Origin of the sequence: Conexibacter stalactiti (genome assembly GCF_033542075.1) — a bacterium.
Classification (GTDB): domain Bacteria; phylum Actinomycetota; class Thermoleophilia; order Solirubrobacterales; family Solirubrobacteraceae; genus Conexibacter; species Conexibacter stalactiti.
In genome coordinates this window covers 1-54,566 of sequence record NZ_JAWSTH010000025.1, presented here as the reverse complement: position 1 = coordinate 54,566, position 54,566 = coordinate 1, and the positions used below count along the sequence as shown (strand labels likewise).

General features: G+C 71.4%; 59 protein-coding genes, 1 tRNA gene and 1 pseudogene (1 of these 61 running past the window's edge). 44 read left to right on the top strand and 17 right to left on the bottom strand.

Features of this window, described 5'->3' with window-relative positions; genetic code table 11:
* On the top strand, positions 1-542 hold the final stretch of the coding sequence (locus R7226_RS11680) for a carboxypeptidase M32 (protein WP_318597334.1). The gene continues 982 nt to the left of window position 1, outside the view; only the last 542 of its 1,524 coding nucleotides appear in the window; its start codon lies beyond the left edge, outside the window; its stop codon occupies positions 540-542.
* On the opposite strand, the gene R7226_RS11675 is transcribed toward R7226_RS11680, so the two are convergent.
* Complete coding sequence (locus R7226_RS11675; protein ID WP_318597333.1) at positions 539-2,221, bottom strand: acyl-CoA dehydrogenase family protein; 1,683 nt, start codon at positions 2,219-2,221, stop codon at positions 539-541. The two genes, R7226_RS11680 and R7226_RS11675, sit on opposite strands and share 4 nt — an antisense overlap.
* Before the next feature lie 129 nt (positions 2,222-2,350).
* On the opposite strand from R7226_RS11675, the gene R7226_RS11670 reads away from it, so the two are divergent.
* Positions 2,351-3,346: a malate dehydrogenase gene (locus R7226_RS11670; RefSeq protein ID WP_318597332.1), complete on the top strand. Its 996-nt coding sequence runs from the start codon at positions 2,351-2,353 to the stop codon at positions 3,344-3,346.
* A 94-nt stretch (positions 3,347-3,440) separates the two neighbouring features.
* On the opposite strand, the gene R7226_RS11665 is transcribed toward R7226_RS11670, so the two are convergent.
* From R7226_RS11665 to R7226_RS11655, 3 genes are all read right to left on the bottom strand, one after another.
* Entirely contained in the window at positions 3,441-3,833 is a 393-nt protein-coding gene (locus R7226_RS11665; RefSeq protein WP_318597331.1) for a helix-turn-helix domain-containing protein, read from the bottom strand.
* A 223-nt stretch (positions 3,834-4,056) separates the two neighbouring features.
* A complete protein-coding gene (locus R7226_RS11660; protein WP_318597330.1) occupies positions 4,057-4,506 on the bottom strand; it encodes an SRPBCC family protein in 450 nt (149 codons plus the stop codon).
* Positions 4,507-4,517: 11 nt separating this feature from the next.
* Positions 4,518-5,450, bottom strand: coding sequence for an NAD(P)H-binding protein (locus R7226_RS11655; protein WP_318597329.1), 933 nt, complete (start codon positions 5,448-5,450; stop codon positions 4,518-4,520).
* Between the two features lie 546 nt (positions 5,451-5,996).
* Between R7226_RS11655 and R7226_RS11650 the strand changes: the two genes are divergently transcribed.
* The 6 genes from R7226_RS11650 to R7226_RS11625 all read left to right on the top strand — a co-directional run bounded on the left by R7226_RS11650 (position 5,997) and on the right by R7226_RS11625 (position 11,623).
* Complete coding sequence (locus R7226_RS11650; RefSeq protein ID WP_318597328.1) at positions 5,997-6,755, top strand: MBL fold metallo-hydrolase; 759 nt, start codon at positions 5,997-5,999, stop codon at positions 6,753-6,755.
* Positions 6,756-6,804: 49 nt separating this feature from the next.
* Positions 6,805-7,287 carry an Hsp20/alpha crystallin family protein gene (locus tag R7226_RS11645; RefSeq protein WP_318597327.1) on the top strand — a complete coding sequence of 161 codons (483 nt, stop codon included), beginning with the start codon at positions 6,805-6,807 and terminating at the stop codon, positions 7,285-7,287.
* Positions 7,284-9,701, top strand: coding sequence for an endopeptidase La (lon, locus tag R7226_RS11640; RefSeq protein WP_318597326.1), 2,418 nt, complete (start codon positions 7,284-7,286; stop codon positions 9,699-9,701). Before R7226_RS11645 ends, lon begins: the two co-directional genes overlap by 4 nt.
* Positions 9,702-9,787: 86 nt before the next feature.
* Entirely contained in the window at positions 9,788-10,231 is a 444-nt protein-coding gene (locus R7226_RS11635; RefSeq protein WP_318597325.1) for a hypothetical protein, read from the top strand.
* A gap of 103 nt (positions 10,232-10,334) precedes the next feature.
* Positions 10,335-10,961 carry a TetR/AcrR family transcriptional regulator gene (locus R7226_RS11630; protein ID WP_318597324.1) on the top strand — a complete coding sequence of 209 codons (627 nt, stop codon included), beginning with the start codon at positions 10,335-10,337 and terminating at the stop codon, positions 10,959-10,961.
* A gap of 47 nt (positions 10,962-11,008) precedes the next feature.
* The gene (locus tag R7226_RS11625) at positions 11,009-11,623 is read left to right on the top strand and encodes a hypothetical protein (protein ID WP_318597323.1); all 615 of its coding nucleotides are present in this window, start codon (positions 11,009-11,011) and stop codon (positions 11,621-11,623) included.
* Here the strand turns inward: R7226_RS11625 and R7226_RS11620 are convergent.
* A complete protein-coding gene (locus R7226_RS11620; protein WP_318597322.1) occupies positions 11,620-12,882 on the bottom strand; it encodes a ribonucleotide-diphosphate reductase subunit beta in 1,263 nt (420 codons plus the stop codon). The genes R7226_RS11625 and R7226_RS11620 overlap by 4 nt on opposite strands.
* Positions 12,883-12,940: 58 nt before the next feature.
* Positions 12,941-14,311 carry a glycine--tRNA ligase gene (locus tag R7226_RS11615; RefSeq protein WP_318597321.1) on the bottom strand — a complete coding sequence of 457 codons (1,371 nt, stop codon included), beginning with the start codon at positions 14,309-14,311 and terminating at the stop codon, positions 12,941-12,943.
* A gap of 103 nt (positions 14,312-14,414) precedes the next feature.
* Between R7226_RS11615 and R7226_RS11610 the strand changes: the two genes are divergently transcribed.
* Both R7226_RS11610 and R7226_RS11605 read left to right on the top strand, forming a co-directional pair.
* Positions 14,415-14,783, top strand: coding sequence for an FmdB family zinc ribbon protein (locus R7226_RS11610; protein WP_318597320.1), 369 nt, complete (start codon positions 14,415-14,417; stop codon positions 14,781-14,783).
* Between the two features lie 52 nt (positions 14,784-14,835).
* Positions 14,836-15,150: a hypothetical protein gene (locus tag R7226_RS11605; RefSeq protein WP_318597319.1), complete on the top strand. Its 315-nt coding sequence runs from the start codon at positions 14,836-14,838 to the stop codon at positions 15,148-15,150.
* Here the strand turns inward: R7226_RS11605 and R7226_RS11600 are convergent.
* Positions 15,087-16,073, bottom strand: coding sequence for a LysR family transcriptional regulator (locus R7226_RS11600; protein ID WP_318597318.1), 987 nt, complete (start codon positions 16,071-16,073; stop codon positions 15,087-15,089). The two genes, R7226_RS11605 and R7226_RS11600, sit on opposite strands and share 64 nt — an antisense overlap.
* 70 nt (positions 16,074-16,143) lie before the next feature.
* Between R7226_RS11600 and R7226_RS11595 the strand changes: the two genes are divergently transcribed.
* Complete coding sequence (locus tag R7226_RS11595; RefSeq protein WP_318597317.1) at positions 16,144-16,509, top strand: YybH family protein; 366 nt, start codon at positions 16,144-16,146, stop codon at positions 16,507-16,509.
* On the opposite strand, the gene R7226_RS11590 is transcribed toward R7226_RS11595, so the two are convergent.
* Positions 16,506-17,774: an LCP family protein gene (locus tag R7226_RS11590; protein ID WP_318597316.1), complete on the bottom strand. Its 1,269-nt coding sequence runs from the start codon at positions 17,772-17,774 to the stop codon at positions 16,506-16,508. The two genes, R7226_RS11595 and R7226_RS11590, sit on opposite strands and share 4 nt — an antisense overlap.
* A gap of 23 nt (positions 17,775-17,797) precedes the next feature.
* Here R7226_RS11590 and R7226_RS11585 point away from each other — a divergent pair, with 23 nt between their 5' ends.
* The 12 genes from R7226_RS11585 (at position 17,798) to R7226_RS11530 (ending at position 30,172) form a co-directional block, all read left to right on the top strand.
* Positions 17,798-18,781 (top strand): ROK family protein, encoded by a 984-nt coding sequence (locus R7226_RS11585; RefSeq protein WP_318597315.1) that lies wholly within the window; start codon positions 17,798-17,800, stop codon positions 18,779-18,781.
* Positions 18,782-19,591: a 16S rRNA (cytidine(1402)-2'-O)-methyltransferase gene (rsmI, locus tag R7226_RS11580; protein ID WP_318597314.1), complete on the top strand. Its 810-nt coding sequence runs from the start codon at positions 18,782-18,784 to the stop codon at positions 19,589-19,591.
* A gap of 106 nt (positions 19,592-19,697) precedes the next feature.
* A complete protein-coding gene (locus R7226_RS11575) occupies positions 19,698-20,456 on the top strand; it encodes a succinate dehydrogenase cytochrome b subunit (protein ID WP_318597313.1) in 759 nt (252 codons plus the stop codon).
* Positions 20,453-22,375: a fumarate reductase/succinate dehydrogenase flavoprotein subunit gene (locus R7226_RS11570; RefSeq protein WP_318597312.1), complete on the top strand. Its 1,923-nt coding sequence runs from the start codon at positions 20,453-20,455 to the stop codon at positions 22,373-22,375. Before R7226_RS11575 ends, R7226_RS11570 begins: the two co-directional genes overlap by 4 nt.
* The gene (locus R7226_RS11565) at positions 22,372-23,142 is read left to right on the top strand and encodes a succinate dehydrogenase/fumarate reductase iron-sulfur subunit (protein ID WP_318597311.1); all 771 of its coding nucleotides are present in this window, start codon (positions 22,372-22,374) and stop codon (positions 23,140-23,142) included. The genes R7226_RS11570 and R7226_RS11565 overlap by 4 nt, the downstream gene beginning before the upstream one ends.
* A 66-nt stretch (positions 23,143-23,208) precedes the next feature.
* Complete coding sequence (gene metG, locus R7226_RS11560) at positions 23,209-24,714, top strand: methionine--tRNA ligase (RefSeq protein WP_318597310.1); 1,506 nt, start codon at positions 23,209-23,211, stop codon at positions 24,712-24,714.
* 14 nt (positions 24,715-24,728) lie between these two features.
* Complete coding sequence (locus tag R7226_RS11555) at positions 24,729-25,478, top strand: TatD family hydrolase (RefSeq protein WP_318597309.1); 750 nt, start codon at positions 24,729-24,731, stop codon at positions 25,476-25,478.
* Positions 25,475-26,320: a 16S rRNA (adenine(1518)-N(6)/adenine(1519)-N(6))-dimethyltransferase RsmA gene (rsmA, locus tag R7226_RS11550; protein WP_318597308.1), complete on the top strand. Its 846-nt coding sequence runs from the start codon at positions 25,475-25,477 to the stop codon at positions 26,318-26,320. The genes R7226_RS11555 and rsmA overlap by 4 nt, the downstream gene beginning before the upstream one ends.
* Positions 26,317-27,276 (top strand): 4-(cytidine 5'-diphospho)-2-C-methyl-D-erythritol kinase, encoded by a 960-nt coding sequence (locus R7226_RS11545; protein ID WP_318597307.1) that lies wholly within the window; start codon positions 26,317-26,319, stop codon positions 27,274-27,276. Before rsmA ends, R7226_RS11545 begins: the two co-directional genes overlap by 4 nt.
* On the top strand, positions 27,266-27,487 hold the full coding sequence (locus R7226_RS11540) for a hypothetical protein (RefSeq protein WP_318597306.1): 222 nt from the start codon (positions 27,266-27,268) through the stop codon (positions 27,485-27,487). Before R7226_RS11545 ends, R7226_RS11540 begins: the two co-directional genes overlap by 11 nt.
* A 78-nt stretch (positions 27,488-27,565) precedes the next feature.
* Positions 27,566-28,822 carry a PucR family transcriptional regulator gene (locus R7226_RS11535; RefSeq protein WP_318597305.1) on the top strand — a complete coding sequence of 419 codons (1,257 nt, stop codon included), beginning with the start codon at positions 27,566-27,568 and terminating at the stop codon, positions 28,820-28,822.
* A 168-nt stretch (positions 28,823-28,990) separates the two neighbouring features.
* Entirely contained in the window at positions 28,991-30,172 is a 1,182-nt protein-coding gene (locus R7226_RS11530; RefSeq protein WP_318597304.1) for an EAL domain-containing protein, read from the top strand.
* Between the two features lie 77 nt (positions 30,173-30,249).
* Here R7226_RS11530 and R7226_RS11525 read toward each other — a convergent pair whose 3' ends face one another.
* Positions 30,250-30,426, bottom strand: a complete 177-nt coding sequence (locus R7226_RS11525; protein WP_318597303.1) for a DUF1059 domain-containing protein — start codon at positions 30,424-30,426, stop codon at positions 30,250-30,252.
* 82 nt (positions 30,427-30,508) lie between these two features.
* Positions 30,509-30,579: transfer RNA gene (locus R7226_RS11520), tRNA-Gln, on the bottom strand.
* A gap of 75 nt (positions 30,580-30,654) precedes the next feature.
* Between R7226_RS11520 and glmU the strand changes: the two genes are divergently transcribed.
* Genes glmU through R7226_RS11505 form a run of 3 tightly spaced genes read left to right on the top strand, consistent with a single transcriptional unit; the run spans position 30,655 to position 33,462 of the window.
* Positions 30,655-32,061: a bifunctional UDP-N-acetylglucosamine diphosphorylase/glucosamine-1-phosphate N-acetyltransferase GlmU gene (gene glmU / locus R7226_RS11515; protein WP_412103079.1), complete on the top strand. Its 1,407-nt coding sequence runs from the start codon at positions 30,655-30,657 to the stop codon at positions 32,059-32,061.
* Positions 32,062-32,102: 41 nt separating this feature from the next.
* Entirely contained in the window at positions 32,103-33,125 is a 1,023-nt protein-coding gene (locus tag R7226_RS11510; protein ID WP_318597301.1) for a ribose-phosphate diphosphokinase, read from the top strand.
* Between the two features lie 25 nt (positions 33,126-33,150).
* Positions 33,151-33,462: a hypothetical protein gene (locus R7226_RS11505; protein ID WP_318597300.1), complete on the top strand. Its 312-nt coding sequence runs from the start codon at positions 33,151-33,153 to the stop codon at positions 33,460-33,462.
* Here R7226_RS11505 and R7226_RS11500 read toward each other — a convergent pair.
* Positions 33,459-33,734: a DUF4235 domain-containing protein gene (locus R7226_RS11500; protein ID WP_318597299.1), complete on the bottom strand. Its 276-nt coding sequence runs from the start codon at positions 33,732-33,734 to the stop codon at positions 33,459-33,461. The two genes, R7226_RS11505 and R7226_RS11500, sit on opposite strands and share 4 nt — an antisense overlap.
* Positions 33,735-33,801: 67 nt before the next feature.
* On the opposite strand from R7226_RS11500, the gene R7226_RS11495 reads away from it, so the two are divergent.
* The gene (locus tag R7226_RS11495; protein WP_318597298.1) at positions 33,802-34,521 is read left to right on the top strand and encodes a hypothetical protein; all 720 of its coding nucleotides are present in this window, start codon (positions 33,802-33,804) and stop codon (positions 34,519-34,521) included.
* 3 nt (positions 34,522-34,524) lie between these two features.
* Here the strand turns inward: R7226_RS11495 and R7226_RS11490 are convergent, their stop codons facing one another.
* Positions 34,525-34,974, bottom strand: a complete 450-nt coding sequence (locus R7226_RS11490; RefSeq protein ID WP_318597297.1) for a hypothetical protein — start codon at positions 34,972-34,974, stop codon at positions 34,525-34,527.
* Positions 34,975-35,113: 139 nt separating this feature from the next.
* On the opposite strand from R7226_RS11490, the gene R7226_RS11485 reads away from it, so the two are divergent.
* The 10 genes from R7226_RS11485 to R7226_RS11440 all read left to right on the top strand — a co-directional run bounded on the left by R7226_RS11485 (position 35,114) and on the right by R7226_RS11440 (position 46,630).
* Positions 35,114-37,108: a glycoside hydrolase family 2 protein gene (locus R7226_RS11485; RefSeq protein WP_318597296.1), complete on the top strand. Its 1,995-nt coding sequence runs from the start codon at positions 35,114-35,116 to the stop codon at positions 37,106-37,108.
* Between the two features lie 38 nt (positions 37,109-37,146).
* A complete protein-coding gene (locus R7226_RS11480) occupies positions 37,147-37,491 on the top strand; it encodes a hypothetical protein (RefSeq protein WP_318597295.1) in 345 nt (114 codons plus the stop codon).
* A 56-nt stretch (positions 37,492-37,547) separates the two neighbouring features.
* The gene (locus R7226_RS11475) at positions 37,548-38,192 is read left to right on the top strand and encodes a 50S ribosomal protein L25/general stress protein Ctc (RefSeq protein ID WP_318597294.1); all 645 of its coding nucleotides are present in this window, start codon (positions 37,548-37,550) and stop codon (positions 38,190-38,192) included.
* A gap of 6 nt (positions 38,193-38,198) precedes the next feature.
* On the top strand, positions 38,199-38,789 hold the full coding sequence (gene pth / locus R7226_RS11470) for an aminoacyl-tRNA hydrolase (RefSeq protein ID WP_318597293.1): 591 nt from the start codon (positions 38,199-38,201) through the stop codon (positions 38,787-38,789).
* Positions 38,790-38,896: 107 nt separating this feature from the next.
* Positions 38,897-42,244 (top strand): transcription-repair coupling factor, encoded by a 3,348-nt coding sequence (mfd, locus tag R7226_RS11465; protein ID WP_318597292.1) that lies wholly within the window; start codon positions 38,897-38,899, stop codon positions 42,242-42,244.
* 102 nt (positions 42,245-42,346) lie between these two features.
* Positions 42,347-43,513 carry a peptidyl-prolyl cis-trans isomerase gene (locus tag R7226_RS11460; RefSeq protein WP_318597291.1) on the top strand — a complete coding sequence of 389 codons (1,167 nt, stop codon included), beginning with the start codon at positions 42,347-42,349 and terminating at the stop codon, positions 43,511-43,513.
* A 49-nt stretch (positions 43,514-43,562) separates the two neighbouring features.
* Positions 43,563-44,420, top strand: a complete 858-nt coding sequence (gene mazG, locus R7226_RS11455; protein ID WP_318597290.1) for a nucleoside triphosphate pyrophosphohydrolase — start codon at positions 43,563-43,565, stop codon at positions 44,418-44,420.
* Complete coding sequence (gene eno, locus R7226_RS11450; protein WP_318597289.1) at positions 44,417-45,694, top strand: phosphopyruvate hydratase; 1,278 nt, start codon at positions 44,417-44,419, stop codon at positions 45,692-45,694. Before mazG ends, eno begins: the two co-directional genes overlap by 4 nt.
* Before the next feature lie 178 nt (positions 45,695-45,872).
* Complete coding sequence (locus R7226_RS11445) at positions 45,873-46,238, top strand: FtsB family cell division protein (protein ID WP_318597288.1); 366 nt, start codon at positions 45,873-45,875, stop codon at positions 46,236-46,238.
* A 32-nt stretch (positions 46,239-46,270) separates the two neighbouring features.
* A complete protein-coding gene (locus tag R7226_RS11440) occupies positions 46,271-46,630 on the top strand; it encodes a hypothetical protein (RefSeq protein ID WP_318597287.1) in 360 nt (119 codons plus the stop codon).
* An 84-nt stretch (positions 46,631-46,714) separates the two neighbouring features.
* Here R7226_RS11440 and R7226_RS11435 read toward each other — a convergent pair whose 3' ends face one another.
* Positions 46,715-47,299, bottom strand: a complete 585-nt coding sequence (locus R7226_RS11435) for a hypothetical protein (protein ID WP_318597286.1) — start codon at positions 47,297-47,299, stop codon at positions 46,715-46,717.
* 186 nt (positions 47,300-47,485) lie between these two features.
* Between R7226_RS11435 and csrA the strand changes: the two genes are divergently transcribed.
* Positions 47,486-47,725, top strand: a complete 240-nt coding sequence (gene csrA / locus R7226_RS11430; protein ID WP_404827816.1) for a carbon storage regulator CsrA — start codon at positions 47,486-47,488, stop codon at positions 47,723-47,725.
* 36 nt (positions 47,726-47,761) lie between these two features.
* Here the strand turns inward: csrA and R7226_RS11425 are convergent, their stop codons facing one another.
* The 3 genes from R7226_RS11425 to R7226_RS11415 form a co-directional block, all read right to left on the bottom strand.
* Positions 47,762-48,001, bottom strand: a complete 240-nt coding sequence (locus R7226_RS11425; protein WP_318597285.1) for a hypothetical protein — start codon at positions 47,999-48,001, stop codon at positions 47,762-47,764.
* A 57-nt stretch (positions 48,002-48,058) separates the two neighbouring features.
* Complete coding sequence (locus R7226_RS11420) at positions 48,059-48,598, bottom strand: thermonuclease family protein (RefSeq protein ID WP_318597284.1); 540 nt, start codon at positions 48,596-48,598, stop codon at positions 48,059-48,061.
* Between the two features lie 227 nt (positions 48,599-48,825).
* Positions 48,826-49,746, bottom strand: a complete 921-nt coding sequence (locus tag R7226_RS11415) for a 2-deoxy-5-keto-D-gluconate 6-phosphate aldolase domain-containing protein (RefSeq protein ID WP_318597283.1) — start codon at positions 49,744-49,746, stop codon at positions 48,826-48,828.
* Positions 49,747-49,784: 38 nt separating this feature from the next.
* Here R7226_RS11415 and R7226_RS11410 point away from each other — a divergent pair, with 38 nt between their 5' ends.
* The 5 genes from R7226_RS11410 (at position 49,785) to R7226_RS11390 (ending at position 53,095) form a co-directional block, all read left to right on the top strand.
* Complete coding sequence (locus R7226_RS11410; protein ID WP_318597346.1) at positions 49,785-50,903, top strand: carboxylate-amine ligase; 1,119 nt, start codon at positions 49,785-49,787, stop codon at positions 50,901-50,903.
* Positions 50,904-50,951: 48 nt separating this feature from the next.
* Complete coding sequence (locus tag R7226_RS11405) at positions 50,952-51,722, top strand: rhomboid family intramembrane serine protease (RefSeq protein WP_318597282.1); 771 nt, start codon at positions 50,952-50,954, stop codon at positions 51,720-51,722.
* Between the two features lie 80 nt (positions 51,723-51,802).
* The gene (locus R7226_RS11400) at positions 51,803-52,144 is read left to right on the top strand and encodes a hypothetical protein (RefSeq protein WP_318597281.1); all 342 of its coding nucleotides are present in this window, start codon (positions 51,803-51,805) and stop codon (positions 52,142-52,144) included.
* 1 nt (position 52,145) lies between these two features.
* Positions 52,146-52,820 carry a metal-dependent hydrolase gene (locus R7226_RS11395; RefSeq protein ID WP_318597280.1) on the top strand — a complete coding sequence of 225 codons (675 nt, stop codon included), beginning with the start codon at positions 52,146-52,148 and terminating at the stop codon, positions 52,818-52,820.
* The gene (locus R7226_RS11390) at positions 52,820-53,095 is read left to right on the top strand and encodes an Lrp/AsnC family transcriptional regulator (RefSeq protein WP_318597279.1); all 276 of its coding nucleotides are present in this window, start codon (positions 52,820-52,822) and stop codon (positions 53,093-53,095) included. The genes R7226_RS11395 and R7226_RS11390 overlap by 1 nt, the downstream gene beginning before the upstream one ends.
* Positions 53,096-53,161: 66 nt before the next feature.
* Here the strand turns inward: R7226_RS11390 and R7226_RS11385 are convergent, their stop codons facing one another.
* Entirely contained in the window at positions 53,162-54,268 is a 1,107-nt protein-coding gene (locus R7226_RS11385) for a glycosyltransferase family 4 protein (RefSeq protein WP_318597278.1), read from the bottom strand.
* A gap of 30 nt (positions 54,269-54,298) precedes the next feature.
* Between R7226_RS11385 and R7226_RS11380 the strand changes: the two are divergent.
* Positions 54,299-54,566: pseudogene (locus R7226_RS11380) on the top strand (flagellar motor protein); the annotation flags it as partial.

Below are 54,566 nucleotides of genomic sequence, written 5' to 3'. Positions count from 1 at the left end.
TCCCGGAGCAGTTCGGCGCGATCGACGCGGAGAGCTACTACCGCGCGGTGAACAAGGTGCAGCCGTCGCTGATCCGCGTCGAGGCCGACGAGGCGACCTACGGGCTCCACATCATCCTGCGCTTCGAGCTGGAGCGCGAGATGATCGCCGGCACGCTCGACCTCGCCGAGCTGCCGGAGGCGTGGAACGCGCGCATGAAGCAGTACCTCGGGATCGACGTCCCCGACGACGCCAGCGGCGTGCTGCAGGACGTCCACTGGTCGGCTGGCGAGATCGGCTACTTCTCGACCTACGCGCTCGGCAACCTGATCGCCGCGCAGCTGTGGCAGCGGGCGCGGGCCGACCTGCCGCAGCTCGACGAGCAGCTCGCCGCCGGCGACGGCAGCGCGCTGCGCGCGTGGCTCGGCGACCACCTGCACAGATACGGCCGCAAGCTGCCGCCGAAGGAGCTGGTGCAGCGGATCGTCGGCGGCCCGATCGCCGTGCAGCCGTTCGCCGACTACCTGCGGGCCAAGCTCACTCCGCTGTACGGGCTGAGCTAGAGCAGAGGCCGGTGCCGCTCCACGATCGACGCGAAGTCGACGTGGGGCGGCAGCGTGCCGAACACGTTGCCGTGATCGCCGGCCAGGCGCGAGGCGAGGAACGCCTCGGCGACGGCCGGCGGCGCGTGGCGCACGACCAGCGAGCCCTGCAGCGCGAGCGCCATCGCCTCGACGAGGCGGCGGGCGCGCAGCTCGGCGTCGGTCGGGTCGGCGAGCGCGCGACGCAGCCCGGCGACGTGCGCGTCGAGCCGCTTGTCGGCGCCGTCGGTGATCGCCAGCTCGGCGAGGAATGCCTCCGAGGTGCCTTCCTCACGGTGGAGGGCGCGCAGGACGTCGAGGCACATGACGTTGCCCGAGCCCTCCCAGATCGAGTTCAGCGGCGCCTCGCGGTAGAGCCGCGGCAGCCCTGACTCCTCGACGTAGCCGTTGCCGCCGAGCACCTCGATCGCCTCGGCGGCGTGCGGCGCGTTGCGCTTGCAGATCCAGTACTTCATGACCGCGGTGGCGATCCGCTTGAACGCCTGCGCCTGGCCGGCGCCGGGGTGCTCGCCATCGCCGGCCTCGTCGTAGGCGCGCGCCAGCCGCATCGCGGTGATCGTCGCGGCCTCCGACTCGACGCACAGGTCGGCGAGCACGTTGGCCATCAGCGGCTGCTCGATCAGCAGCTTGCCGAAGGCGCTGCGGTGGGCGGCGTGGTGGGTCGCGAGCGAGACCGCCCAGCGCATCCCGGCGGCCGAGCCGATCACGCAGTCCAGGCGGGTGTGGTTGACCATCTCGATGATCGTCGGCACGCCGCGGCCGGGTTCGCCGACGAGCTGCCCGTACGCGCCGCGGAACTCGACCTCCGAGGAGGCGTTGGAGCGGTTGCCGAGCTTCTCCTTGAGTCGCTGGAGGTGGAAGGCGTTGCGCGTCCCGTCGGGGCGCCAGCGCGGCACCGCGAAGCAGGAGATGCCCTCGCCGTCGATCTGCGCGAGCACGAGGAAGAGGTCGCACATCGGCGCCGAGCAGAACCACTTGTGACCGGTCAGCGCATACTCGCCGCCCGGCCCGCCGGCGCCGACCGCCTTCGCGACGGTCGTGTTGGCCCGCACGTCGGAGCCGCCCTGCTTCTCCGTCATGCCCATGCCGCAGAGCGCGCCGGTCTTCTCGCTCGCCGGCACGTCGCGGCTGTCGTAGCGGGCGGAGGTCAGCCGCTCCTCCCACGCGTCGAGCAGCTCGGGCTGCGCGCGCAGCGCCGGCACGGCGGCGAAGGTCATCGTGATCGGGCAGCCGTGGCCGGCCTCGACCTGCGAGAAGGTCAGCGACAGCGCGGTGCGCGCGGCGTGCGCGCCGGCGCGCTGCTCACGCCACGGCAGCGCGTGAATCGCGTGCTCGACCGAGGTCTGCATCAGGTGATGCCAGGACGGGTGGAACTCGACCTGGTCGACGCGGTTGCCGAAGCGGTCGTGCGTCTTCAGTCTCGGCGGGTTCTCGTTCGCCTCGAAGCCCCAGCGGATCGCCTCGCCGCCGGCGATCTCGCCGACCATCGACGCGTCGGAGGCGGCCCACCCGCCGCCTTCCCGTTCGAGCGCCTCGACGAGCGGGCGGTTCTGGGCGAAGAGGTCGAGCCCCTCCAGCGGAGGCGGCTGGTTGGTGACGCGGTGGGTTGCCTGCGTCTCCCCGGGCGGCGCGAGGGACATGAGTGACAGTCAACCACGATCTGCACTATTGAGCGGCACTAGTGCCTGTCCGGCAACTATCTAGCCATTGTCGGACAATCGGCGATAGCATCGCCCGCCTCACCCCGGAATCGAAAGGCTCGAACGCCCGTGACTGACAAGCAACCCGTCCGTGTCGCCGTCACCGGCGGCGCCGGCCAGATCGGCTACGCGCTGCTGTTTCGCATCGCCAGTGGCGCCCTGCTCGGCCCGGACCAGCCCGTCTCGCTGCGCCTGCTGGAGATCACCCCCGCGCTGAAGGCGGCGGAGGGCGTGATCATGGAGCTCGACGACTGCGCCTTCCCGCTGCTGCACAGCGTCGACGCGACCGACGACGCCAACGTCGCCTTCGACGGCGCCAACGTCGCGCTGCTGGTCGGCGCCCGTCCGCGTTCGAGAGGGATGGAGCGCGCCGACCTGCTGGAGGCCAACGGCGGCATCTTCAAGCCGCAGGGTCAGGCGATCAACGCCCACGCCGCGGACGACATCAAGGTCCTCGTCGTCGGCAACCCGGCGAACACGAACGCGCTGATCGCGGCCAGCAACGCGCCGGACGTGCCGAAGGAGCGCTTCCACGCGATGACGCGCCTCGACCACAACCGCGCGATCGCGCAGCTGTCGAAGAAGACCGGCGCCGCCGTCAAGGACATCACCAACGTGACGATCTGGGGCAACCACTCGGCGACTCAGTACCCCGACGTCTTCCACGCGAAGGTGAACGGCCAGAACGCGGCCGATCTGGTGAACGACCAGGCGTGGCTGGAGAACGACTTCATCCCGACGGTGCAGAAGCGCGGCGCGGCGATCATCGACGCGCGCGGCGCCTCGAGCGCCGCCTCGGCCGCCAACGCGGCGATCGACCACGTGCACGACTGGGCGCTCGGCACGCCGGCCGGCGACTGGGTCTCGATGTCGGTCCCGTCGGACGGCTCCTACGGCGTGCCGGAGGGGATCATCTCGTCGTTCCCGTGCACGACGAAGGGCGACGGCAGCTACGAGATCGTCCAGGGACTTGAGATCGACGACTTCTCGCGCGCCCGCATCGACGCCTCGGTCAACGAGCTGGTCGAGGAGCGCGAAGCGATCAGGCAGCTGGGCCTGATCTAGGCGAACGCGATCGGATGCGGCCTCCGGGGTGGGCCGCTTCGATCGACGGTGACCGTCGGCGCGGAGGGGGTCGCGCCGCGCGGTCGACCGCTGCCTACGCCGGCAGCCAGCCCTTGTCGTCGCGCCGGACTCTGCCTTCCTCCTCCAACTGCGGGAGGATGCGGTAGAGGTAGTTGGGCTTGATGCCCATGTGCTCGGCCAGCTCCGGGATCGTGATCCCGGGCCGCGTCCGCACCAGCTCGACCGCTTGCGCCGCGCGCGTGTTGTCGCCGCGACTGCCGCGTGGGCGCCCGCGCCTGGCAGCGCTCGCGCCGTTGCGAGCCGCCGTGCTGCTGGCACCACGTGTGCGCCCGCGCACGGGCCGCGCCTCGACCCCGCCCAGCGCCGCCGCGGCGGCCTCCAGCCGGTGGTACTCGTCGAGCAGTGGGCGCAGCTCTCTCAAGCGCCCCTCGATCTCTTTCACTTTCGCGTCGAGAAAGTCAGCCACTTCGTATCCGGTCCTTTCCGCGATTCGGCTCCGACGAGGTGGAAAACACAAACGTTTACGACCGACCCCTGGCATTGCGGCCGAATCGCTCGCCCCCTGAATTCCCCCTACGTATGTGTTCAATCACCGGCCGTATCACTGCGGTTCAGCCGGCTGATCCGAATCTTAGCGCGGTGAGGCGTCACCTTGGGCACACCGAATGGCGCGTTGCAGTCGTTACTGGTCAGCGTGCTTCGAGCAGCGCTTTGAGGCGTTCCAGTGAACGCTGTGCTTCACGGTGTGAGAGCCCGCCGACGAGCACGCGCCCGGCGACCGCGCCAAGCGGTCCGCCCGGCGGCTTGAACGAGTTCTCGTAGGTGAAGCGGGTGCCGCCGCTGGCGGTCGGCGCCAGCTCGTAGACGATCGTCGCGTGCGAGTGGGCGGGACCGCGGCCGTGCCACTCGGCGCGCCGCGGCGGATCCATGTCGGCGACCGTCCACTCGACGTGCAGATGAGCGCCGCGCAGGTTCAGCGTCTGCTCGAAGGTCGAGCCTCTGCGCAGTCTCGCCGGCGTGTCGTCGCCGAGCTTGCGGTGGATCGTCACCCAGTCGCCGAGGCGGCGCGGGTCGAGCACGACCTCCCACACCTGCTCGGGCGCGGCGGCTATGTCGATCGCGGTGGTGACGAGTGACATCGGCCTGGACCCTACCTCGCCGCCAGCGGCTCTTCGCGCTCCCACTCGCGCAGCGCGTGCTCGATCGCCGCGTCGAGCCGGTGCAGTCGCAGCCCGAGCAGGCTGGCGACGTCGCCCGGGCGCGGCAGCAGGTCGCTCCCGAGGCCGTCCATCAGCGGCCCGACGAGCGCGTGCTGCTCGCCCGCGATCGCGGCCGCGATGCGGCTGGTGATGCTCGTCGGCGCCGGCGGGTCGAGTGCCAGCACCGGCCGGTCGAGCAGCATCAGGTCGCGGATCCGCTCGATCAGCTGGCGGTAGCTGACGACGTCGGGGCCGGCGAGGTCGAACGAGCGCGGCGTGCCCGCGGGCAGTTCGACGGCCGCGGCGCGGGCGAGCGCCTCGACCACGTCGCGCTCGTCGACGGGCTGGGTGCGGAAGTCGCGCCAGCCCGGCAGCGCCAGCACCGGCATCCGCTCGATCAGGCGCACGAGGAAGCGGAACGAGCGCGAGCGAGCGCCGATCACGATCGAGGCGCGCAGTGCGAGCGCCTCGGGGACGGCCTCGATCAGCACGCGCTCGACCGCGAGGCGGCTCGACAGGTGGGCCGAAGGCGCGACCGCCTCGGGGACGAGGCCGCCGAGATAGACGACGCGCCGCACGCCGGCCGCGCGCGCCGCGGCCGCGAACCGCTCGGCGGAGGCCAGCTCGCGGTCGGAGAAGCGCGCGCCGTTGGCCGCGGGCGGCGGCGGCTCCATCGAGTGGATCAGGAAGTAGGCGACGTCGACGCCGTCGAGCGCCGCGTCGAGCCCTTCGCCGCTGACCGCGTCGCCGACGACGACCGGCACGTCGACGGCGACGCGGGCCGGATCTCGCGCGAAGCCGCGCAGCTCGTGACCGTCCCGTCGGAGGCGCGGCACGAGCCGCGATCCGACGAATCCGCTGACGCCCGTTATCAGGATTCGCATGCCTCAGACAGCATGACGGGACGACTTGTGAAAAACCTTCGCAAAATGCGGGGGGTTCCTGGCGGCCATAGCAAAAATCCGTGGATTTGCAGGTGAATCCAGACGACTTCGAAAGTTCCTGCGTTTTGCGGGAAACGACATTGAGCGGCCCTCGCCGGTTTGTTTGACTGCCGCCTCCGAGTACGAGCAAGGTGGCCCACGGGGTCAGCAAAGGGAGGTCGAAGGACAGGATGGCGAAGGGTCGTGTGAATGGACGCAGAGTCGGTTGCGAAGACTGCTTCTTCCGTCAGAACCTGCTCTGCGCGCTCGCGGACGACGAACCGTGCGCGACCTTCCGGCCGGCCCATCCCGATGGCCTTCGACCACCTCGCCAGCTGCGCTTCCAGTTCCGTCAGGAGCGGCGCACGCAAGCCGTCTGGGCGATGCCCTCGGCGCAGGAGCAGGCCGCCCTCCACGCTTGACGCGGGAAGCCGGTCGATCGGAGGTGGGCGCCGGAAGCTGGCCGCACGGCTAGAGTGTCCGACCCACTGTGGGAAGGCCCCCGGCGTGAAGATCACCGTGCTCGGAAAGTCACCCGCCTGGCAGGACGCTGGCGGAGCGTGCAGCGGCTACCTCGTCGAGGAGGGTGACACGACCCTGCTCGTCGACTGCGGCAACGGCGTCTTCGGCAAGCTGCGCCAGGTGGTCGACTACGCCGAGGTCGACGCCGTCGTCGTCTCGCATCTGCACTCGGACCACTGCATCGACCTGATCCCCTACTCGTACGCGCTCTCCTACTCGCCGCGGGCGCGCGCCTTCCCGCATCCGCGCCCGACGCTCTACGTGCCGCCGGGCGGGCGCGACGTCTTCCGCCAGATCGCCGGCGCGTGGAACACGCCTGAGCTGGTCGAGCAGGCCTTCTGCCTGATCGAGTACGAGCCGGCGCGCGAGATCACGCTCGGCGCGCTGACGATCACCTTCCACGAGGTGCCGCACTTCATCCGCACGCACGCGGTGAAGGTCGCCGGCCCGAGCGGCAGCTTCACCTTCGGCGCCGACTGCTGCCCCAACGAGGCGCTCGTCGAGTTCGCGCGCGACACCGACCTGCTGATGCTGGAGGCGACGCTGGAGACGCCCGAGGAGGGCCACCGCGGCCACCTCACGTGGGCGGAGGCCGGTGCGCACGGCCGCGCCGCCGGCGCCAAGCGCCTCGTGTTGACGCACATCGCCGCCGACGAGGACCTCGACAGAGCCCGCGTCGAGGCCGAGCGCGAGTTCGGCGGACCGATCGAGATCGCGGTCGAGTTCGCCACTTACACCATCTGAACGTCATCTGAGATGTCAGCCAGACGCTCGGACGGGTAGATTCCGGCGCATGGCTCCGGAACGCGACCTCTTCGCGAACTTCGAGCGGATGCGGCGGGAGATGGACGAGCTGTTCGGCGACGTCCTCCAACGGCCTGGCATCGCGCCCCGCAAGCGCGGCGGCTTCTCGCCCGCTGTCGACGTGTACTACGCCGACGGTCCGCCTCGCGCCGTCGTCACCGCGGAGCTGCCGGGCATCGACGCCGACAGACTGTCGCTGGAGATCCAGGGCCGCGAGCTGGTGCTCTCCGGCCATCGCCGCGCCAACGAGGCCGAGGGCCGCGTCTACCAGCAGGTCGAGATCGAGCACGGTCCCTTCCGGCGCGTCGTGCAGCTCGGCGCGGAGGTGCGCGCCGAGGAGGCGAAGGCGATCTACGAGGACGGCCTGCTGCGCGTCGAGCTGCCGCTGATCGAGCCGGAGAAGCGCCGTCGCAGCGTGCCGATCGAGGTGCCGCGAGCCGGCGCCAGAGGGCGCAGAGGCGGCTCCTCGTGATCGAGATCGGCACGCCCGGCCAGGCCCGCGAGATCGAGATCCCGACTCAGCGCTCGCTGCCGACCGTGCTGCCGGTGCTGCCGCTGCGCGACAGCGTCACGTTCCCGGAGACGCTCGTCCCGCTTGCGGTCGGCCAGGAGCGCAGCATGGCGCTCGTCAACGACGTGCTCGGCGGCGACCGGATGATCGCGCTCGTCGCCAGCCGCAAGCCGGAGCTGGAGACGCCCGGTCCCGAGGACCTCTACGACGTCGGCGTGGCCGGGGTCGTCGCGCGGATGCTGAAGGTCCCTGACGGGACGCTGCGGATCCTCGTGCAGGCGACGCAGCGGATCCGCGTCGCCGGCTGGGAGAGAACGGAGCCCTACCTCGTCGCGCAGGTCGAGGAGGCGCCCGACGTCAACGGGCAGGAGACGCCGGAGCTGATCGCGCTGATGCGCAACGTGCAGGCGACCTTCTCGAACATCGTCGAGGAGGTCCCGTACCTGCCCGAGGAGCTGCACATCGCGATTGCCAACCTCGACGACCCCGGCGCGCTCAGCCACCTGATCGCGAGCGCGCTGCGGATCAGAACCGAGGAGAAGCAGGGGCTGCTGGAGGAGCTCGACGTCGCCAAGCGCCTGCGGCGGCTGTCGGAGATCCTCGCGCGCGAGCTGGAGGTCGTCGCGCTCGGCTCCAAGATCCAGTCGCAGGTCCAGTCCGAGCTCGACAGAACCCAGCGCGAGTACTTCCTGCGCCAGCAGCTGAAGGCGATCCAGGAGGAGCTGGGGGAGGGCGACGAGATGGCGGCCGAGGCGGAGGAGCTGCGCGAGCAGCTCGACGCGATCGAGCTGCCGCAGGAGGTCCGCACCCAGGTCGACCGCGAGCTGTCGCGGCTGGAGCGGATCCCGCCGGCCTCCGCCGAGCATGGCGTGATCCGCGGCTACCTCGAGTGGATCGCCTCGCTGCCGTGGAGCGAGCGCACCGAGGACAACCTCGACCTCAGACACGCGCGCGCGGTCCTCGACGAGGACCACTACGACATCGAGCAGGTCAAGGACCGCATCCTCGAGTTCCTCGCCGTGCGCAAGCTGAAGCCGGACGCGCGCGGCTCGATCCTCTGCCTCGTCGGCCCGCCCGGCGTCGGCAAGACCTCGCTCGGCAGATCGATCGCGCGGGCGCTCGAGCGCAGATTCGAGCGCATCTCGGTCGGCGGCGTGCGCGACGAGGCCGAGATCCGCGGCCACCGCCGCACGTACATCGGCGCGATGCCGGGCGTGATCATCCGCGCCCTGCGCGACGCCGGCTCCAAGAACCCGCTGTTCATGATCGACGAGATCGACAAGATGGGCTCGGACTTCCGCGGCGACCCGGCCAGCGCGATGCTGGAGGTGCTCGACCCCGAGCAGAACGCGACCTTCCGCGACCACTACCTGGACCTGCCGTTCGACCTCTCCGACGCGATGTTCGTGACGACGGCGAACACGCTCGACACGATCCCCGGCCCGCTGCGCGATCGCATGGAGACGATCCAGCTCGCGGGCTACACCGAGGAGGAGAAGCTGGAGATCGCGCGGCGCTACCTCGTGCCGCGCCAGATCGAGCGCAACGGTCTGCGCAGAGCGCAGATCGCCTTCAGCGACGCGGCGCTCAAGACGATCATCTCCGACTACACGCGCGAGGCCGGCGTGCGCGGGCTGGAGCGTGAGATCGGCACCGTCTGCCGCAAGATCGCGCGCCAGGTCGCCGAGGGCAGACTGGCGAGAAAGGCGACGATCTCCGGCCCGCGCGTGCGCGAGCTGCTGGGCAAGCGCCGCGTCTTCCGCGAGACGCGCCGCCGCACCGCCGAGCCGGGCGTCGCGACCGGGCTTGCGTGGACGCCGGCCGGTGGCGACGTGCTGTTCGTCGAGGCGACCGCGATGGGCGGCAGCGGCAAGCTGACGATCACCGGCCAGCTCGGCGACGTGATGCGCGAGTCGGCGCAGGCGGCGCTGTCGTGGGTCCGCAGTCATCCGCCGGAGGCGATCGACGACGCCTGGTTCGCCGAGCACGACGTGCACGTCCACGTCCCCGCCGGCGCGATCCCGAAGGACGGCCCCAGCGCCGGCATCACGATCGCGACCGCGCTCGTCTCGCTGTTGACGCGGCGGCCGGTGCGCGCCGACGTCGCGATGACGGGCGAGATCACGCTGACCGGCCAGGTGCTGCCGATCGGCGGCCTGAAGGAGAAGGCGCTGGCGGCTCAGCGCAGCGGCATCAAGGTCGTGATCGCTCCGGCGCTCAACGAGCAGGACGTCGACGACATTCCGGAGCATCTGCGCAAGGACCTCGACTTCCACTTCGTCTCGCGGATCGAGCAGGTGCTCGAGATCGCGCTCGCCGCGCGCGCGGCCGCGCGCCGCAACGGGACCGGCCCGCGCGCGGTCGCCGCGCTCTGAGCCGGTCCGCCCGACCTCCGCGTCAGCCCTCTGTGCAAGGGGTAAGGTGAAGGCCACCGGAGAAACGGACCAAGGAGTTTCTGGGCATGGCAGCAGCACGCACCAAGAAGGCGAAGAAGGCGGCGACAGCGGCCGCTGCGACGACCACGCCGTGGGTCCAGCGGCTCGTCGACGACGAGGATCTGCGCGACAACTTCCGCGTCGCGTTCGAGGCTGCCAGGGACGCTTACGATCGGATCTCCTCCGACGGCAAGAGCCCGAAGGCGCTCGTCGAGGACAAGAAGCTGCAGAAGGACCTGAACAAGGCCGCGGGCGCGCTCAAGGACGCCGGTTCGGCGTTGAAGGACGGGCCCAAGAAGAAGAAGAAGCGGCATCCTGGGCGCAAGCTGCTGCTGCTCGTCATCGGCGCCGGCATCGCGCTCGCCGTCAGCGAGGACCTGCGGACGAAGGTGCTCGACGCGCTGTTCGGCAAGGAGGAGGAGTTCGAGTACACCTCCACCACCACGCCGGGCGCTCCACCGGCCGCGTAAGCGGCCCGCGACAGTCTCAGCCGTTCCGAGAGGGCGTCCTTCGGGGCGCCCTCTCTGTGTCTGAACGTCGCTGTCTGGCTGAGCGGCCAGCTACGATGGGCCGATGTCCGCCACGGATGCGATCGCCGCGGAGCCCCAGCGCACGCTGGAGAGTGACAAGGCGAGAAGGATCGTCGACGCGATGCGCGTCAGCGTCGCGGTGCGCGGCGCGGCCGGCTCGACCTTCGACCACGTCGCCCGCGAGGCCGGCGTCTCGCGCGGCCTGCTGCACTACTACTTCGGCACGAAGGAGCGCCTGCTCGTCGAGGTCGTGCGGCGCGACTGCGACATCCGCATCGCCGGTCTGGCCGCGCAGCTGCAGGACGCCCACACCGCCGACGACTTCATCGACGGGCTCGTGCGCGGTCTCTCCGAGCTGGTCGAGGGCGACTCCGACCTCGTCACGCTGATGTACGAGCTGTTCACGCTCTCGCGCCGCAATGACGAGATCGCCGGTGCGCTCGCCGACCTCTGCCAGAAGATGCGCGGTCACCTCGCCGAGTCGCTCGCCGAGAAGCGCGAGGAGGGAGTGCTGCGGCTCGGCGCCGAGCCCGACGCCGTCGCCGGCGTGCTGCTCGCGCTCGCCGACGGGCTCGCGCTGCGGTTCCTGACCGAGCCGAAGCTCGACCCGCGGCCGACCGTGACGGCTGCCGTCGCCGCGGCGCGCACGTTGATCGCCGACCCGGCGTAGCCGGTGGGATTGCGGCGCTGCGGCGCGTCGCGCTCATCGCCGCAGGGGTGCTGCTGGCGTTGCTGCTGGTCGGCCAGTTCGCGCTGCCGCGCGTCGCGGAGGACGTCGTGAGGGACAGGCTCGGGAACGACGAGGTGGAACAGGTCGAGGTCGACGCGCTGCCCGCGGTCGAGCTGCTGTGGCGCCACGCCGACCGCGTCAGCGCGCGCGTGCGCAGCTACGACGCGCAGGCCAACGACGTCGCCGACGACATCGCGCAGACGGCCGGCGTGCAGCAGCTCGACGTGCGCATCGAGCGGGTTCGCGCGGCGGCCGGGCTGGAGCTGCGCGACGTGCTCGTGGAGAAGCGCGACGGGGTGCTGCACGGCAGCGCGGTGCTCGATCCCGGCCAGCTCGCGGCGGCGCTGCCGGCGGGCGTCGAGGGCGAGCTGGTGCCGCGGGCGGACGGCGCGGTCGTCGTCGATGCCCGCATCGCGGGCGCGCCGGTGCGGCTGCGCGTCGAGGTGGTCGACGGTCGCGTCGTCGCGCGCCCGGAGGGGCTGCTCGGGCTGCTCACCTCCTACACGCTGTTCGCCGACCCGCGCATCGACGTCGAGCGGGTCAGCGCCGAGCCCGGCGCCGACGGCCGCGTCCTCCTGCGCGCGCAGGCTCGCGTTCGCTAGCCCAGCAACCTCGGCATCCGCGCCAGCAGCCGCAGCGAACCGCTCGGGCGCAGCCGTCGCCGCACCAGCGCCATCCGCGGGTCGATCCGCCCCGCCGCCACGTCGACCCAGTCCTCGACGCTGCAGTGGAAGGTCAGGTCGGCGCCGCCGGCGACCGCGCCGGGCATCGCGCGCGTGTGACCGTTGTCGATCCGCAGGTGCCACGGCTCGGCGTCGGTGAACTCCCATCCGAGCGTCACCGGCCGGCGCGGCGCGTAGCGGTGGTCGACGAGCCCCTCGACGCCGTCGAACAGCAGTCTCAGCGTCGCGCGGTCGCGCGCGGGCGGGCCGGTCTTCTCGCCGAGGTAGCCGGCTCTCAGCAGCGCGACGCCGTACTCGGCGCGCTCACGCGGGCGCTGTCCGCGCGGCAACGGCAGCCGCATCTCGTCCAGCGGCATCCCGGCCGCGCGCAGCTTGCTGTCGAGCGAGGCGATCCCCAGCTCGTAGATGTCGAGCAGCTCGAAGCCGAACGCGGTCGCGTAGCGCTCGTCCCAGCCCGGCGGGACGAAGACGGCGAGCGCCCACGGGAGCACCTCGCGCAGCAGCTCGGCGACGGCCTCCTTGCACTCCGGGTCCTCGCGCTGGAGGTCGTAGAGCAGCTTGACGCCGAAGCCGATGTGGCGCTGCTCGTCGAACTCGACGTTGCGCATGCCGCCGTAGAAGCCGGGCAGCGTCTCGCGCCGCTCCAGGTAGCCGGTGATGAAGTGCTGGCCCGACTGCGCCAGCGTCGCCTCGACGATCAGGTGGTAGAGCGCGATGGCGGCCGCCAGCTTCGGCTTCGATCTGTCCCGGCGCAGCTCGTCGGCCATCGTGTCGAGGCGGTCGAAGACTCTGCGGAAGCCCCACGTCAGCTGCGGCGCGATCGCCGCCAGCCCGCCGGCCATCGTGCCGTCGCCTACGTCTGCGACCTCGTGCATGAAGCGCTTGAAGAAGACGGCGTGGCGCGCTTCGTCGACCTGCTGCGTGGCGAGGAAGTACTTCTGCTCCTCCAGCGGCGCGGCGTCGATGTACGGCGAGAGGTTGTCGGCGACGGCGTCCTCGCCGTGGAAGAAGAGCGAGTAGTTCCACAGCGCCGCTCTGCGCTCGAACGGGTCGAAGCGCTCCTGCCACTGCTCGCGGTCCGCGCTGAAGTCGATCTCGGTCGCGCTCCAGTTGCCGCGTTCCCAGCGGGCGTAGAGGTCCGTGTAGCTGATCTGCTCGGTCGCGCTGACGACGGCCATCTGGCACCTCCTCGGTTGCACCGGATGGTGCAACCGTACCGACGCCCGACCGGACTGGCTAGGCGGACAGTTTGGGAGACTGCCAGGGCGCCTTCAGGCGGCGCTCGAGCTCGGGCGCCAGCTCGTCGATCGCGATCCGCACCTGCTCCAGCGAGTCGCGGTCGCGCAGCGTGACGGTGCGGTCTTCGAGCGTCTGGTGGTCGACCGTCACGCCCCACGGCGTGCCGATCTCGTCCTGGCGGCGGTAGCGCTTGCCGATCGAGCCGCCCTCGTCGTACTCGGCCTGCATCCGCTGGCGCAGGTCGTCGAAGATCTCTCTGGCGACCTCGGGGTGGCCGGCCTTCTTCAGCAGCGGCATCACCGCGACCTTGACCGGCGCGAGCTTCGGGTGCAGGCGCAGGACGGTGCGCACGTCGCCTTCGACCTCCTCCTCGTCATAGGAGTCGACGAGGAAGGCGAGCGTCGCGCGGTCGGCGCCGGCGGCCGGCTCGATCACGTGCGGCGTGTAGCGCTCGCCGGTGCCGGGGTCCATGTACTCGAGCTTCTCGCCCGACGCCGTTCTGTGCGCGTTGAGGTCGAACTCGCCGCGGTTGGCTATGCCCTCCAGCTCCGACCAGCCGATCGGGAAGAGGTACTCGACGTCGCTCGTGCCGGACGCATAGTGCGACAGCTCGTCCTGGTCGTGGGCGCGCAGGCGCAGATGGTCGGGCCGGATGCCGAGGTCGGTGTACCAGCGCTCGCGAGCGGAGAGCCAGTGGGCGAACCACTTCGGCGCCTCGTCCGGCGGCGTGAAGAACTCCATCTCCATCTGCTCGAACTCGCGCGTGCGGAAGATGAAGTTGCCGGGCGTGATCTCGTTGCGGAACGACTTGCCGACCTGCGCGATCCCGAACGGCGGCTTTCTGCGCGCGAACTGGAGCACGTTCTTGAAGTTGATGAAGATGCCCTGCGCCGTCTCAGGCCGCAGGTAGACGGTCGCGCCCTCGTCTCTGACGGGCCCGACGGTCGTCTCGAACATCAGGTTGAAGGCGCGCGGCTCGCTCAGCTCGCCGCCGCAGGTCGGGCATCTGACGAGCGCCGGGTCCTCGCCGTTCTCGACGGCGGCCTCCTGGAGGTGGTCGAGGCGCCACCGTCTCTTGCACTCGCCGAGGCACTGCACGAGCGGGTCGCTGAAGCCGGCGAGATGGCCGCTGGCCTCCCACACGCGCGGGCTCTGGATGATCGCCGAGTCGATCGCGACGACGTCGTCGCGCTCCTGCAGCATCGAGCGCCACCACTCGTTCTTGACGTTCGTCTTCAGCAGCACGCCGTAGTGCCCGTAGTCGTACGTCGATCCGACTCCGCCGTAGATCTCGGAGGAGGGGAAGATGAAGCCGCGCCGCTTGCAGAGCGCGACGATCTTGTCCATGGTCACGATGTCGTTCGCCATCAGGTGGCGGATGCTAGCCGGGTCGGCGGGGTCGGCGCACGGACATCGTTCCTTGGCACTCTCGCGGTGAGAGTGCCAACGGACATGCCATACTCTTCCGACGATGCCGATCTACGAGTACCGCTGCGAGAACGGGCACAACTTCGACGCGATCCAGCGCATGAGCGACGATCCGCTCACGACCTGCGAGGTCTGCGGCGCTCCCGTTCAGCGCGTCCTGCATGCGCCCGCCGTGCACTTCAAGGGCTCGGGCTTCTACAACACCGACTACGGTACGAAGAAGCGCGCCCGCGAGTTGAAGAGCGCGGGCGAGGGCACCAGCAAGAGCAACGGTGATGGCGCCAAGAGCAGCGACACGAAGTCGACCGACAGCAGCTCGACGACCGCTTCGTCTTCGTCGTCGTCCGACGGCAAGTCGGGCAGCGGATCGACGAGCGGCGGCGACAAGGCCGCCAAGAGCACCGCGAGGTAGCGGCGCGCTCGCGGCGGCGGCCGCGCTCCTGCTCGCGCTCCCGGCCGCCGGCATGGCGGACGACTCGTCGCGCTACCTCGGGCAGGTCACCGACACGCTGCGCGCGCCGACGCACAAACTCGCCGCGGGTGCCGACGGACGGGCGCTCGCCGACCTCGTCTTCGTCGACCGCGACGAGGACGGCACGACCTACCGCACCTGCGTCAGACGGATCGGCCGCGCGACGGTGCGGACCTGCTTCACGACCGTCAGCGGCGACGCCGGCGGGCCGGCGATCACGCCGCTGAGATTCCAGCGCGGCCGCTACGCCGTGTCGTGGTCGGTCGCCGGCGAGTCGGTCGCCGCCTGGCGCTTCCGCGTCGTCTGAGCGGCGCCGGGCGCGGGCGCGCCTGCGCTTGCCGCGCCCGCGGCGGGTGCCGCCGCGCGCGCCAGTTCGATCAGCGCCCGTGCCGCCGGGCTCGCCGGTCCGTGCGCGCGCCACGCCAGCTCCATCCGCGCGTGCAGCCTCGGCGTGCCGATTGCGATCGCGTGCAGTTCGCTGCCGGGCGCGACCGCGACGACGCGCGGCAGGATCGCGATGCCGAGCCCGCGCCGGGCCAGTTGCACGAGCACGGCCGGGTCGCTCGCCTCGAAGGCGATCCGCGGCGTCATGCCGGCGGCGGCGCAGCCGGCGTCGAACGCGCTGCGCAGCCCGCTGCCGCGCGGCAGGCTGATCAGCGGCAGGCCGGCCAGCTCGACCAGCGCGATCGCGCCGCGGCCGACGAGCGGGTGGCCGGGCGCGACCGCGGCGACCAGCGGCTCCTCCAGCAGCGTCGCGACCTCGGCGCCGGCCGGCGGCGGGCCGGCGAGCGCGGCGACGGCGAGGTCGATCTGGCCGTCGAGCAGGCGCGCCAGCAGCGTGTCGGAGTTGCCCTCGGTCAGCGTCACATCGACCGCCGGGTGGGCGCGGTTGAAGCGGCCGAGCAGGTCGCTGACGAAGCCGGCCGGGCCGCCCGGGACGATCCCGACCGCGACGCTGCCGCGCAGCAGGCCGGCCAGCTCGTCGACGGCCTCGCGCACGCCCGCGACCGCCTCCAGCGCCGCTCGCGCCCGCGGCAGGACCGCCTCGCCGACGGCGGTCAGCCGCACACGGCGGCCGGAGCGGTCGAACAGCTCGTGGCCCAGCTCCGCCTCCAGTCTGCGCACCTGCGCGCTGACGCCCGGCTGCGCAACGTGCAGCGCGGCGGCCGCCTGCGTGAAGCTGGCCGTCTCGGCGACGGCGACGAAGTATTCGAGCTGGCGCAGTTCCATACGTGATGCTTCTGGCGAGCAGCAATCATAGATCTTGTGCTTCTGGTCACGCGAGGGGACGCTTGCGGGCATGACCACGACACGCGAACTCGCCCAGACGCCGGAAGACCTTGCCCGCCTCTTCGTCCAGCGCGCCAACGCCCGCGACGCGGAGGGGCTCGCGGCGCTCTACGCGCCCGACGCCGTGATGGGCTTCCCGCCCGGCGCCGCGACCGTCGGCCGCGAGGCGATCCAGGCCGTGCTGGAGCAGATGCTGGCCCACGCGCCGCTGCCGTTCCCGCTGGAGGAGCCGCTGCCGACGCTGATCCACGGCGACCTGGCGCTGACGGCGACCCGCCCCTCCGACGGCAGCGGCGGCCGCGCGCAGGTGGCGCAGCGCCAGCCCGACGGCAGCTGGCTGCGGATCCTCGACCGGCCGGAGGCGGGAGCCTCCTAGCCGTCCATGAACGACTGCACGGCGCGCTGCTTCTCGGCGTCGTCGACGACGAGGCCGGAGCCGCCGTCGGGCAGCGTCTCGAAGCTGGACGGTCTCAGCACCTCGACCGGCGGCGTGCCGCCGATCGCCGCGGCGCCGAAGAAGCCGAGCAGCGTCGGGCCGCCCATGTCGGTCCGCATCGCCTTCGGCGCCGCCCACGAGACCCACGGCAGCCGGAAGAAGGTGCCGGGGGAGGTGACCTTGTCCTTGATCCCGCTCAAGATGTCCTGCTGGCGTCTGGCGCGGGTGAGGTCGTCCTCGGAGGGGTTGCAGGAGTTTCTGCGCGTGCGCGCGAGCGTCAGCGCGTCCTCGCCGTTGAGGTGGTTGACCCCTCTTCTGAGGTTGAGCGTCCAGCCGCCGTTGGAGATGCCGCCGCTGATCTCCGAGCAGACGCGGCCGGTCTTGACGTCGATCCCGCCGAGCGCGTCGATCAGCTTCGGGAAGTTCTCGAAGTCGACCTCGATCAGGTGGTTGATCGGGATCCCGAGGTACTGCTCGATCGTGTCGATCGACAGCGCCGCGCCGCCGAAGGCGTAAGCGGCGTTGATCTTCTGGCGGCCGTGGCCGGGGATGTCGACGACCGTGTCGCGCGGGATCGACAGGCGCGCCGACGTGCCGCCGCCGACGCGCCACAGCAGGATCGTGTCGGAGCGGCTCGGGCCGCTGGTCGAGGCACCGGGCTCCTTCGTCCCCTCCGGCCGCTGGTCGGAGCCGAGGATCAGCACGTTGTTGGCCGAGGTGAGCGGGTAGCCGGCGTCGGTCAGCGCCGCCTTCGCCTCGTCCGAGACCTTGCCCTTCTGGATCTGCGCGCTGACGAGGAACAGCACGAGCGACAGCGCCAGCCACGCGCCGACCGCCAGCGCCAGCCACTTGATGACGCGCCCGACGGTGATCGCCCGGCGCGGCCGTCGACCGCGGCCACCGCGACCGGGCAGGCGCAGCCGCCGCCCGCCGCCGTCGCCTCCGCCGCCGTCGTAGCCGCCCGCGTCGGGCTCGCCGAGACCGGCCGGCTCGCCGCGCAGCCGCTCGCGCAAGCCGCGCGGCTTCGTGCGGTAACGCGTGTACGCGGGCTCGTCGCCGGGCCGCGGGTCGGCGGCGCCGTCGCCGGCCGCGGGCCGTCCGGCGGGGCGCTCTCCGCGACGTGCGGAGTCGTCGTCGCCGGCGCGGTAGACGCGGTAGGAGGGCTGGTCGCCGCGCTCGGGGGGATCGTCGCCGTGCTCTGCCATGGGGCCCGTCTATAGTGCCGACGATGTCGGCCGAGTGCGTTATCGGCGTCGACCTCGGCGGCACCAAGGTGCTCGCCGGCGTGCTCGACGGAGAGCTGAATGTTCACAACCGCGTGTACAGATCTGTGCATGGGTTGCCGCAGGGTGAGCTGATCGAGGTGATCGTCGCCGCGGTCGAGGAGGTGCGGGCCGCCGCCGACGCGGAGATCTCCGCCGTCGGCTTCGGGATCCCGTGTCTGATCGACCAGCGCACCGGCGTCGCGACGATGGCGGTCAACCTGCCGATCAGAGACATGCCGTTCCGCGACGTGATGGCCGAGCGGCTGGGCCTGCCGGTCCACGTCGACAACGACGCCAACATGGCGGCGCTGGCGGAGTTCCGCGCCGGCGCGGCAGTCGGCGTCACCGACGCGGTCGTGCTGACGATCGGCACCGGCATCGGCGGCGGTCTGATCCTCAACGGCCGCCTCTACCGCGGCGCGATCGGCTCCGGCGCGGAGCTGGGCCACATGGTGATCGAGGTCGACGGCCCGCGCTGTCAGGGCAACTGCCCCAACCACGGCTGCCTCGAGGTGCTCGCCTCCGGCACCGCGCTCGCGCGCGAGGGCACCCGCATCGCCGGCGAGCGGTCCGACTCGCTGCTCGGCAGAGCGCTCGCCGACGGCCGCACCGTCAACGGCGCGCTGGTGACCGAGCTGGCGCACGACGGCGATCAGGCCGCGATCGACACGCTCGCGCTGATCGGCCGCAACCTCGGCGTCGGGATCGCCAACTACCTCAACATCTTCAACCCCGACGTCGTCGTGATCGGCGGCGGCGTGATCGCCGCCGGCGAGCTGCTGATGGCGCCCGCGCGCGAGGAGGCGGCGCGCCGCGCGCTGCCGACGATGCGCGATCACGGTCGCATCGTCGTCGCCAGCTTCGGCCCAGAGGCCGGCATGGTCGGCGCCGGCGCGCTCGCGCTCGACGAGCTGGGGAAGACCCGGCCAGAGGGCTCGGTCTCCTAAGTGGCCGGGCGTCTGATCGTCTGCCCGACGCCGATCGGCAACCTCGAGGACGTCACGCTGCGCGTCCTCTCGGCGCTGCGCGAGGCGGATCTGATCGCCTGCGAGGACACGCGTCGCACGCGCGTGCTGCTCGACCGTTACGGCGTCGGCGGCGAGCTGCTCTCCTACCACGAGCACAACGAGCGCGACCGCGCCGCCGAGCTGGTCAAACGGATGCAGAACGGCGCCAATGTCGCGCTCGTCTCCGACGCCGGCATGCCGCTCGTCTCCGATCCCGGCTTCCTGCTGGTGCAGGCGTGCGTCGCCGCCGGCCTCGCCGTCGAGGTGCTGCCCGGCCCGAGCGCCGCGCTCGCCGCGCTCGTCGCCTCCGCGCTGCCGGCCGAGCGCTGGCGCTTCGTCGGCTTCCTGCCGCGCAAGAGAGGCGAGCTGCGGACGGCGTTCGAGACCGACGAGACGCTGGTCGCGTTCGAGTCGCCGAACCGCCTCGCAGCGTCGCTGGCGGTGCTGGCCGAGGTCGATCCGCAGCGGCCGGTCGCCGTCTGCCGCGAGCTGACGAAGCTGCACGAGGAGATCGTGCGAGGCGGCGCGGCGGAGCTGGCGGAGCGCTACGCTGCCGAGGCGCCCCGGGGAGAGGTCGTGCTCGTCGTCGGCGCCGCGACCCCCGTGGCACCGGAGCTGGGCCCCGCTTTGGGCGCGCTGAGGAGACTGGTCGAGGCCGGCGCCAAGCCGCGTCCGGCGGCTGCCGTCGTCTCCGAGCTGACGGGCGTGTCGGCCAACGACCTTTATCGCGCCCTCACCTCCGAGCAGTAGTCACAAGCGCCACGAACGCGCTATTGTCTGACCATCGGACGATCTTGGTCCGATGGGCCGGGCGCGAGGCCCCCCGCAAGCGCGCCCCTCGACCACTTTTCGGAGAATGCTCGTCACAGACGGAACACGCGCCCGACGCTCGGGCCTGCGCGAGCTGTGGGACTCGTCGATCGGCAAGAAGATCGCCGTCGCCGTCTCGGGCGCGGTGCTCGTCGGCTACGTGGTCCTCCACATGCTCGGCAACCTCAACTCGCTGTACGGACCGGGCGGAGGCGACGCGCGCGTCGACGAGTACGCCCACTGGCTGCGCACCTTCGGCGAGCCGCTGCTGCCACACGGCTTCGTGCTGTGGGCCGTGCGCGTGCTGCTGCTGGTCGCGGTGATCGTCCACATCACCGGCGTCGTGCAGCTGAGAGCGCGCAGCCGCGCCGCTCGCGGCGGCCATGCCTCGCGCCGCATCGGTCGCAGCTTCTCCTCCGCGACGACGATGGTGACCGGCACGCTGCTGCTCGCCTTCATCGTCTTCCACATCCTTCAGTTCACGACGCTGACGATCGACGTCACGCCGCTGTCGGAGGGCGCCGTCTACGCGAACCTCTACAACGCCTTCCAGAAGTGGTACTTCGTGCTGCTCTACGTGCTGGCGGTCGGCTCGCTCGGCTTCCACCTGCGGCACGGCGTCTGGAGCGCGGTGCAGACGCTCGGGCTCGACTCGCCCGAGCGCAACCAGCCGCTGCGCCGCACCGCCGGCGCGCTGGCGGTCGTGATCGTCGTCGGCTTCCTGCTCGTGCCGATCCTCTTCTGGACCAACGCGCTCGGCGAGCCTGCCACCGTCACCGCCGCGCTCACGGGGGCGATCCGATGAGCTCCACGATCACGCTCGACGCGAAGATCCCCGCCGGTCCGCTCGAGGACAAGTGGAACACCTGGCTCGACGCGCACGCGCTCGTCGGCCCGCGCAACCGCGGCTCGCACACCGTCATCGTCGTCGGCACCGGCCTTGCCGGCGCGTCGGCCGCGGCCTCGCTCGCCGCGCAGGGCTTCCGCGTCAAGTCGTTCTGCTTCCAGGACTCGGCTCGCCGCGCCCACTCGATCGCCGCGCAGGGCGGCATCAACGCCGCGAAGGACTACGCCAACGAGGGCGACTCGGTCCGGCGCCTGTTCGTCGACACGATCAGAGGCGGCGACTTCCGCGCCCGTGAGGCGAACGTCTGGCGGCTGGCGCAGCTGTCGGCCAACATCGTCGACCAGGCGGTCGCGCAGGGCGTGCCGTTCAACCGCGAGTACGGCGGCGCGCTCGCGACCCGCTCGTTCGGCGGCGTGCTCGTGCAGCGCACCTTCTACTCGCGCGGGCAGACCGGCCAGCAGCTGCTGCTCGGCGCCTACAGCGCGCTGCAGCACCAGGTCTCCGCCGGCAACGCGAAGGTCTACAACCGCCACGAGATGCTCGACGTCGTGCTCGTCGACGGGGCGGCGCGCGGCATCATCGCCCGCAATCTCGTCACCGGCGAGCTGGAGCGTCACGCGGCCGACGCCGTCGTGCTCGCCTCCGGCGGCTACACGAACGTCTACTACCTGTCGACGAACGCGATGAACTCGAACGTCACGGCGGCCTGGCGCGCGCACAAGCGCGGGGCGCTGATGGCGAACCCCTGTTACACGCAGATCCACCCGACCTGCATCCCGCAGAGCGGCGAGTACCAGTCGAAGCTGACGCTGATGAGCGAGTCGCTGCGCAACGACGGCCGCGTCTGGGTTCCGCGCAAGCCGAGAGACTCGCGTCCGCCGGCGCAGATCCCCGAGGCCGAGCGGTACTACTTCCTCGAGGAGCGCTACCCCGCCTTCGGCAACCTCGTCCCGCGCGACGTCGCCTCGCGCGCCGCGAAGATCGTCTGCGACGAGGGCCTCGGCGTCGGCGGCACCGGCCGCGGCGTCTACCTCGACTTCCGCGACGCGATCGCGTCGGTCGGCAGAGCGACGGTCGCGGGCAAGTACGGCAACCTCTTCGACATGTACAGCCGCATCACGGCCGAGGATCCGTACGAGACGCCGATGATGATCTACCCGGCGCCGCACTACGCGATGGGCGGCCTGTGGGTCGACTACGAGCTGCAGACGACGATCCCCGGCTGCTTCGCGATCGGTGAGGCGAACTTCTCCGACCACGGCGCCAACCGCCTCGGCGCCAGCGCGATGATGCAGTGCCTCGCCGACGGCTACTTCATCGCGCCGCACACGGTCACCAACCACATCGCCAGACAGTCGACGAAGGTCGACGAGAGACACGCGGCGTTCGACGAGACGCTCGACGAGGTGCGCGGGCGGATCGACAGACTGATGAACGTCGGCGGCACGACCGCGCCGCAGGTGATCCACCGCGAGCTCGGCAACGTGATGCTCGACAAGTGCGGCATGTCGCGCGACGCCGAGGGCCTGACGCACGCGATCGAGCGGATCCACGAGATCCGCGACGAGTTCTGGAACGACGTGCGCGTCGACGGCAGGCCCGACCAGCTCAACCAGAGCCTCGAGCTGGCCGGCCGCGTCGCCGACTTCATCGAGTTGGCCGAGGTCATGTGCATGGACGCGCTTCGGCGTGAGGAGTCGGCCGGCGGCCACTTCCGCGAGGAACACCAGACCGGCGACGGCGAGGCGCTGCGCGACGACGACAGATTCGCGACCGTGACCGCGTGGGAGTACGGCGGCGAGGGCGGGATGCCGGTCGCGCACGAGGAGCAGCTCACGTTCGACAACGTCAAGCTCGCGACCCGGAGCTACAAGTGAACTTCACATTGCAGATCTGGCGCCAGGACTATCCGGGCGACTCGGGCCGCTACGAGACGGTCGAGGTCACCGACATCGACGCCGAGGCGTCGTTCCTCGAGATGCTCGACCAGGTCAACGAGAGCCGCATCGCCGGCGGCGGGGACGCCGTCGCGTTCGACAGCGACTGCCGCGAGGGCATCTGCGGCGCCTGCTCTCTGATGATCGACGGGCTGCCGCACGGGCCGCAGCAGGTCACCACCTGCCAGACGTACATGCGTGACTTCAGAGACGGCCAGACGATCAGAGTCGAGCCGTTCCGCAACAACGCCTTCCCGGTCCTGAGAGATCTCGTGACCGACCGCAGCGCGCTCGACCGCATCGTCGAGTCCGGCGGCTTCATCTCGACGACGACCGGCCCGCAGCCGGAGCCGAACTCGATGCCGGTCAGCCCCGAGACGCAGAAGACGGCGATGGACGCCGCGATCTGCATCGGCTGCGGCGCCTGCGTCGCCGCCTGCCCCAACGGCGCGGCGATGCTGTTCACCGGCGCGAAGGTGACCCATCTCAACGTCCTGCCGCAGGGTCAGGCGGAGCGCGGGACGCGCGTGCGCTCGATGGTCCACCAGATGGACGCGGAGGGCTTCGGCGGCTGCACCAACTTCGGCGAGTGCTCGCTCGCCTGCCCGCAGGAGATCTCGATCGACGTGATCGGGACGCTCAACCGCGAGTACCGCAGAGCGGTCCGCGAGGAGAAGAAGGCGACCAAGAAGATGGTCGCGCAGTAGGCAGCCTCGCACCGCGGGACGGCGCGCCGCGATCCCGGCGCGCCGGCCGCTACTGTAGTCGGCCGCGTGCCCTATTACGTCACCACCCCGATCTACTACGTCAACGCGCAGCCGCATCTCGGCCACGCGTACACGACGATCGCCGCCGACGTGCTCGCGCGGCACATGCGCCAGCGCGGTGAGCGCGTCTTCTTCCTCACCGGCACCGACGAGCACGGCGAGCCGGTAGCGCTCGCGGCCGAGAGAGCCGGCGTCAGCCCCAAGGAGCTGGCCGACAAGAACGCCGCGCGCTTCGAGGCGATGATGCCGCGGCTGAACGTCACCAACGACTTCTTCATCCGCACCTCCGATCCGCGTCACGTCAGACGCGTGCAGGAGGTGATGCAGCGGATCCACGACAACGGCCACACCTACCTCGGCACCTACGAGGGCTGGTACTGCCCGCGCTGCGCCGACTTCAAGAACGAGAACGAGATCGCGGAGGGCAACACCTGCCCGATCCACCACATCCCCCTGCTGCGTGAGCAGGAGGAGAACTGGTTCTTCAAGCTCTCCAGCTTCCAGGAGCCGCTGGAGCGGCTGTACGCGGACCGGCCCGACTGGGTCAAGCCCGAGTCGCGGCGCAACGAGGCGCTCTCGTTCATCAGATCGGGCCTGCGCGACGTCTCGCTCTCGCGCGGCAAGTTCACCTGGGGCGTGCCGGTCACGTGGGATCCCGAGCACGTCTTCTACGTCTGGTTCGACGCGCTGCTGAACTACTACACGGCGCTCTCGTTCGCGGACGAGGGCGAGGACCTGACCGACCTCTTCTGGCCGCCGAACGTCCACCTGATCGGCAAGGACATCCTCAAGTTCCACGCCGTCTACTGGCCGGCGATGCTGATGGCGGCCGGGCTGGAGCTGCCGCGCTCGGAGATGGTCCACGGCTATCTGCTGCTCGACGGCGAGAAGATGTCGAAGTCGCTCGGCAACGTGCTCGACCCGTTCGACGTGATCGACAGATTCGGCACGGACGCGCTGCGCTTCTACTGCTTCCGCGAGGTCTCCTTCGGGCAGGACGGCTCGGTCTCGACGACCGGCTTCGAGGCGCGCTACGAGAGCGAGCTGGCCAACGGCTACGGCAACCTCGCCAGCCGCACGGTCGCGATGATCGGGCGCTACCGCGACGGCGTCGTGCCGGCGGTCCCGACCGACGCCGCGCTGGCGCGGGAGTTCGACGGCCTCGCCGCGACGGTCGCCGGCCTGCTCGACAGAGCGGAGCCGAGCCAGGCGCTGGAGGAGATCTGGGTGCGCGTGCGGCGGCTCAACAGATACGTCGAGGAGCGCGCGCCGTGGAAGCTGGCGAAGGACCCTGAGCAGGCGGCCCTGCTCGACGAGACGCTGGCGACGCTGGCCGAGGGGCTGCGCGTCGTCACGGTGCTGCTGCATCCCTACATCCCGGAGACGGTCACGAAGCTGCTGGCCGCGCTTGACCGCCCGTCGCTCGACTTCGACGGCGCCGCGTTCTCGGCGCAGGGGTGGGGGACCGCGGTCGCCGCGATCGAGCCGCTGTTCCCCAAGACGCAGAGATAGGGGCGGGCGGCGCGATGATCGACAGCCACACCCACGTCACCTCGTGCAGAGCGCCTGCCGCCGAGCTGGTCGCGCAGGCCGAGCAGGCCGGCGTCCATCGCCTGCTGACGATCGGGACCGAGTCGGACTCCTGCCGCGCTGCGCTGCAGCTGGCCGAGGACTTCCCGCAGGTCTACGTCGGGATCGGCCGCCACCCCAACAGCGCGACCGGCTTCGACGACGCCGACCTCGCGGAGCTGCGGGCGCTCGCCGCGCATCCGAAGTGCCGCGCGATCGGCGAGACCGGGCTCGACTTCTACCGCGACAACGCGCCGCGCGCGGACCAGGAGCGCGCCTTCCGCGCCCAGATCGCGCTCGCGCGCGAGGTCGACAAGCCGCTCGTGATCCACACGCGCGCCGCCGACGACGACACGCTGACGCTGCTGGCCGAGGAGGCCGACGGCGTGCGCGTGATCCTGCACTGCTTCTCGATGGCCGACAAGGTCGACCTCTGCGTCGAGCGCGGCTACTGGATCTCGTTCGCCGGCAACGTCACCTACCCGGCCAACGCCGACCTGCGCGCCGCGGCGGTGCGGGTGCCGGCCGACAAGCTGCTGGTCGAGACCGACGCCCCGTACCTCAGCCCGCAGCCGGTGCGCAAGGAGCGCAACGTGCCCGCCAACGTCGCGCTGACGGCGCAGCTCGTCGCAGTCGAGCGGCGGGTCTCGTATGCCGAGCTGGAGGCGCAGGTCGAGGCGAACGCGTCCGAGCTGTTCGCCTGGTGACCGAGCCGAACGAGCCGACCCAGCCGTCGCTGCGCCGCATGCGGCAGTTCGGCATCCGGCCCAACCGCGAGCTCGGCCAGAACTTCCTGATCGACTCGAACATCCTCGACGTGATCGCGCGCGCCTCCGAGCTGGCGCCCGAGGACGTCGTGCTGGAGATCGGCGGCGGCCTCGGCGTGCTCTCCGAGTACCTCGCCGAGCGCTCCGCGCACGTCCACGTCGTCGAGGTCGACCGCATCCTGGAGGAGCCGCTGCGCGACGCGCTGGCGCCGTTCGGCGAGCGCGCCACGCTGCACATGGGAGACGCGATGGCGCTCGACCTGACGGCGCTGGACCCGCAGCCGACGAAGGTCGTCGCGAACCTGCCGTACGGGATCGCCGCCGGCGCGATCCTGCGCACGCTGGAGGAGATCCCCACCGCGACGCGCTGGGTCGCGATGGTGCAGAAGGAGGTCGGCGAACGGCTCGCCGCCAAGCCCGCGACCGCCGCCTACGGGATCCCTTCGGTGATCGCCCAGCTCGCCGCCGACGTGCGCGTCGTGCGCCCGGTCTCGCGGCGCGTCTTCTTCCCCGTCCCGAACGTCGACTCGGTGCTGGTCGGGCTGACGCGCACCGGCCCGGCAGCGCCGAGAGCGCTGCGCAGCTTCGTGCAGGCGGCCTTCGCCCACCGCCGCAAGACGCTCGCGAAGTCGGTCGGGATCGCCGGCGCCGGCTCGCCCGAGCGCGTGCGCGCCGCGCTGGAGGCGCTCGGCCAGCCCATCGACGTGCGCGCCGAGCGGCTCTCGCCGGCGCAGCTGCGCGAGCTGTGGGAGGCCGTGCGGGCAGCCGAGGCCGCGCCATGAGCGAGCCGACGCTGCGCGCGCTCGCCCCGGGCAAGACCAACCTCGGGCTCTTCCTCGGCCCCACGCGCGCCGACGGCCTGCACGAGCTGGTCACGCTGATCGAGCCGCTGTCGCTCGCCGACGAGCTGACGCTGGAGGAGCTGCCCGGCGGCGCGCTGAGCGCCGCCGCGCCCGGGCTCGACGACGCCGCCTGCGCCGGCGGCGCCGACGAGGTCGTCTGCGCCGGCGTCGAGGGCCCGAACCTCGCCGCGACCGCGCTCGAGCGCTACCGCGCCGCGAGCGGCTGGGACGGCCCGCCGCGACGGCTGACGATCGTCAAGCGCGTGCCGGTCGCCGCCGGGATGGGCGGCGGCTCGGGCGACGCCGCGGCCGCGCTGCGGCTCGCCGCGCACGCCGCCGGGCGCCCAGGCGATCCGCTGATCGCCCAGCTGGCGCCGCGGCTCGGCGCCGACGTGCCGAGCCAGGTCGCGCCCGCGCCGGTGCTCGTCCACGGCGCTGGCGAGCACGTCGAGCCCGTGCTCCCGCCGCCGGCCCATTGGCTGCTGGTGCTGCCCTCACGCGAGCGTCTGTCGACGCCGGAGGTCTTCCGCGAGGCCGACCGGCTGGGGATCGGGCGGACCGCGCAAGAGCTGCTGGAGCTGCGCGAGCGGCTGCGAGAAGGGCTGCTTCCCGAGCTGCTCGTCAACGACCTGGAACCGGCCGCGCGCTCGCTCTGCCCGGCGATCGCGCCCGCGCTGGAGGCGGCGCGAGCTGCCGGCGCCGACCACGCCTTCGTCAGCGGCTCAGGCCCGACGGTGATCGGCCTCTTCTGGGGCGAGCAGGGCGAACGGGCCGCGCGGACCGGCGCGGAGCGCCTGCGCGAGCGCTTTCCCGGAGCGGTCGCGGCGCGTCCGGTCGCGCCCGACTTCGCGGCCGTCGGCGTCGTGCGCGACAATGGAGCGGCTCATGAGCAATGACGCGATCGTCCAGCTCGTCGCGGTCGGCGCGGGCATCGTCGGCCTGTTCGCCTTCCTGGCGCTCGTCACCGTGCCCGTCGCCTCGGCGTACGAGCGCGTCTGGGAACGGCTCGTCGCGGGGCTGCTCTCGCTGTGGGTGCTGGCCGCGCTGATGGGCGTCGGGGCACTCGTCGGCGCCGCGGTCATCTACTACTGGCCGCGCCTCTTCTAGCGCCCGCGGCGGCGCGTCGCGGGCTCCTCCGCGGCAGCCGCGCTCGCCGTTCCTTCGCCCGCTCGTACAATTGGGTGCATGTCCTCGCAGGCTCGCGGTGAGACATCCGCTCCCGACCTCAACGCACTCGAGGCGATCACCGACGCGATCGCGGCTGGCGCCGGCCTGCCCGAGATCATCCGCGCGGCCTCGCGCGCGCTCGACGCGAGCCTCGTCCTGATCGACCGCACGAGCGTCGTGCTGGCCGTCGCGGCGCGCTCTCCGGCCGAGGAGCGGGCGCTGCTGCGCGACGCCGAGGGGGTCGAGCGGATCGAGCTGCGAGTCGCCGACACGGTCGTCGGCCAGCTGCGCCTGCGCGGGCGCGACGCTGACGGGGCGGGCGCCCACAGCGCGATGCAGCGGCTCGTGACGACGCTGATCGCCTCCGAGGTCGAGCGCGTGCGCGGGCCCGAGCGCGCCTCCGAGGAGGCCGCCGCCGCCTTCGTCCACGCCGTCCTGGCACGGGAGATCGCCGACCGCGACGACCTCGTCGCGCGCGGCAAGGAGCTGGGGATCACGCTCGACCGCGGCGGCAGCGTCGTCGTCGTGCGCGCCCATCCGCGCACCCCGACCGACGACGACTGGCGCTCGCGGCTGCTGGCGCTCGCCGAGCGCGGCGCCCGCTCGATCGCGCCGGGCGCGATCGCGGCGCCGACGCGCGAGAGCGACGGCGACGAGGTCGTCGTGCTGGTCGCCGACGGCGACGGCGACGCCGGCCGCCGGGTCGGCGCGACGGTGCTGCGCGAGCTGGAGGCCAACCTCAGCGGTTTCGCCTTCGCGGTCGGCCGCAGCCGCGTCGCGCGCGACCCGGTCGACCTGCACCGCGCCGGCAACGAGGCGCTGCTGGCCGCCAACGTCGTCGAAGGCGATCCCGACGAGGCGCTGCTGGCCTACGACGACACCGGCACCTACCAGCTGCTGCTGCCGCACATGAGCGACCCGGCCGAGCTGCGGCGCTTCTACGACGAGACCGTCTCGAAGATCGTCGCCTACGACGAGCAGTACGAGACCTCCGACCTCGTCGGCACGCTGGAGACCTTCCTCGACTGCGACGGCAACGTCAACGCGACCGCCGCCAGGTTGATCACCCATCGCCACACCGTCCGCTACCGCTTCGAGCGTGTGCGCGAGATCACCGGCCTGGACGTCGCCTCGACCGACGGGCGCGAGAAGCTCTCGTTCGGCCTCAAGGCGATGCGCGTGCTCGGGATCGCGGCGCCGCGCGGGCCGGCGACCGAGCGCGGCTCAGAGGGCGGGCGCGTGCGGCGCGAGTCGCCGGACCGCTCGGGTCGCTGAGCGGCCGCGCTGTCCTCGCGCTGACATCGCCGCGGGGCCCGCTCGACACCACCGATCGGCGGTGTCGAGGTTCGCGCGCGCGTTTGCCGCAACCACCGTTTTGTGTCACGTCGAGCAGTCGTGTTTTCGCGGCGCTCGGACGCTCGTCCTAGGCCTAGGATGCTTGTTGTGGAAGCGGGAACAAGCGGCGGCGGGGGCCTGCCGGACGGGAAAGCCGGCGCGGAGCTCTCCGTCTCTCACCTGATCGACCGGCGCGGCCGCTGCCGGCTGGCCTACGAGCCGGTCGCCGACCTCGCGCGCGGGGTGATCTGCGGCTTCGAGGCGATGGCGCGCTTCCCCGAGGCGATGAGCCGCGACCGCTGGCGCGAGGAGGCGCTCAGACGCGGGCTGGAGCCCGATCTCGACGTCTTCGTCGTCGACTCGGTGCTGGCGGCGCGCGAGAGCCTCCCGGACGACTGCTTCCTGTCGTTCAACATCGATGCGCGGACGCTCGTGCGCGAGCCGGTGCAGCGTGCGCTGGAGGAGATCGGGCGGCTCGACCGCCTCGTCGTCGAGCTCTCCTCGCTGGCCTCCACGGTGCAGGAGGGCGATCTCGCCGACGCCGTCGCGCGGCTGCGGCAGGCCGGCGCGACGGTCGCCGTCGACGACGTCGGCAGCGGCACCGCGACGCTGCGCCAGATCGCGATAGTGCGGCCGGAGTTCGTCAAGCTCGACGCCGCGCTCGTCAGCGGGCTCCACCGCGACGACGCCAAGCGCGTGATCGTCGACACGATCGGCCATCTCGCCAGCGAGCTCGACGCCTGGATCGTCGCGCAGGGCGTCACGCAGGTGGAGGAGCTCGACGCGCTGATCCAGCTGCGAGCGCCGCTCGCGCAAGGGCCGCTGATCGGCGTCAGCACCAAGACGCTGACGCGGATCGGCTTCGCGCTCAGCGCCTACGTGAGGGACCGCGGCGCCACCGCGACCGCGCCGAGCGGGATCATCGCGCTGATCGAGCGTCCGCCGGCGCTGGAGCGCGACAGCGGCCGCGAGGAGCGCGCGGGGGTCTTCGCCGACGACCCGTCACTGCTGCACCTGCCGCTCGTCGACGCGCGCCGGCGCCCGGTCGGGATGCTCGAGCGCGGTGTCGCGCTGCGCGGCGAGGACCCCGTCGAGGACGTGCTCGTGGTGTCACGTGCGGCACGCATCCCCGAGCTGGCGCGGCGCGCGATGCTGCGCCCGCCGCAGACGCGCTTCCATCCCGTCGTCTGCTGCGACGTGCAGGGGAGATACATCGGGATCGTGCGCGTCGAGCGGCTCGTCGCGGCGCTCGCGCTGGCGCGCGAGGCAAGGCCGGTCGCGACCGCCTGAGCAAGCCGCGCGGTGCGTGCGTGCGTGCCACCGGGGCCCGTGCGGCGCCGCGGCCCCTGCCGCGGCGCGCGCCCGTGCTACTCCACGTCTTGGATCTGCGCCCGCACCTCGTTGATCACGGCGTCGGGCACGTGCTCCATGCCGTGGTCGTCGTGGGCGTGCTGCGCGACCTGGGCGAGGATCGCCTCCTCGCTCTCGCCGCGGAACCGGGCTGTGCAGTCCGGGACCACGGCACCACAGAAGAACTCCTTCATACGCCTCCTCTCGCATCGGCGACTGAGCTGCCGATCCTACGGGGCGCGGCGCGAAGCCGTGCGGGTTCTCGCACGGCAGCGACTGGGGGGCCGGGACTCGAACCCGGATAGCCGGCTCCAAAGGCCGGAGTCTTGCCATTAGACGACCCCCCAACGAGGTCCGGCCGATTCTATTCCTCCGCACGCCGAGGCCGCTCAGGAGGCGCTCCGCCGCCTGACGTGGCTACGATGCGTTGCGTGACCGCTCCGGTCGTCGTCATCCTCGCGGCTGGGCAGGGAACGCGAATGCGCTCCTCCACGCCCAAGCTGCTGCATCCGCTCTGCGGAAGACCACTGCTCACCTGGACCGTCGCCGCGGCACGTGCCGCCGGTGCGGCGAAGGTCGTCGTCGTCGGCGGTCCGGATCGCGCGCTCGCGCCCGGTCTGCCCGACGACGTCGTGCTGGCGGTCCAGCAGGAGGCGCGCGGCACGGCCGACGCCGTGCAGGCGGCCGCCGCCGAGATCGACCGCGACGCGCCGGTGATCGTGCTCAACGGCGACGTGCCGTTGGTCACGGGCGAGTCGCTGCATCAGCTCGCCGTCGCGCACACCGAGCACGACGCCGCGGCGACGATGCTGACGATGGTGCTGCCGGACCCGTCCGGCTACGGCCGCGTCGTGCGTGGTGCCGACGGCGCCGTCGAACGCGTCGTCGAGACGAAGAAGCCCGGCGACGCGACCCCGGCAGAGCTGGAGATCCGCGAGGTCAACGGCGGCGTCTACGCGTTCGCCGGCGGTGAGCTGCTCGACGCGCTCGCCGAGGTCCGCTCCGACAACGCCCAGGGCGAGCTGTACCTGCCGGACGTGCTTCCGATCCTGCGCGGCAGCGGGCGCGTCGTGCGCGCCCATCTCGTCGACGACCCGGCGCTCGCGCTCGGCGTCAACGACCGCGGCGACCTCGCGAAGGTCCGCGCGGAGGCGCAGCGGCGGATCCTCGCCGCGCACATGGCGGCGGGCGTGACGATCGTCGATCCCGGCTCGACCGTGATCGACGACGGCGTCGAGATCGGCGCCGACACGGTGATCGCCCCGTTCACGTCGCTGCACGGCGCCACGCGCGTCGGCGGCGGCTGCCAGGTCGGTCCGCACAGCACGCTGCTCGACGCCGTGCTGGGGGACGGCGTCGCGGTGCCGCACTCCTACCTGACCTCGTGCACCGTCGAGGACGGCGCCAGCGTCGGGCCGTTCGCCTACCTGCGCCCCGGCGCGGTGCTGCGCGAGGGGGCGAAGGTCGGCACTTTCGTCGAGGTCAAGAACTCCGACGTCGGCGCGGGCACGAAGGTGCCGCACCTGTCGTACATCGGCGACGCCGACATCGGACCTGGCTCCAACCTCGGAGCCGGCACGATCACGGCCAACTACGACGGCGCCAGAAAGCACCGCACGACGATCGGTGCGCGTGTCAAGGGCGGCGTCGACACGGCTTTCGTCGCGCCGGTGACGGTCGGCGACGACGCCTGGACGGCGGCGGGGTCGGTCATCACGGAGGACGTGCCGGACGGCGCGCTCGGGGTTGCCCGGTCGCGTCAGCGGAATGTCGAGCGGTACAGCGAGCGCAAGAAGGAGATCGAGGACCAGTGGCCTCTCAAGTCGTAACCCCCGGAGCGTCGGCGGCAACGCGTAGACTCGGCGCACAGATGAGTTCGGCCGGTCCGCAGGAGCACCCCAACAGCCACATCGAGATCGGCTACGGCAAGCAGCTGATGCTCTTCAGCGGCCGTGCCCACCAGCAGCTGGGCGCCGACATCGCCGCCAAGCTCGGTGTCGAGCTCGGCGGCGTCCACCTCAGAACGTTCACCAACGGCGAGGTCTACTGCCGCTACGAGGAGTCGATCCGCGGCGCGGACGTCTTCATCGTGCAGCCGATCTCCGGCAACCCGCTGACGGGGATCACGCCGAACGACGCGCTGATGGAGCTGCTGGAGATGGTCGACGCGGCCGTCGGCGGCTCGGCTCACCGCGTCGTCGCCGTCTGTCCCTGGTACGGCTACTCGCGCCAGGACAAGAAGTCGGCGCCGCGCGAGCCGATCTCGGCCCGCCTCGTCGCGCGCATGCTGGAGACCGCGGGGATCGATCGGATCCTCACGATGGACCTTCACTCCGGTCAGATCCAGGGCTTCTTCCAGAAGCCGTGCGACCACATGACGGCGATGTGGATGCTGACCAGATACTTCGCCGACCAGAGCCTGGAAGACCTCGTCGTCGTCTCGCCGGACGCCGGTCGCGTGAAGCTGAACAAGAAGTTCGCCGCCACGATCGGCGCCGAGCTGGCGATCCTCAACAAGGAGCGCCCGGCCCAGCAGGTCGCCGAGATCGGCTACGTGATCGGTGACGTGAAGGGCAAGACGGCCGTCATCGTCGACGACATCATCGACACGGCCGGCACGCTGAAGGCAGCTGCGCAGACGGTCCGCGACGCCGGCGCCACGCGCGTGCTGGCGGCGGCGACCCATGGCGTCTTCTCCGGCAACGCGTGGGAGAACCTCGCCGCGGCGGCCTTCGACGAGATCGTCGTGACCGACACGATCCCGCTGCCGAGCGGGGCTCCGGACAACATCACGGTGCTGCCGTGCGCCGACCTGCTGACCAGCTCGATCCGTCAGATCTTCACGGACGGCTCGGTCTCCGAGGTCTTCCGCGGCGAGAACCAGCTGTTCTGAGCGGGCGCTTCCGGCTCCGCCGCGCATGGCCCGCGACGCCCACCACCTGATGACGCTGCTCGGCCTCTCCGAGGACGAGCTGTGCGCGGCGCTGGCGGTCGATCCGCTGACGCTGCTGTCCGGTCAGCTCGACCACCGGCCCGAGCTGCCGATCCTGCTCGACCTGCTGGCCGAGGCCGAGGAGCGCGCCGGGGCGCCGGTGCTGCGCCGCTGGGTGCGCGCCAGCGGGCCGGCCGGCCGGCCGCTCGACGCGCTGCTGGCGCGCGACTTCGGCCGCTTCGAGGACGCGCTCGGCCAGCTCGCCGAGCGCGGCTTCGTGCTGCGCTCCGGCGGTTAGGCCTTGTCCGGCGCCTTCTCGCCGGGCCACACGCCGAAGACGTGCTCCCAGCCTCTGGCGCCGGCGCGGTCGACGACCGCGCGCGTGACCGAGAAGGTCACGCCCTGCACCGCCGCGGCGGTGACGACTCTCGGCCAGCTCGCGAGCTGGGTCGTCGCCTCGGGCGGCTCCTCGTCGTCGATCTTGCTCCACACGAACGTGAAGAGCTTGCGCGCCAACAGGCCGGCCACGATCCCGACGACGATGCCGAACGGCTTGTAGATCAGCTTCATGGCCTCAGGCTACCCGTCGACAGGCCGATTATCCTGTGTGGAAGGAACTCCCCAAGGACGGTGCGTCATGAGCGACGAACGGCGAGACGACGGTGCGGCTGACGAGCTGCTTCGAAGGGCTCTGCTCGACGCCTCCGACGCCGCGGCTGTCTCACTCGCCGTCAGCGACCTCCCTGTCAGCGAGGTCGTCACGGTCGTCTTCCACGGCCGTCGTGACCTCGGCACGATCCAGACCTACGTCGCGCGCGGCCGCCACGGCGCCGGCACGACGCTCTCCGCGCGCGACCTGATGCGCGTCCCGTGCGACCTCGACCTCGGCGACGCCGAGGACCGCGAGCAGGCGGAGGAGCTGTACCTGGAGCAGGCGCGGGCGCTGCGCGAGGCGCTCGTCGGCGCCGACACGGTGCTCGACGTCTGGCGCGCGCCGCTGCAGGAGCTGGCCGGCGGCGACGTCTCGATCGAGCGCTCGGTGCAGCTGCGCGTGCCGCTGCCGGCCCACCGGCTGCTGCCGGTCGCGTTGGTCGCGCCCGAGCGCCAGCTGGTCGTCGCCCCGGTCTGCGGCGCCCGGGCGCTGTCGGAGGGACGGCCGCCGATCGGAATCGCCTGCGCCCAGCAGGACCTCGCGCGGATCTATCCGCTGCCCGACGACCCTGAGCGCGCGCTCAGCGACTTCCTCGACTTCGCCGCCGACCACGCGCGCGACCTCGCCGCGCGGCTGGCGCACCAGGAGACGTCGGTCGCGCGCTTCCTCGAGATCAGCAGCGAGGAGCCGCCGACGCTGCACTGAGACCTACGGGCAGCTGCTCTCGCGGTCGATCGGTCTGCTGAGATCGAGCAGCTCGACCTCGATCCCGCCGAAGACGTCACCGGCACGGTGGATGCGCGCGCACTGCACGACCGTCAAGCGGGTCGGCGTCGTCCACACGACGCGCGCGGTGCCGTCGGCGCCGAACGGCGAGAAGTTGGTCGAGAGATCCAGCCGCGCGACCTTCACCTCGCCGCTCGATCTGAGCGCGGCGGCGTTGGCCTCCGCGGAGGCGCGGCAGCCGGCGTCCTGGGCGCAGCCGTCGATCGACGCCACGAGCGCACGGACGTTGCCGCCGGCCTGCGCCTCCAGCGCGGTCTCGATCGCGGCGCGTTCGGCCGAGTTGGCGTTCAGCACGCGCGCGAGGCCGGCGCTCGCCAGCAGGAAGAGGACCGCCGCGGCGGCGACGACGAGGTAACGGCTGGGGCGGCCCATCGATCGCCATCATCCCCGATCGGAGCGGGCTCGCGCCACTGGCAGTCGTCGTCAGCGACCCATTTGACTGTGTCAGACTTCTGACACCCCTCGGCGGACGCCGCAACTGTCGGGACCCTTCCGTACTCTCCAGCCGTCGATGCCGCGCCGTCCGTCGTTCCCCGCTTTCGCCATCGCGCTCGCCCTCTGCGGCGCCGCGCTCGCGCCGACCGTCGCCTCCGCTGAAGAGGAGACCGGCGCCGCTCCCGCGCCGCCGACCTCGCCGGCCGCGCCGACGACGCCGATGACCGCGCCTTCCAGCGAGGTCACCGTCCCGGCGGGTGCGCCGCTCTACCTCGAAGGGCAGGACGACCGCATCCTGGTCGACGGCCCGTGGCTCTTCCGCGCCGACCTCGAGGACGCCGGCGTCCCGCAGCGCTTCTACTCGCAGAGCGGCGTCGACGGCTGGAGCGGCACGACCGCGCCGATGGTCTGGAACGTCGGCGGCTCCACGCGCGAGTCGTACGAGGGCTCGATTGGCTGGTATCGCAAGGACTTCCGTCTGCCCGCCAGCAGAACGGCGAGAACGGACCGCTGGATCGTGCGCTTCGAGGCGGTCAACTTCCGCGCGACGATATGGCTCAACGGGCGCAAGCTCGGCGAGCACATCGGCGGCTACACGCCGTTCGAGCTGGAGCTGCCGAACCTCAACGCGAAGGGCGTCAACCGCCTCGTCATCCGCGCCGACAACCGCCGCGCGATACCGGAGGGGATCGTCAGCCAGCCGATCCCGGCGACCGGCTGGTGGAACTACGGCGGCCTGCAGCGCGAGGTCTACCTGCGCAAGGTCGACCGCCTCGACCTGACCGACGTGCAGGTCTCACCGAGCCTGCCGAAGGTCGGCGGCAGCGCGACGGTGACGGCCAACGCGACGGTCACCAACTACACGCGCGGCAATCAGCTCGTGACGCTCAGAGGGCGCTTCGGCACGCAGCCGCTCGACTTCGGCGAGCAGGTGGTCGCCGCCGGCAAGTCGGTCACGCTGACGACGAGAACGATCGTCAGAAACCCGAGACTGTGGTCGCCGGCGAGACCGAGCCTCTACCGCGTGCGGCTCGTCGCGGGCGCCCAGGGCGCCAACGAGAGAAGAGCGACCGAGGTCGCCGGCTACACGCTCGAGACGGGCATCCGCTCGCTCGTCGTCTCCGGTTCCGGGCAGCTCGCGCTCAACGGACAGACGGTCCGCTTCCGCGGCGTGGCGATCCACGAGGACACGCTCGCGCGCGGCTCGGCGATGAACAACGCCGACCGGGCGTCGCTGATGAGACTCGTGCGCGACTCCGGCTCGACGCTGGTGCGCGCCCACTACCCGCTGCATCCGAGCTTCCAGCAGCTGGCCGACCGTCAGGGGATGCTGCTGTGGTCGGAGATCCCCTCGACCTACCAGCTGTCGGAGGCCGACCTCGGCCGCGCGGAGTTCCGCAAGCTGGCGCTGCAGGAGGTCAGAGAGGACCTGCTCGCCAACCGCAACCACCCGTCGATCGCGGTCTGGTCGGTCGGCAACGAGATGGCCAGCTCGCCCGGTCGCAACCAGGCGTCGTACCTCAGAACTAGCGCCGACCTGATCCGCACGCTGCACCCGACCGCGCTCGTCGGCCTCGCCTTCGCCGGTCACCCGGAGAGCGGCTGCCAGGCCTCGTACGCGCCGATCGACGTGCTGGGGATGAACGACTACTTCGGCTGGTACACCGGCGTCGGCGGCAACATCGCCGACCGCGACGAGCTCGACCCGTTCCTCGACCAGCTGCGCGCCTGCTACCCGAAGCAGGCGATCGCGGTGACCGAGTACGGCGCGGAGGCCAACCGCGACGGCCCGGTCGAGGAGAAGGGCACCTACGAGTTCCAGAGAGAGTTCGTCGCCTACCACCTCGCCGCGTTCGCGAGCAAGCCGTGGCTGAGCGGCAGCGTCTACTGGGCTCTGCAGGAGTTCCGCATCCGCAACGCGTGGGGCGGCGGCAACCCGTGGCCGACGCCGCCGATCCACCAGAAGGGCCTCGTGCGGCTCGACTTCACGCGCAAGCCGGCCTACGACGTGCTGCGCACCAGTTATCGCGCGTCGCGTCAGTACGTCCCGCGCGGCAGCGCGAGACGGTAAATCCCCCGCTCACACGCGCGCGGCGCTACGCTGCGTGCATGGGCGAAGAGACGCTCGTCGTCGTCGTGTTCGGCTCGCTGCACCTGCTGGGCCTCGGCTTCGGCATGCTGCTCCTGCTGCCGCTGCTGCGCGACGAGCGGGTGACGCCGTGGGCGCCCCCGCAGGAGGACGACGACGGCGGCGGGGGCGGCAACGACCGCATCCTGCCGCAGCCGCCGCGCGGGCCCTCCTCCGGCGGCCTGCCGCTGCCCGATGCCGTTCCGGCGCGCGTCCGCCTGCGCTCCGGGGAGCGTCTCGCCGACCTCGTGCCGCCGAGGCAGCGCCGTCCCGCGCACACGCCTGAGCCGCGCCGCGCGCCCGTGCGGCAGCGCGACCGTTCGTAGCCGCGACGCAGGGGACCACGCCGATCGCGGCGATCGTCTACCCTTATTCGCCGCTCATGGCTGCAGAAGAGACCACACTCACCGTCGCTCCCCGCGAGATCGAAGGCTCCCGCTCAACCCGCCGTCTTCGTCGTAGCGGGTTCGTGCCGGGCATCGTCTACGGCGGGGACGCTGACCCCGTCCCGTTCCAGGTCGACGCTCGCGAGCTGCGCAACGCGCTCGCGCACGGCGGCGCCGTCATCCAGCTGACGCTTGATGGCGCGCAGACGCCGGTCGTCCTCAAGGACCACCATCGTCACCCGGTCACCGGGAACATGCTGCACGTCGACCTGCTGCGCGTCGATCTGTCGCAGAGAATCCACGCGACCGTCGTGGTCGAGTTCGTGAACGCCGACGACGCCCCCGGCATCAAGTCCGGCGGCGTGCTCGAGCAGGTCACGCGCGAGATCAACATAGAGGCGTTGCCGAACGAGATCCCGGACGTGATCGAGCTCGACGTCTCGAAGGTCGAGGTCGGCGACACCGTCTACCTCTCGGCGCTCACGCCTCCGTCGGGCGTCACGCTGCTCGACGACCTCGAGGAGACCGTCCTCGCCTCCGTGCTCGCGCCGAAGCTCTCGGTCGAGAGCGAGGACGAGATCGAGACCGAGACCGAGGTCGCCAGCGACAGACCCGCCGCCGAGGGCGACTCCGCGGAGTAGGTCGCGATGCGCCTGGGGCGTTCCGCCGCGGGCGCGTCGCCGGTCGACTGGCTCGTCGTCGGGCTGGGGAACCCCGGCTCGCAGTACGCGGCCACGCGGCACAACATCGGCTTCGAAGTCGCCAGCGCGCTCGCCGCGCGCTGGCAGCTTCCCCGCGCGAAGAGAAAGTTCGCCGGCCTCGTCACCGACGGCCGCACAGGCCCCGGGGGTCCACGCGTCGCGGTCCTGCTGCCGCAGACGTACATGAACGAGTCGGGCAGATCGGCAGGCCCCGCCCGCGGCGCCTACAGAGTCCCGCTGGAGCGGATCGTCGTGCTGCACGACGAGATCGACCTGCCGTTCGGAGACATCCGCGCCCGCATGGGCGGCGGTCTCGCCGGCCACAACGGCCTCAAGTCGCTCAAGCGCGAGCTCGGCAGCCCCGACTTCGGACGCGTGCGGATCGGCGTCGACCGGCCGCCGACGACCGATCCCGACCGCGTCGCCGCCTACGTGCTCGGCCGCTTCAGCGAGCCGAAGGGCGATGTCCAGGACCTGATCGAGCGCGCGACCGACACGGCCGAGCGGATCGTGCTCGGAGAGCTGGACCTCGCGTAGTGGACCACTGGTTGCCCGCTCACGTGCTTAGGAAGTCGTGAGAATCACGGCCTAGACTGCTGACAGGCTGCGGCCGCTCTTTGCGGTCGCTGTGCCTGCCCTCTTCCATGCTTGCTCCGCTTCTCGCATACGCCGCTGACGACGCTGCCACGACGACGCTCGCGCGTGACGGCGGCCGTGCCTTCGTGTCGCAGTCGCTGCGCCCGTTCGTCGTCGCCGCGCTCGCGCAGCAGGATCTGTCGCGCCCGCTGCTGGTCGTCGCCGGCGACGACCGCCAGGCGCGCGACCTCGCCGCCGACCTGCGCACGTGGCTGAGACCGCGGCAGGTCCGCTTCTATCCCTCGCGCGGCGTCGCCTACGAGTCGCACCTCGCGCCGCCGCCGCACCTCGTCGGCCTGCGCGTCGCCGCGCTCGACGCGCTGCTGTCGGAGCGCTCCGGCGACGAGATCGCTCCCGTGGTGGTCGTCTCGGCCGTCGCGCTGTCGGAGAAGGTGCCCGATCCGGCGCTGCGCCCGCATGGCTTCACGCTCACCGTCGGCGAGCTGCTCGACCTCGACGAGACGGCTGAGGACCTCGTCGCGGCCGGCTACGAGCGCGTCGACCAGGTCGAGGACCGCGGCCAGTTCGCGATCCGCGGCGGCCTGCTCGACCTCTACCCGGCGACCGAGGACCGCGCCGTCCGCGTCGACCTCTTCGGCGACGAGATCGAGTCGCTGCGCTGGTTCTCGACCTTCACGCAGCGCTCGCTCGGCGACGCCGAGAGCATCGAGGTCTCGCCGGCCGCCGAGCTGGCCGCCGAGCATCGCGAGCTGGCGGAGATCGCGGCGCTGGAGGATCCCGACAAGCGCCCGGACATCGCTGAGCTGCTGCCCGTCGGCGACTTCCACGCGATGCTCGACCTCGTCGCGGACGCGGCCGTGCTGGTCGCCGCCGAGGAGGAGATCACGCCGGCGCTGACCGACCACTGGTCCGACGTCTGCACCGCCTTCCACGCCGACGACGCGCACGACCTCTACGTCGCGCCGGACGCGGTCGAGGCGACGCTCGCGCGGCGCGCGAGAATCCGCCTCTCGTCGATCGACCAGGACCAGACGATCGCGTTCCGCGGCCAGTCGGCCGACGTCGCCGCGCGCGGCGTCAAGGAGGCCGAGCCGGAGCTGGAGAAGCTCGTGCGCGGCGGCTACCGCACCGTCGTCGCGTTCGGTCGCAGAGGCGAGGGCGAGCGCGCCGCCTACAACCTCGGCCGCATGAAGGTCCGCTGGGTCGACGGCGACGCCCCGCGCGGCGCCGACCTCGCCTTCGTCGAGGCACGCCTGCGCGATGGCTTCGTCGCCCCCGGCTTCAGACTCGCGGTGATCCCGGAGCACCGGCTCTTCCACCGCCGCCCGGCGCGCTCGGCCGGGCGCGGAGCGGCCGGCACGCGGCGCGGCGCGCTGCGCTCCTTCACCGACCTGCGCACCGGCGACATCGTCGTCCACGAGGACCACGGCCTCGCGCGCTTCGCCGGCTTCGACACGAAGACGGTCGCGGGCGTCACGCGCGACTACCTCGAGCTGGAGTACGCCGGCAGCGACAAGGTCTTCATGCCGGTCGACCAGTTCGCGAAGATCTCGCGCTACGTCGGCGCCGGCGGCGACCATCCGCCGCTCTCCAAGCTCGGCGGCAGACGCTGGGACACGCTCAAGTCGCGCGCGCGCAGAGCGGCGCAGGAGATGGCCGGCGAGCTGCTCAACCTCTACGCCGAGCGCAAGCGCCGCGAGGGGCACGCCTTCCCGCCCGACACCGACTGGATGCGCGAGTTCGAGGACGCCTGGCCCTACCGCGAGACGCCCGACCAGCGCGAGGCGATCGAGCAGGTCAAGGCCGACATGGAGACGGGCCGCCCGATGGACCGGCTGATCTGCGGCGACGTCGGCTACGGCAAGACCGAGGTCGCGCTGCGGGCGGCCTTCAAGGCGGCCAACGACGGCAGACAGGTGATGGTGCTCGTCCCCACGACGATCCTCGCCCAGCAGCACTTCGGCACCTTCTCCGAGCGGCTGAAGGACTACCCGTTCACGATCGAGCACGTCTCGCGCTTCCGTCCGGCGGCCGAGCAGAGAGCGGCGATCGCGAGATTCGTCGACGGCGGCGTCGACATCCTCATCGGCACGCACCGGGTGCTCTCGCGCGACGTGCGCCCGAAGGATCTCGGCCTGCTGATCGTCGACGAGGAGCAGCGCTTCGGCGTCAAGCAGAAGGAGCTGCTGCGCCAGCTGAAGCTGAAGGTCGACGTGATCGCGATGTCGGCGACGCCGATCCCGCGCACGCTGCAGATGTCGATCGCCGGGATCCGCGACATCTCCGTGATCGAGACGCCGCCCGAGGGGCGGCGGCCGGTCAAGACCTACGTCGGCGAGTACGACGAGCAGCTCGTCAAGGGCGCGATCGAGCGCGAGCTGGCGCGCGGCGGCCAGGCCTTCTTCCTGCACAACCGCGTCGAGTCGATCGACGAGACGGCCGAGCGGCTGCGCGCGCTCTGCCCGACCGCGAGATTCGAGGTCGCCCACGGCCAGCTCGACGAGAGAGAGCTGGAGCGGCGGATGCTGCGCTTCCTGCGCGGCGAGGCCGACGTGCTGGTCGCGACCTCGATCATCGAGTCCGGCATCGACATCCCGCAGGCGAACACGCTGATCGTCGAGCGCTCCGACCTCTTCGGCCTCTCGCAGCTCTACCAGATACGCGGCCGCGTCGGCCGCTCTCGCGAGCGCGCCTACGCGTACCTGCTCTACCCCTCCGCCGCGTCGCTGACGGCCGACGCGGCGCAGCGGCTCTCGGCGCTGTCGGACTACACCGAGCTCGGCGCCGGCTTCAAGGTCGCGATGCGCGACCTCGAGATCCGCGGCGCCGGCAACCTGCTCGGCGACGAGCAGTCGGGCCACGTCGCCGCGCTCGGCTTCGAGCTGTACATGCAGATGCTCGACGAGGCCGTCGCCGAGATGAGCGCCGACGGCAGCGGCGAGGAGCTGGCCGAGCCGGTGCGGCTCGACGTCAACGTCGACGCCTACGTGCCGGCCGATTACATCCCGTACGAGCAGGCGAAGATCGACGTCCACCGGCGCATCGCCGGCGCGCGCGAGGTGTCGGAGCTGCACGAGCTGCGCGCCGAGCTGGAGGATCGCTTCGGCGAGCCGCCGGAGCCGCTGCGCAACCTGCTGCTGCTGCAGCAGGCGCGCATCAAGCTGGGCGAGGCCGGGGCGCGCGCGGTCAGCTTCCGAGGCGGTAGGCTCGCCGTGACGCCGATCGAGCTCGACTCGCGCCGTGCCAAGCGGATGCGCGAGGAGATCCCGGAGGCGCTGTACGAGTCGGGGAAGTCGCAGCTGTCCGTGCGGGTTCCCGACGATCCGGCCGCGCGCTTTCCGGCGGTCGTTCGTGCTGCCGACGTATTGCTCGCAGTGACCCGCGAGGCCGCGTGAAACGGTGTGAACGTGGCCAAGCAAAGCCTCAATTGCAAGACATCCCAATAATCAGTTGAACTGCCGCACCGAGCAAGGAGACTCTGTACAGTGCCCACGTCTGTGACCAAGCCAATCCGCATTCTGCTGGCGCTTGGCGCCTTTTTCGCGCTTGCTTTCACCATCGCCGCGTGCGGCGGTGACGACGAGAGCGGCAACGATGTGCCGAGCAACGCCGTCGCTTCAGTCGACGGGGAGGCCGTGACGAAGGCCGATTATGACCGCTGGGCTGTCATCACGGCCAAGAGTGCCAGCGCCCAGGGCGGCGAGGCCGTCGTCCCCGATCCGCCCACGTACGCCAGATGCATCGCGGCGCTCGAGAGACAGGCGAGAGCGGTCAGAGGCCAGAGAGTGCCGGCCCAGAGCGCGCTGAGAGCTCAGTGCAGACAGCTCGATACGCAGATCAGACAGCAGACGATGGCGCTGCTGATCCAGGCGATCTGGTTCGACAAGGAAGCTGAGGACCTCGGCGTCAGCGTCACCGACAGAGACGTCGAGAGAGTGCTCGCCGAGACGAAGAGACAGTCGTTCCCCAGAAGAGGCGACTACGAGAGATTCCTCAGACAGTCCGGCATGACCAACGAGGACGTCCTCTTCCGCCTGCGGGTCAACGAGCTCGGCACGAGAATCTCGGAGAAGATCCAGAGAAGCGCCGGCAACGTCACCGAGGCGCAGATCACGGACTACTACAACAGAAACAGAGAGCAGTTCGCTGTTCCTGAGCGCCGTGACCTCGAGATCATCCTGACGAGAACCGAGGCGCAGGCCGAAGAGGCCAAGAGAGCGATCGAGGGCGGCACCTCCTGGGCCGCGGCGGCGAGAAGATACTCGACCGACGCGCTCTCCAAGGGCAACGGCGGCAGACTCGCCGGCGTCGCCAGAGGCCAGCAGGACAGAGCGCTCGACACGGCCGCCTTCAACGCCAGAGAAGACGTCATCGTCGGCCCGGTCAGAGGTCAGTTCGGCTGGTACATCGTCCGCGTCACCGGCGTCACGCCGGCGAGACAGAGCTCGCTCGCCGAGTCCAGAGAGCAGATCAGAGAGCTGCTCAGACAGCAGAACTCGACGAGAGAGCTGACGGAGTTCGGCAGAGAGTTCCAGGACAGATGGGCGAGAGCCACGAACTGCCGCAGAGAGTACGTGATCGACCAGTTCTGCTCGAACGCTCCGAGAAGAGCGACGCCGACGGCGACCGCGGGCGGCTCCGTCGCCACGTCGACGACGCCGTAGCACTCCCGCGCAGGCGCGGCAGATCACCACTGGGTAGTCTGCCGCGTCTGTGGATTCGAGCCGACCAGAGATCCAAGCGGCGCTGCTGCGCCTCGACGAGCTGACCCGGCACCTGCGGCGCGAATGCCCGTGGGACCGCGAGCAGGACGAGCGGACGATCGTCCCGCACACGCTCGAAGAGGCGTATGAGCTGGCCGACGCGGCCAACCGCCGCGACGACGCCAAGCTGCTCGACGAGCTCGGCGACGTGCTCTTCCAGGTCCACTTCCTCGCGCTCCTCTTGGAGGAGCGCGGGGCCGGTGACCTCGCCGCCGTCGCGGAGAACACGCGCCAGAAGCTGATCCGGCGCCACCCGCACCTCTTCCCGCCCGACAGCGCCGAGACCGAGGCCGCGCTGGCGGTCGCGGCCGACGCGGTGCAGACCTCCGGCGAGGTGCTCGCCAACTGGGACAAGATCAAGCAGGGCGAGGACGGCCGCGAGCGCGGCATCTTCGCCGAGGTCCCGGAGAACCTGCCGTCGCTGCTGTACGCGCGCAAGGTCCAGCGGCGTGCCGCCTCCAGCGGCTTCGACTTCCCCGGCGTCGAGGGGCCGCTGCAGTCGGTCCGCGACGAGCTCGACGAGCTGATCGAGGTCGCCGAGGTCGACGGCGAAGCCGCCCGTGACGCCCGCTTCCACGAGCTCGGCGACGTGCTGTTCGCGGCCGTCAACGTCGCGCGCAAGCTGAAGGTCGATCCCGAGCTGGCGCTGCGCGCGGCCAGCGGCCGTTTCCGCGGCCGCGTCGATGATGCGGCGGCGTTCGCCGCGGCCGACGGCCGCGCGTGGGACGAGCTGACCACCGACGAGCAGCTCGGGTACTACGTCCGAGCGCGCATGAACGAACCCGAACCAGGAGACCGAGACGCATGAGCCAGATCGAGCACGTTCACGCTCGCCAGATCCTCGACAGCCGCGGCAACCCGACGGTCGAGGTCGAGCTGAGCCTGCGCTCTGGAGCGTGGGGCCGGGCCGCCGTCCCCTCGGGCGCCTCCACGGGCGAGTACGAGGCGACCGAGCTGCGCGACGGCGGCGACGCCTGGCTCGGCAAGGGCGTCACGAAGGCCGTCGCCAACGTCAACGGCGAGATCGCGACCGCCGTGCGCGGCAAGGACGCGACCAACCAGGCCGGCATCGACCGCCAGCTGATCGACCTCGACGGCACGCCCAGCAAGTCGCGCCTCGGCGCCAACGCGACGCTCGCCGTCTCGCTCGCCGCGGCGCACGCGGCGGCGGCGGAGGAGCGGCAGCCGCTGTGGCGCTACCTCGGCGGCGACGCGGCGCACATCCTGCCCGTGCCGATGATGAACGTCCTCAACGGCGGCGCGCACGCCGACAACAAGATCGACTTCCAGGAGTTCATGATCGTCCCGTGGGGCGCGTCGTCGTTCTCGGAGGCGCTGCGCTGGGGCACGGAGATCTACCACCAGCTGAAGAAGAACCTGCACGAACGCGGCCTCTCGACCGCCGTCGGCGACGAGGGCGGCTTCGCCCCCGACCTCGGCTCCAACGAGGAGGCGCTGCAGGTGCTCGTGCGCGGCATCGAGGCGGCCGGCTACACGCCCGGCGACCAGGTCGCGATCGCGCTCGACCCGGCCACCAGCGAGATCTACGAGAACGGCCGCTACGTGCTGGAGCACGAGAACCGCAGCCTGACCGCCGAGGAGATGGCCGCCTACTGGGCCGAGATGGCCGGCCGCTACCCGATCGTCTCGATCGAGGACGGCATGGACGAGGGCGACTGGGGCGGCTGGTCGACGCTGACCGACCGGCTCGGCGCCAAGCTCCAGCTCGTCGGCGACGACCTCTTCGTCACCAACACGCAGCGCCTGCGCCGCGGCATCGAGGCCGGCGTCGCCAACTCGATCCTCATCAAGGTCAACCAGATCGGCACGCTGACGGAGACGCTCGACGCGATCAAGCTCGCGCGCGAGAACGGCTACACCGCCGTCATGTCGCACCGCTCCGGCGAGACCGAGGACGTCACGATCGCCGACCTCGCCGTCGCGACCGGCTGCGGCCAGATCAAGACCGGCGCCCCCGCCCGTTCGGACCGCGTCGCGAAGTACAACCAGCTGCTGCGGATCGAGGAAGCCTTGGGCAACGACGCCGTCTACCCCGGCCGTTCCGCCTTCAAAGGCCAGTAGCGCATCGCCTCGCGGCGCCACGCACGACCCGGCGAGCCTCAAAGGCCTCCGGCCTGATCGGCCCGCCGTGCCGCGCGTGGCATCCACGATCCGACGCGCTACAGACCTTTGACGGTGGCGTCGTTGCATCGTTGAGTTGGTGAAGGAGAACGATGGGGGCGGGCGAAGGGTTCTCCCAATGCCGCCCGTCGAACCGCCCCGCCGTGACCGTCGTGACCGACCGCAGCGCCCGCCGGCGCAGACCGCCTTCGGCGCCGCCGCGATGCGGGTGCGCTGGGATCGCGTCGGCCGCGTCGCGCTGTTGCTGCTGCTGGTCGGCGTCGTCGCGCTCTACGTGCAGCCCGCCCGCTCGTACGTCTCGACGTGGCGCGACTCGAACGCCAAGCACGAGCAGCTGCGCCAGCTGGAGGTCGAGCACGAGGCGCTCAGCAGACGCGCCGGCGCGCTGAGAGAGCCGCGCACGATCGAGACCGAGGCCCGCCGCCTCGGGATGGTGCGGCCGGGCGAGCGCCCCTACGTCGTCAGCGGCCTGCCCGACGACTGAAGCGGAGCGGCTCGCTCGCTACCCTCCGACGGGTGCAGACCGAGACAGCGCTTCACCTGTGGCAGGAAGGCCAGCGCCGCCTGCGCGAGGCCGACCCGTCCGACCGCGCGCAGCTCGAGCGGGTCGCCGACGCCGTCTACGACGAGCTGCGCCGCCGGCTCGGCGGCGCCTTCACGACCGACGACCTCGCGCGCCTCTACGGCGAGGGCAGCGACTGGGTGCTCGACGTCGCGATGGACACCGTGCCGAACAATCCCAACGCCTGGGACGCCCAGACCGTCGCCGGGGTCGCCTTCTCGCGCTACGTGCGCGAGGCACTCGACTGGTCGGGCGGCAAGCGCCGCACGCGACAGGAGCTGGAGCAGCAGCAGAAGCCGCTCGACCGGCCGTAGGACGGCAGCCGATGACGGTGCAACCGGCCCCAGCCAGTTGCACCGCTGCGGTTCATCTACGCGATCGGCGTCAGCCGATCGCGCTTACTCGTCGTCGTCTTCGCCGACGCGCCGGATCACGATCTGGTCTTCCTCGATCGTGATCTCGATCGGACGGTGACCCGCCCAGTGCTCGGCGTAGACGGGATCGTCCTGCACCGCGGGGTCGAGCCACAGTCCGTAGCCCTCCTCGCCGTGGTCGAACGTTCCCTCGAGCGGTCCGGCGGCCTTGCGGCGACCACGACCACCGCGGCGACCACGTCGACGGGAGGGCTTGTCGCCGTCCTCGTCGTCGGTCTCCGCGTCCTGCTTGCGGGCCTTGGCCCGCGCGGCATCTTCCTTGGCCTTGGCTTCGGCGGCTTCCGCCTCTGCCTTGGCCTTGGCGGCCTGCGCTGCTTCGAGTTCAGCGGCGATCAGCTCGTCGTCCTCCGCGCGGAGGTCGATCTCGTCGTCGAAGTCGGCACCGGTATCGGTGTCGACCTCGTCGGCGACGAGTTCGTTCTCACGCTTGAAGGACGCGATCTGCTGCGTCGTGACTTCGAGCTGGTGCGCGATCCAGGCATCAGTGCGGCCCTGTCGGACCCACTGGCGGATCTGGTTGAGCTGGGGACGAAGTGAGCGTCGTGCCATCGCGCGCGGACACTAGCGGAAAGTGCGACCCCGACGACCCGCCGTTCTTCCAGGAGGAATGCGGGAGGAAATGCGAAGAGCCCTGTACCTGCTCGTTATGCTTGCTTTTTGAGCGACCGGCTGTCTCTGGACTTGCCCTCCCCGGTCGTGTCCGGCCCATCCGCCAGCAGGGAGGCAGAGAGCGCAATGTTGGTTCTGACGCGCAAGTCAAACCAGAGCATCATGATCGGCGACGAGATAGAGGTTTCGGTGCTCGCGATCATGGGCGAGAAGGTCCGCATCGGCATCCAGGCGCCGCGGGACGTCCCCGTGTTCCGCAAGGAGGTCTACCTCGAGATCCAGCAGGAGAACCTCGCCGCTGGAGAGGGCGCCAAGGAAGAAGTCGATGCGGCGCTGCGCAAGCTTGGAGGCGGTGCCGAGTCCTGACGCGCCCGCTTTCGAGCGGGTACGCGACGGCTTGGCTCAGCCCATCACGATATAGAGCGTGCGGAACATCACGATCGTCACGATGACGGCGGTCGCGATGAGCGTGAGCACGAGCAGCGCGAAGCGGAAGGATCCGCGCTTGTGGATCTTCTCCAGCTCGCGCTTGCGCGCGCGCTGCTGCGCGGTGTTCGCCAGTCGCTCGCGCCGGGCGCGGTCGACCATCGACTCTTCGTAAAAAGCCTGCTCGAACTGGGCAAGACTCTGACGCATTCTCATGAAGTTCGAAAGCCTACCACTGGTTATGACGCCGCCGTCACCGGATCTTCACCCAGCTCAGCAGGCGCCCCACATGCCGCGACCGGCGGCGCGGGCGTCTGCCTGAAGCCTCGCCAGCTCGCCAGCATGCGCGGTGTTGGGGCTGATCGAGAGCGTTCTGGCGGCGCCGTCGCGCACGAGCCGGGCGTTGACGAACAGCCGATCGCGGCCGCGGTAGACGTACGCCAGCAGGCGGCCGTAGCGGTCGCGCAGCTCGCGGTCGAAGCGCAATGTGACCTGCTCGCCGTCGCGCACAAGCCGCTTGTTGAGCGCGCTCGCCGCCGGGCCCCAGCACTCGACCGGGGCGTCGGGCTTGACCGTCTCCGGTGTGTCGACGCCGATGTAGCGCACGCGCTCGCGCTCGTCGCCGACGCGGACGGCGATCGTGTCGCCGTCGACGACGCGCTCGACCTGCGCCGCGGTGCTGCCCCCGGGGCGCAGGGCGGGGTCGCCGCCGCCGAGCCAGCCGGGCCAGCCGCCGGGCGGTCGGACGTCGCCGAGCACGAGGCCGGCGACCAGCAGCAGGGCGATCCAGGGAAGGGCGCGCGGCCAGGTCATGCGGCCGAGCGTAGCCGCGCGCGGCGGCGGCGCAAGGCCGTGGCCGGCAACTGCGTCCGCCGCGGAACGATCGCGGGGCGGAGACGGCGCAGAGCGCGCGTCGCGCTGCGCAAAGAGGCGCCGACTGGGCGCGGTGCGCGGGCCGTCGCGGCGAGGAGCGCGCCGGGTGCTGCCCGCGCCCGGCCGTCCACGCGAGTGGACGGCCGAGTCCGCGGGAAGGGGAGGTCCTAGTGGACTTCCTGCTGCTCGTAGACCCCGATGAAGCGGAGGTAGTTGTCCGCGATCTTCGACGCCGCGTCGGCCCGCGCGACGTCGCCGGCGAGGAAGCCTCTGAGGCTGTCCCACCAGATCGAGCGGCCGATCGCGAAGCCGATGAAGCCGTCGACCGGCGCCGCCTCGCGCAGCCAGTGGTCGACCTTCGCGTCGCTGGCGCCGCGGCCGAGCAGGACGCAGACGACACCCTCACGACCCTCGCCGCTGCGCGCCTGCTTCGCGAGCGTCTCGGCGTCGGCCTGGGCGTCGACGCCCTCGATCTTCCAGATGTCGACCTCGATCCCGTACGCCTGCGTCTCCTCGATCGCGCGGCGCATCAGCTCCGGGCGCAGCTCGGCGTCGTAGCGGTCGGTGTCGCCGCCGACGGAGGCGAGCTGCTCGTCGGTCGCCGGCACCAGCAGCTCGTAGAGGAACTTGCGGCCGTTGGCGTGCAGCCAGTCGGCGAGGCGCTTGAGCTTCTCGTTCTGACGCGGGTTGACCGCGGCGTCCGGGTCGTCGGGGTTGTAGCGGACGAGGACCTTCGAGAAGGCGGGGTCGAACGTCTCGATGTGGGCGCCGAAGTCGTCGCCGTACTGGAAGTCGAACTCGTTCTGGCCGCTCTTCTCGACCGGCATCGCGAGCTTCAGGCCCTTCGCCTTCGCCTCGTTCGGGATGTCACCGCCGAACTGCTCGTCGACGAGCACGCCGAGCGTGCTGTTGTCGGCGCCGCGGTCGGCGGCGAGCGCCATTCCCTCGTAGATCAGCTGCTTGGCGTCGGCGATCGTGGCGGTCTCCTCCGGCGTCGGATCACCCTCGATGCCGAACATCTTCTTCTGGAAGGAACCGCGATGATCGAAGGCGAGGATGTACAGCTTGCCGTCGTAGCCGAGAGCCATGAAACCGTCCTCAGAGTCGGGGGGAAAAATTGAGCGAAGTGACGTCCGAGTCTAAACCCGAACCCCACTTCGACGGTCCCAACTACACGATCGGCATCGAGGAGGAGCTGATGATCCTCGATGCTGGGACGCTCGAGCTGTCGAACGCGATCGAGACGATGCTGGAGGCGGCGCCGTCGGAGTCCGTCAAGCCGGAGCTGATGGAGTCGGTGCTGGAGATCGCGACGACGCCGCAGCCCGACACCGCCGCCGCCGGCGCCGAGCTGCGCGGCCTCCGCCGCCAGGTGATCGACGCCGCCGCCGGCCGCGGCCTGGCGATCGGCTCCGCCGGGACGCACCCGTTCGCGATGTGGGAGCAGCAGCGGATCGTCGGCCGCGACCGCTACCGGGATCTCGTCAGCGACCTCAAGTTCGTCGCGCGTCAGGAGATCATCTTCGGACAGCACGTCCACGTCGGCCTCGACGACGCCGACAAGGCGATCCACGTCGCCAACGGCATGCGCATCCACCTGCCGGTGCTGCTGGCGCTGTCGGCCAACTCGCCCTTCTGGCGCGCCGACGCGACCGGCCTCGCCTCGACGCGCACGCCGATCTTCCGCGCCTTCCCGCGCGTGGGGATCCCGCCGACCTACGACGACTGGGACGACTACGCGGCCAAGATCGGCTTCATGGTCCGCAGCGGGGTGATCGAGGACTACACCTACCTCTGGTACGACGTGCGCCCGCACCCCAACCTCGGCACGGTCGAGATACGCGTGATGGACAGTCAGACGAGGATCGAGCACACGCTCGGGCTGACGGCGCTGATCCAGGCGATGGTGAAGGAGCTGGCCGAGCACTTCGAGGCCGGCAAGCGGCTGTCGAAGTACCCGCATCAGATGATCGACGAGAACAAGTGGCTGGCGGCGCGCCACGGTCTCGACGGCGAGCTGGTCGATCTGCCGAGCACCGATCGCGTCAGCACGCGCGAGCTGGCGCGACGGCTCCTCGACCGCCTGCGCGAGCATGCGCAGGATCTCGGCGGCGCCGCCGACCTGGCGGCCGTCGAGGACCTGCTGCAGCGCGGCAACGGCGCGGCGCGGCAGCGCGTCGTGCACGAGGCGAACCACGACCTGCACGAGGTGATGGCCGAAATCGTCGCGGCCACTGCGGTCTGAGCGCCGTGTGAGCGCCCCGGAACCCGCTCCGGGGTCTAGACTGGATGCGTGAGCAGCGGCGGCCCTGACCTGTTCGTCATCTGTAAGAGCTGCGGGTCTGAGGTCAGCCCGTACATCACCGAGTGCCCGTATTGCGGCAACCGGCTGCGCAAGCGTGCGCCAAAGCTCGACAGAAGCGGCCGTCCGAAGGACAGACCGCGCGCGCAGCGCAAGGCGCCGAAGCCATCGCTCGGCCCGCTCAAGCGCGGCGAGATCCCCGGCATCCGCGTTGACGCGCGACCGTACGCGACCGCCGCGCTGGTGCTCGCCAGCCTGCTGCTGCTGATCTACCTGCGCGCCGATCCGGCTCGCTACGTCGACTTCACGGTCCTGTTGGACCTCGACAGCAGCAACTGGTGGCATGCGCTCACCGCCGTCTTCGCGTACGACAGCAGCGGCTACGCCTTCGTGACGCTGTTCGCGATCGCGATCTTCGGCTGGCTGCTGGAGCGCCGCCACGGCCCGTTCGTCGTCGTCGCCCTCTTCCTGCTCGGCGGCGCCGGCGGCCTCGCCGTCGCGAGCCTGACCGGCCTGACGTGGCCGGCGCTCGGCGGCAACGGCGCCGCGCTGGCGCTGCTGGCGGCGTGGGCGGTGCCTGATCTGATGGAGGCACGGCGTGGGCGCGAGGTCGACGGCGACCTGCTCGGCGTCGGTGTCTTCGCGCTCCTGCTGCTGCTGATGCCGCTGGCCGTCCACGAGGCGAACGCGGTCGCGGGCGCGACCGGCCTCGTCGTCGGTCTGCTCGCCGGGCTGCCGCTCGCGCGCCTCGCGCGGCGCTGAGCCGGCTCCGGGCCGGCCGTGCCGCCGCGCCCCGCCGGGGGCACCGGGCCCGCGTGCGCCGCGTCGCTACGATGGGCGCCGTGGCTGAGCGCGCCTACACCGATGCCGAGCTCGAAGCGGCTGTCGCCTCGCTGGAGGACGCCGAGCGGATGCGTGATGCGCAGGAGCTGGTCGCGCGCGCCGCGCCGCAGCTGCAGAGAGTGCTGAACGCCGCGCTCTCCGACGGCGGCTGGTTCGGTGAGATCCACGACCAGGCGGTCCACTCGGCGGCCGGCACGGAGGATCTCGCGGAGCGCAAGCTGGCGATCAGCACGCTCGTTGCGGAGGAGACCCGGCTGGGCATGCTCGTCGGCGTGGCCGTGGGCTTCCAGCTCGCGAAGACGCTTCAGGCGGACGACACCACCACCTCGAAGGGGGAGTGAGATGCAGCTGCGATTCCTCGGTCAGTCGGCGTTCTCGTTGAGTGACGGCGACACGGCCGTCCTGACCGACCCGTTCCTGACCGGGAACCCGAGAGCGGCCGCGACCGCCGGCGAGCTCGACGCGCAGGCCATCCTGCTGACGCACGGCCACGCCGATCATCTCGGCGACACCGTCGCGATCGCCAAGCGCACCGGCGCGACCGTGCTCGCCGTCGTCGAGCTCGCGCACGAGATCGGCAGAGCGGGCGTCGACGTCGTCGACCCGAACCTCGGCGGCACGATCACGTTCGACTGGGGCTCGGTCAAGCTCGTGCCGGCATTTCACACCGCGGTCTCGCCGAGCGGGACGCCGCACATCGCCGCGGGACTCGTGATCGACTTCAAGGGCACGACGATCTACCACCTCGGCGACACGTGCCTCTTCTCCGACCTGGCGCTGCCGGGTCGCGCGCGCAAGATCGACGTGGCGCTGGTGCCGATCGGCGGCCACTACACGATGGACCGTCACGACGCGGTCGAGGCGGTCAAGCTGATCGGCGCCGAGACCGTGATCCCGATCCACTACGACACGTTCCCGCCGATCGAGACCGACGCCCAGGCGTTCAAGGCCGACGTCGAGGCGCAGACCTCCTCGAAGGTGGTCGTGCTCGCGCCGGGCGAGAGCTGGAGCAGCTGATGACCCACGCGATCGTGCTGATCCAGGCCGAGCGGACATCGCTCGCCGAGCTCGGCGGCCAGCTCGCCGAGATCCCCGGCGTCGCTGAGGCGTACTCGGTGACCGGCGAGTGGGACTTCGCGGCCGTGCTGCGGCTGCGCGAGCAGGACGACCTCGCGCACGTCGTGACCGAGACGCTCTCGCGCCTGCCCGGGATCGTCAAGACGCAGACGATGGTCGCCTTCGAGGTCTACTCCAGACACGACCTCGACGCGCTCTTCAGCGTCGGGGAGTGACTTCGTCACTTTGGAAGTTCCACGCTGGCGCGCTGAGCCGCGCCGCGTGCCTGGGAACTTCCGGGCTTAGCTGCTGATTCCGGCGGCCGCGAGGGCGCGGCCGAAGGCGTCGGCCTGCAGCGCGTGCGTGTGGGCGGCGAGCGCCGCGCGGCCATCGTTGCCGAGCCGCTCACGCAGCGGCGCGTCGTCGAGCAGCCGTGTGAGCGCGGCCGCCAGCGCGGCGGCGTCGCCGGCCGGCACGACGAGGCCAGTCTGCCCGTCGCGGACGAGGCCGCCGGCGACGGCGCCGACCGCGTCGGTCGCCACGACCGGCGTCGCCTGGTGCAGTGCCTCGTTGCAGACGAGCCCCCATGGCTCGCGGAAGCGCGGCGTCGGGATCGACGGCAGCGTCACCGCGCTCGCGGCCGCGTAGGCGACCGGCAGCTGCTCGGCGCCGACCGGCGCCAGCAGGTGCGCGCCGTCGGCCGCCGCGACCAGCGGCGCCAGCTCGCCGTCGCCGATCGCGACGAGGCGAGCCCGCGGAGCGGCGGCGTGGACGCGGCGCCAGGCGTCGAGCAGCACCTCGATCCCCTTCTCCGGCACCAGCCGGCCGACGTACAGCAGCAGCGGCGCGTCGGGCGGCAGGCCGTTGGCCGCGCGCCAGGTGGCCGTCTCGGCCGGCGCCACCGGGCGGCCGAAGAGCGCGCCGTCGACCGACTGCGGCGCGACGAAGACGTCGTCGGTGCGGCCGCGATAGCCGGCGACGTAGCGGCTGACGTGCGGGCCGTAGGTCACGACCGCGTCGGCGTGGCGGTAGACGTGCCGCACGAGCGGGAAGGCGACCGCGGCCTTCGCGCCGCCGCGCGGGTGGGCCCAGACCGACGCCCACAGCACGAATCTGCGCCGCCGCGCGCGCATCCCGGCGTAGGTCGCCGGCAGCATCGCGCCGCCCGCGACCGGCGCGATCGCCGCCGCGTAGCGGGCACCGAGCCGCAGCGCCGCGCGCGGCCCGTCGAGCCGCCGGGCGGGGAAGGGCGCCGCCGCCAGCTGCGCGTCGAGGTCGCCGAACCATGCCGGCACGTAGCTCTGCCCGGCGCCGAAGCAGAGCACCTCGACGCCGTAGCGCTCGGCCAGCAGCCGGTAGAGCGGGGCGCGGTACGGCGTGATGACGTTGGTGACCAGCGCGATCGCCATGACGGGGCAGCCTGCCAGAATCGCTCGCCAGTGGCCTCGACGGATCGATCCAGCGCGCGCACGGCGCCTGCGCCCGGCGCCTCGGCACGGGCGGGCGACGAGCCCACGCGTGTCCTCCTGCTGCACAACCGCTATCGCGCCGCGGGCGGCGAGGAGCGCGTCGTCGACCAGCTCGACGACCTGCTGCGCGAGCGCGGCCACGCGGTCGCGCGGCTGGAGCGCGACAGCGCCGCCGCCGGCGGCGCGGCCGCGGCGCGGGGCCTGCTGCGCGGCGGCCTCGACGAGCAGGCGGTCGCCG

What these genes read in the sequence shown, in the direction of transcription:
- csrA (WP_404827816.1), top strand. Translation starts at nt 47,486, where the DNA reads ATGTTGGTTCTGACGCGCAAGTCAAACCAGAGCATCATGATCGGCGAC.
- R7226_RS11615 (WP_318597321.1), bottom strand. Translation starts at nt 14,311, where the DNA reads ATGGCGAACGACATCGTGACCATGGACAAGATCGTCGCGCTCTGCAAG.
- R7226_RS11445 (WP_318597288.1), top strand. Translation starts at nt 45,873, where the DNA reads ATGCCGCCCGTCGAACCGCCCCGCCGTGACCGTCGTGACCGACCGCAG.
- R7226_RS11575 (WP_318597313.1), top strand. Translation starts at nt 19,698, where the DNA reads ATGCTCGTCACAGACGGAACACGCGCCCGACGCTCGGGCCTGCGCGAG.
- R7226_RS11480 (WP_318597295.1), top strand. Translation starts at nt 37,147, where the DNA reads ATGGGCGAAGAGACGCTCGTCGTCGTCGTGTTCGGCTCGCTGCACCTG.
- mfd (WP_318597292.1), top strand. Translation starts at nt 38,897, where the DNA reads ATGCTTGCTCCGCTTCTCGCATACGCCGCTGACGACGCTGCCACGACG.
- R7226_RS11610 (WP_318597320.1), top strand. Translation starts at nt 14,415, where the DNA reads ATGCCGATCTACGAGTACCGCTGCGAGAACGGGCACAACTTCGACGCG.
- R7226_RS11675 (WP_318597333.1), bottom strand. Translation starts at nt 2,221, where the DNA reads ATGTCCCTCGCGCCGCCCGGGGAGACGCAGGCAACCCACCGCGTCACC.
- R7226_RS11660 (WP_318597330.1), bottom strand. Translation starts at nt 4,506, where the DNA reads ATGTCACTCGTCACCACCGCGATCGACATAGCCGCCGCGCCCGAGCAG.
- R7226_RS11490 (WP_318597297.1), bottom strand. Translation starts at nt 34,974, where the DNA reads ATGGGCCGCCCCAGCCGTTACCTCGTCGTCGCCGCCGCGGCGGTCCTC.
- R7226_RS11585 (WP_318597315.1), top strand. Translation starts at nt 17,798, where the DNA reads ATGTCGGCCGAGTGCGTTATCGGCGTCGACCTCGGCGGCACCAAGGTG.
- R7226_RS11545 (WP_318597307.1), top strand. Translation starts at nt 26,317, where the DNA reads ATGAGCGAGCCGACGCTGCGCGCGCTCGCCCCGGGCAAGACCAACCTC.
- eno (WP_318597289.1), top strand. Translation starts at nt 44,417, where the DNA reads ATGAGCCAGATCGAGCACGTTCACGCTCGCCAGATCCTCGACAGCCGC.
- R7226_RS11590 (WP_318597316.1), bottom strand. Translation starts at nt 17,774, where the DNA reads ATGGCAGAGCACGGCGACGATCCCCCCGAGCGCGGCGACCAGCCCTCC.
- R7226_RS11435 (WP_318597286.1), bottom strand. Translation starts at nt 47,299, where the DNA reads ATGGCACGACGCTCACTTCGTCCCCAGCTCAACCAGATCCGCCAGTGG.
- R7226_RS11425 (WP_318597285.1), bottom strand. Translation starts at nt 48,001, where the DNA reads ATGAGAATGCGTCAGAGTCTTGCCCAGTTCGAGCAGGCTTTTTACGAA.
- R7226_RS11555 (WP_318597309.1), top strand. Translation starts at nt 24,729, where the DNA reads ATGATCGACAGCCACACCCACGTCACCTCGTGCAGAGCGCCTGCCGCC.
- R7226_RS11420 (WP_318597284.1), bottom strand. Translation starts at nt 48,598, where the DNA reads ATGACCTGGCCGCGCGCCCTTCCCTGGATCGCCCTGCTGCTGGTCGCC.
- R7226_RS11645 (WP_318597327.1), top strand. Translation starts at nt 6,805, where the DNA reads ATGGCTCCGGAACGCGACCTCTTCGCGAACTTCGAGCGGATGCGGCGG.
- R7226_RS11385 (WP_318597278.1), bottom strand. Translation starts at nt 54,268, where the DNA reads ATGGCGATCGCGCTGGTCACCAACGTCATCACGCCGTACCGCGCCCCG.
- R7226_RS11495 (WP_318597298.1), top strand. Translation starts at nt 33,802, where the DNA reads ATGAGCGACGAACGGCGAGACGACGGTGCGGCTGACGAGCTGCTTCGA.
- R7226_RS11485 (WP_318597296.1), top strand. Translation starts at nt 35,114, where the DNA reads ATGCCGCGCCGTCCGTCGTTCCCCGCTTTCGCCATCGCGCTCGCCCTC.
- R7226_RS11505 (WP_318597300.1), top strand. Translation starts at nt 33,151, where the DNA reads ATGGCCCGCGACGCCCACCACCTGATGACGCTGCTCGGCCTCTCCGAG.
- R7226_RS11510 (WP_318597301.1), top strand. Translation starts at nt 32,103, where the DNA reads ATGAGTTCGGCCGGTCCGCAGGAGCACCCCAACAGCCACATCGAGATC.
- R7226_RS11475 (WP_318597294.1), top strand. Translation starts at nt 37,548, where the DNA reads ATGGCTGCAGAAGAGACCACACTCACCGTCGCTCCCCGCGAGATCGAA.
- R7226_RS11535 (WP_318597305.1), top strand. Translation starts at nt 27,566, where the DNA reads ATGTCCTCGCAGGCTCGCGGTGAGACATCCGCTCCCGACCTCAACGCA.
- R7226_RS11570 (WP_318597312.1), top strand. Translation starts at nt 20,453, where the DNA reads ATGAGCTCCACGATCACGCTCGACGCGAAGATCCCCGCCGGTCCGCTC.
- pth (WP_318597293.1), top strand. Translation starts at nt 38,199, where the DNA reads ATGCGCCTGGGGCGTTCCGCCGCGGGCGCGTCGCCGGTCGACTGGCTC.
- R7226_RS11635 (WP_318597325.1), top strand. Translation starts at nt 9,788, where the DNA reads ATGGCAGCAGCACGCACCAAGAAGGCGAAGAAGGCGGCGACAGCGGCC.
- R7226_RS11390 (WP_318597279.1), top strand. Translation starts at nt 52,820, where the DNA reads ATGACCCACGCGATCGTGCTGATCCAGGCCGAGCGGACATCGCTCGCC.
- R7226_RS11620 (WP_318597322.1), bottom strand. Translation starts at nt 12,882, where the DNA reads ATGGCCGTCGTCAGCGCGACCGAGCAGATCAGCTACACGGACCTCTAC.
- R7226_RS11630 (WP_318597324.1), top strand. Translation starts at nt 10,335, where the DNA reads ATGTCCGCCACGGATGCGATCGCCGCGGAGCCCCAGCGCACGCTGGAG.
- R7226_RS11605 (WP_318597319.1), top strand. Translation starts at nt 14,836, where the DNA reads ATGGCGGACGACTCGTCGCGCTACCTCGGGCAGGTCACCGACACGCTG.
- R7226_RS11595 (WP_318597317.1), top strand. Translation starts at nt 16,144, where the DNA reads ATGACCACGACACGCGAACTCGCCCAGACGCCGGAAGACCTTGCCCGC.
- R7226_RS11600 (WP_318597318.1), bottom strand. Translation starts at nt 16,073, where the DNA reads ATGGAACTGCGCCAGCTCGAATACTTCGTCGCCGTCGCCGAGACGGCC.
- R7226_RS11540 (WP_318597306.1), top strand. Translation starts at nt 27,266, where the DNA reads ATGAGCAATGACGCGATCGTCCAGCTCGTCGCGGTCGGCGCGGGCATC.
- R7226_RS11415 (WP_318597283.1), bottom strand. Translation starts at nt 49,746, where the DNA reads ATGGCTCTCGGCTACGACGGCAAGCTGTACATCCTCGCCTTCGATCAT.
- glmU (WP_412103079.1), top strand. Translation starts at nt 30,655, where the DNA reads ATGCGTTGCGTGACCGCTCCGGTCGTCGTCATCCTCGCGGCTGGGCAG.
- R7226_RS11395 (WP_318597280.1), top strand. Translation starts at nt 52,146, where the DNA reads ATGCAGCTGCGATTCCTCGGTCAGTCGGCGTTCTCGTTGAGTGACGGC.
- R7226_RS11500 (WP_318597299.1), bottom strand. Translation starts at nt 33,734, where the DNA reads ATGAAGCTGATCTACAAGCCGTTCGGCATCGTCGTCGGGATCGTGGCC.
- R7226_RS11655 (WP_318597329.1), bottom strand. Translation starts at nt 5,450, where the DNA reads ATGCGAATCCTGATAACGGGCGTCAGCGGATTCGTCGGATCGCGGCTC.
- R7226_RS11525 (WP_318597303.1), bottom strand. Translation starts at nt 30,426, where the DNA reads ATGAAGGAGTTCTTCTGTGGTGCCGTGGTCCCGGACTGCACAGCCCGG.